The following is a 56,678-nucleotide window of genomic DNA, read 5'->3' as shown; positions in this document are numbered from 1 at the left end:
GCCGCCACCACCCCGGCCCCGGCCGACCAGCCCGAGCTGATCCCCGAGCCCAACCACTCGGACATCGGCCCGCACATGGCCTACGCCATCCAGTGGTGGCTGTTCACGGCGATGATCCCGGTCGGCGTCTGGATCCTCGCCCGCCGCGAGGCCAAGGACCGCGCCAAGCAGGCCGCCGAACCCGAGACCGCCGCCGAACCCGTCCCGGCCTAGGGCCGGGCCCGCGCCGACGCCTGCGCCTGGCCCTGCACCTACGGCCGGAGCACGTCCTCCAGCTCCCGCAGCAGCCGCGCCTTCGCCCGCGCCCCCACCACCGACCGCACCGGCTGCCCGCCGCGGAACACCATCAACGTCGGCATCGACAGCACCCCGTACGCCGCCTGCGTCCGCGGGTTGTGGTCCACGTCGACGCTCACCACCCGCAGCCGGTGCGCCTCCTCCCGGGCGATGTCCGCCAGCACCGGGGCCATCATCCGGCACGGCGGGCACCAGTCCGCCGTGAAGTCCACCAGCACCGGCCCCTCGGCCGCCAACACCTCCGCAGCGAACGTCTCGTCCGTCACCGCCGGCACACCCACGATCTCCACCATCGCCTACTCCTTCGCCAGTTCACACAGTGGTGGTTGCTCGGAAGCCGCGAGGTCGTCCCGCGCCCGTACCGCCCGCTCGAACTGCCCGGCCACCCGCGCCCGCGCGTCCTGCAGCCGCGCGATGCAGTCGTCCAACTCGGCGAGCTTGCGCTCGTACACCTCCAGCGAGGCCGGACACGAGTCCCCCTCCGGGTGCCCCGCCCGCAGACACTCCACGAACGGCCGGGTCTCCTCCAGCCCGAACCCGAAGTCCTGCAGCATCCGGATCTCCCGCAGCAGCCGCAGGTCCCCCTCGTCGTACGCCCGGTACCCGTTGCCCGCCCGCCGGGCCGGCAACAGGCCCAACTGTTCGTAGTACCGCAGCGCCCGCGTGGTCGTCCCCGCCCGCTCCGCCAACTCCCCGATCCGCATGCCGAACCCGCTCCTCCCGTACTTCCGGCGACGACCGTAAACCTTCCCCCGGACGTCAACGCCAGCCCTCACCACCGGACTCCCGCCCCACCCGGCAAGATGTCCCCCATGGATCTCGGACTCGAAGACAAGGCCTACATCGTCACCGGCGCCACCCGGGGCCTCGGCCTCGCCGCCGCCCGCGCACTCGCCGCCGACGGCGCCCGCGTCCTGGTCAGCGGCCGCACCCGGCAGGCCGTCGACAAGGCCGTGGCCGAACTCGACACCCTCGGCACCGCCCGGGGCCTGGTCGCGGACAACGCCTCCCCCGACACACCCGAGCGCCTCATCGCCGAGGCCCGGCAGCACTTCGGCCGTTTCGACGGCATCCTGATCAGCGTCGGCGGCCCCCAGGCCGGCCCGGTCGAGACCACCCCCGAGGAGGCCTGGCGCGACGCCTTCGAGTCCGTCTTCCTCGGCGCCCTCCGCCTCGCCCGCGCGGCCGCCGCCGAACTGTCCGACGGCGGTGTGATCGGCTTCGTGCTCTCCAGCTCGGTCCGCCAGCCGATCCCCGGCCTGGGCGTGTCCAACGGCCTGCGCCCGGGCCTCGCGATGGCCGCCAAGACGCTCGCCGACGAGCTCGGCCCCCGCGGCATCCGCGTGGTCGGCCTGCTGCCGGCCCGGATCGACACCGACCGGGTCCGCGAACTCGACGCCCTCACCGACGACCCGCAGGCCGCCCGCGCCGCGGCCGGCGCCGGCATCCCGCTCGGCCGCTACGGCACCCCCGAGGAGTTCGGCAAGGTCGCCGCCTTCCTGCTCTCCCCCGCCGCCTCCTACCTGACCGGCCTGATGGTCCCGGTCGACGGCGGCGCCCTGCGCACCCTCTGACCCCCTACACCACCCTCGACCGCCTCCGTCGACGCCGGGGCCGCCGGTGCCGCGGCTCGGCGGGGGCCGCCTGCAACACCCGGATCCGCAGGTCCGCGGGCAGCTCCGGCAGGCCCAGGCTGCGACACGCGTCGGCCCGGGGCCCGTCCTCGAAGTGCGCCACGAGGCCGGCCGGATCCCCACCCGGCGTCAACCGCACCGCACCGCGCAACCGCGGGTGCCGCGGCGCCCGCACCAGCCGGATCCCCGCCCGCTCGACCTCGGGCAGCACGGCCGTCCCGGTCTCCATCGCCTCCTCCAACGCCCGTGCGCCGACCCGCAGCCGAAGCCCGCTCACCCCCGGCGTCGGCACCGCGATGCTCGACAGCCCGGTGCGCCGCAGCTGCGCCACCAGCCACCACGCCATCCCCGCCATCAGCACGGCCAGCCCGCCGATCACCGTCGGCCACCACCACGTCGAGTCCACCCACCGGCCGCGCGTGCGCGCGCTCACCACCGGCTGGTCCGGCGACGTCCAGGGCCACCACTGCGGCGGGCTCACGCCCAGCCGCCGGTACAGGTCGAACCCGCCCGCCAGCACCAGCACCCCCACGCCCAGCAGCACCACCCCGACCGCCCCCAGCAGCACCCGGTTGACGACCACTCGCCTCACGGCGCCGCCCCCGTTCCCGGCCCGGCCGCTGTCCCTGATTCCGTCTCCGTCCCCGCCCCCGCCTCGGCCTTTGCCTCCGTCCCCGCCTCTGCCTCGGTCCCCACCTCGGCCTCCGGGCCCGCCCCCGCGTCACCGCCCGCCGTGCGCCGACCGGCCGTCCGCACGTCCAACCGCAACGGCCGGGCCAACCCCACCCGGTCCAGCTCGTCCCGCAACTGCCGCTGCGCCGAAGCCGGGTCGGCCGGGCCGACCAGCGAGACCCGAACCCTGCGCCGCCCGACCTTGATCCTCAGGCGGTCGATCCCGGCCAGCCCCGCCGCCCGGTCCGTCAGCAGGTGCCCGATCCCGGCCCGCTCGACGGCCGCCGCGGTGCCCCCGTACGGCCGCAGCACCAGCCACCGCCCCAGCCCGGGCGCGATCGCCAGCCACAGCAGCCACCCGCCCAGCAGCGCGGTCACCCCGGCCCCCACCAGCACCCAGGTGTCGTCCAGGTGCCGAGTCGCCAGCTCGTCCGCGAGCTGCGCCCGCCACGCCCGGGCCGGCTGTCCGGCCCGTACGGCGATCACGTCGTACAGCAGCGCCCCCGCGACCACCAGCACGACGGTTGCCACCATCGTCGCCGCCACCGTCCGCGGCGCCCGCAGCCTGTGTACCTTCCCCGCCCCTTCGGCCGCCCCCTCGACGGCCTCCGCGTCCACGTCGCCCGCAGGCACATCGTTCACGTCGCTCACGACGCTCCCACCAGCTTCTCGACCACGACCACCACGTCCGACACCCTGGTCCCGGTCAGCCCCAGCACCCGCTCGGCGATGGCCTCCCGCATCGCCCTCGCCAGCCCGGCGATGTCCGCCGGGAAGGGCAGCTCGACCTCGACCCGGACCGTCACCGTGCTCCCGGGCACCGCCACCGAGACATGCGGCGGCGCCCCCTTCACCCGCCCGGCGGGCCAGGCCGCGACCAGCACCTCCCGCGCCGCTCGGGCCGCGATCCGGGCGTAGACCCGGTCTGCGACCCGCAGCCGCCCCCGCCGCCCCGACGCCGGGACCGGGCGGGAGGCAGAGGCCGCCATCAACGGCGCCGGTCGCGGCCGCGGAACAGGTCCCCGAGTTCACCCAGCTCGATGTCGCCCTCCAGCAGGCGCCCGCCCACGAAGCCGACCAGTCCGAGCGCGGCCACCAGCAGGAACGCCGCGAACCCCCCGAAGTACCCGGCGAAGCCGAGGGCCATGCCCACCACCAGGCCGACGATGGCCAGGTTCATCCGCTACTCCCTCGTTCCTCGCTGCGTCGTGCGCCGTCGGCGCCGTCCGCTACTTGAGCTTGGCCCGCTGCCCCGGCGCCACCACCGGCTCCTCTTCCTCCTCGAACTCCGGTTCGTCCGGGAGGTGGACGTCGTTGACCGCGATGTTGACCTCGACGACCTCCAGGCCGGTCATCCGCTCGACCGCGGCGATGATGTTCTCCCGCACCTGGCGGGCGAGTTCGGGGATGACCACGCCGTACTCGACCACCAGCGCGATGTCGATGGCGGTCTGCTTCTCGCCGACCTCGGCCTTGATGCCCCGCCCGACGCTCGACTTGCCACCGGGCACCCGGTCCCGCATCGCGCCGAACGTCCGGGCGAGCCCGGAGCCCAGCGCATGGATCCCGGAGACCTCCCGGGCGGCCATCCCCGCGATCTTCTCCACCACGCCGACGGCCAGCGCCGTACGACCGCGCTCCTCGACCGGTTTGGCAGCGCCGGAGGCGCCCGGCGGCGGGCCGGGGGTCGGAGCGCCACCGGCGTTCTTGTGCAGGGTCGCGGGCGTCGGAGTGTCAGGCATGGGCACATCTCCCGTCGTACGGCTCCAGCTATATCGCAAACCTCCCCAACTCTGGCATTTCGCCACGTTCCGCGCCCGCCGAACGACACCCGGCCGGCGCCCACCCGGCCCCCGTGACGCGCCCCGGGAAACGCCGAAGGCCCGACCCGGGGCATCCCCCGAGGTCGGGCCTTCGATCGACGCGCGAGGCCGAAGGGCGCGAGGTCAGTCGCCGATCCCGGCGAGCTCCCGCAGCCGACGGGCCTGCGCCACCCGTTCGGCCGAACGCTGCTCCTCGAAGGAGCGCCCGGCGGCCCCCTGCAGCAGCGCCTTGGTCTCGATCACCGCGCCGCGCGGAGCGGCCAGCAGGGCCGCCGCGAGGTCACGGGCGGCAGCGTCCAGCTCGGCGCCCGGCACGGCCAGGTTGGCCAGCCCGATCGCGGCCGCCTCCTCGGCGCCGACCCAGCGGCCGGTCGCGCAGATCTCCAGCGCGCGGGCGTAGCCGACGAGTTCGGTGAGCGGCTTGGTGCCGGCCAGATCGGGGACGAGGCCGAGCGAGGTCTCCTTCATCGCGAACTGGACGTCGTCCGCGACCACCCGCAGGTCACAGCCGAGCGCGAGCTGGAAGCCCGCGCCGACGGCGTGCCCCTGGACGACGGCGATGGAGATCAGGTCCGGGCGGCGCCACCAGGTGAAGGCCTCCTGGTAGGAGGCGATGGTGTCGTCCAGCTCCTTGTCGCCCGCCGCGGCGAGCTGCAGGAAGGTGGGCTCGCCGGGGATGCCCTCGGCGGTGAACATGGCCCGGTCCAGCCCGGCCGAGAAGGAGACGCCTTCGGCGCGCAGCAGGACGACCCGGACGCTGCCGGGCAGGTCACGGCCCGCGTCGGTGAGGGCGCGCCAGAGCGCGGGCGACTGGGCGTTGCGCCGCTTGGGCTGACAGAGGGTGACGACGGCGAGTTCGCCTTCGATCTCCAGGCGGACGCCGTCCCGCTCCCAGCTCGGGGCCTGCGGGTCGGTGGCGGGGGCGGTCATGCGGGGACCTCCGGTGGCGGGGGATGTGGCTACCGGAGAGTAACAAAACTGGACGCGCAGGGGCAGGGGCCCGGCCCGGAAAGATCGACGGGCTCGGGCGGAGGGGAGAGCCGGGGGCGGACGACACCCCGGACATGACGATCGGCGGCCGGTCCACACGACCCGAGGGCGGACACCCGGCTGTCGGCCAGCCGTCGTCTCCTCGGTCGGCGCCCTGCCGCCGCGTCATCCAGCCAATAGCTGACGAACCGTCAGGAACCGGCCCCGGCAGTCGCCTTGTTCTTGCCCCGCGTGGCACCGCCGCGGCCCCGGAGGATCACTCCGGACTCGCTCAGCATCCGGTGCACGAAGCCGTACGAACGACCGGTCTCCTCCGCGAGAGCGCGAATGCTCGCCCCGGAGTCGTACTTCTTCTTGAGATCGGCCGCGAGCTTCTCACGCGCGGCACCGGTCACCCGGCTGCCCTTTTTCAGAGTCTCGGCCACCCGTGCCTCCTCGTAGCGTTGCTCGGTCAGATTCCCATGATCACCCATCCACCGCGTCCTGGCCACCCATTCGACAAGGTCGATGTCGGAAATGCGTGGTCCTCCGGTGGTGATCCGAGCGCACCAGGGCGCTCACGCAGAGTGCACGCCCCCGGGCGGGTGCCGCCGTTCGCCGCGAAAGGGCTGATCAGCAGCGTCGGCCCGACCACGATCGAGTGGCGGGCCGACGGGAAGTCCTTAAACGGAATCCGGGTCTACTTCATTCCCGGACACGCCGTAAGGACTAGTTTTTCTGGTCCGAAAAGCGGATGCCGCGTCTACTTCCGGTCAGGCCAGCGAGACCAGATCGGCGTAGGACGGGTTCCAGAGGTCCTCCACGCCGTCCGGCAGCAGGATGATCCGCTCCGGGTCGAGCGCCTCGACCGCGCCCTCGTCGTGGGTGACCAGTACGACCGCGCCGGAGAACTCGCGCAGGGCGCCCAGGATCTCCTCCCGGCTGGCCGGGTCGAGGTTGTTGGTGGGCTCGTCGAGCAGCAGCACGTTGGCGGAGGAGACCACCAGGGTGGCCAGCGCCAGGCGGGTCTTCTCACCGCCGGAGAGCACCCCGGCGGGCTTGTCGACGTCGTCGCCGGAGAACAGGAAGGAGCCGAGGATCTTGCGGATCTGCACCAGGTCGGTGTCCGGCGCGGCCGAGCGCATGTTCTCCAGGACGGTGCGCTCCGGGTCCAGGGTCTCGTGCTCCTGGGCGTAGTAGCCGATCTTCAGGCCGTGGCCCGGGATCACCTCGCCGGTGTCCGGCTGCTCGACCCCGGCCAGCATCCGCAGCAGGGTGGTCTTGCCGGCACCGTTGAAGCCCAGGACGACGACCCGGGAGCCGCGGTCGATCGCGAGGTCGACGTCGGTGAAGATCTCCAGCGAGCCGTAGGACTTGGACAGGCCGCTGGCGGTCAGCGGGGTCTTGCCGCAGGGAGCCGGCTCCGGGAAGCGCAGCTTGGCGACCTTGTCGTTCATCCGGACCTGCTCCAGACCGGAGAGCAGCTTGTCGGCGCGGCGGGCCATGTTCTGCGCGGCCACCGTCTTGGTGGCCTTGGCGCGCATCTTGTCGGCCTGCGCGTTCAGGGTCGCGGCCTTCTTCTCGGCGTTGGCCCGCTCGCGCTTGCGACGCTTCTCGTCGTCCTCGCGCTGCTGCTGGTACTGCTTCCAGCCCATGTTGTAGACGTCGATGCAGGAGCGGTTGGCGTCCAGGTAGAAGACCTTGTTGACGACCGTCTCGACCAGGTCGACGTCGTGCGAGATGACGATGAAGCCGCCCTTGTACGTCTTCAGGAAGTCCCGCAGCCAGACGATCGAGTCCGCGTCCAGGTGGTTGGTGGGCTCGTCGAGGAGCAGCACGTCGGAGTCCGAGAAGAGGATCCGGGCCAGCTCGACACGGCGGCGCTGACCACCGGAGAGGGTGTGCAGCGGCTGGGCGAGGATGCGGTCCGGCAGGCCGAGCGCGGCGGCGATGGTGGCGGCCTCGGCCTCGGCGGCGTACCCGCCCTTGGTGAGGAACTCGGTCTCCAGCCGGGCGTACTTCTTCATCGCGTTGTCGCGGGTGGAGCCCTTGCCGTTCGCCATCCGGTCCTCGTTCTCGCGCATCTTCTTCAGCACGGTGTCGAGGCCGCGGGCGGAGAGGATGCGGTCCTTGGCGAGGACGTCCAGGTCGCCGGTGCGCGGGTCCTGCGGGAGGTAGCCGACCTCGCCCGAACGGGTGACGGCCCCGGCGGCGGGAAGGCCCTCGCCGGCCAGCACCTTGGTGAGCGTGGTCTTGCCGGCGCCGTTGCGCCCGACCAGGCCGATCCGGTCGCCGGCGGCGACCTTGAAGCTCGCGGACTCGATCAGGATCCGGGCACCGGCGCGCAGCTCAAGGGCGTTGGCGGAAATCATGGCTGGGAACTACTCCTGGGACGTGGGCGGGCGGCCGGGCGGGGGGCCGGGGCCGGGCGAGCGGAAAGGGGCTTCATCGACGGTCGGCGCAGCACACGGGGCGCCGCTGCCCGCTATTGCCCGGAGAAGATAGCCATGGCGGCAAGTCTACCGGGCGCCGTGAAACACCCCGGGGGGATTACCGTCCCGGGGTACCCGCCGGCCCCGACGGCCCGTCGGTTACGGCTGCTGCGCGTCCGACTGGTCGCCCGCCGGCGCCGAGGGCGCCGTGCCGTCGGATCCGGCGGGGGCGTCGGTCGCGGCCGGGGTGTCGGCCGGAGCCGGGGTGCCGGTCGCAGTCGGGGGCGCGGTGTCGGTCGCGGCCGGGGGCGCGGTGTCGGTCGGGGTCGCGGGGGGCGCCGGGGCGTCCGCGGTCGGGGCCGCCGACGGGTCGACGCAGCCGCCCTGCGGCCGGACGGCGGCGAAGGGCGCGTCGAGGGCGCCGCAGGCCGTCTCGGGTGCGGCCACCTTGGTGTCGAAGATCTTCGGCGGCACGATCGGGCCGTCGGTGATCTCCACCCGGCTGCGGTCCAGTGCCTTGATCGTCGCGGCCGGGCCGGTGCTCATCGACCAGCCGTTGCTGTCCAGCCGGTAACCGGTGATGCCGCCGGCGACGGCCTGCCCGCTGCTGTTGGTGCAGGTGCGCGGGATGAGCACGGCGTAGTCGGTGTGCACGGCGCGCAGCGGGTCGTAGGCGCAGCCGTTGGCCGGCTTGTCGTTGTAGCGCAGGTCGCCGTCGGCGTCGCGCAGGCCCATCGTCAGGTTCGGCGTCACCAGGGCGAGCCAGGGCGAGCCGTCCCGCTGGACGGTGTGCAGCGCGCCGGCGGCCCGCTGCTTGGCGAGCTGCTTGCGCTGGGCGTCGGTCCGCTTGTCGGCGCCGGGCTCGCCGTCGCCGCGCAGCCAGTCGGCCAGGCCCGGCACCGCGCGGTGCCAGCGCACCTCGTGGTCGCCCGGGCGCACCGAGGTGACGATGCCGTCGTCCCAGACCACGATCGCGTTGTCCCCGGCCATCGCCAGGTAGAGCGCCTCGGCGCCCTCACGGCGGTAGGACCAGGCCTGCTCGCCGGTCTGCTTGTGGAAGGCCTCCAGGCCGGGCCCCACCCGCAGGTCCAGGTCGGCCGCGCTGAGCGACTCCGAGTTCACCGGCGTCGCCTCCGCGCCCGGACCGGCCACCCGGTCGCCGAACGGCACCGGCTTGTTCGCGTGGGCCGCCGCACCGGCCGCAAGGACCAGCATCACCGCCAGGGCAGGCAGGATCGAGCGGGGGGTCAGTACACGCAGCGGCTTCCGGGACACGGCCGGAGCGTACCTTTCGCCGGGCGGGCGAGTCAGCCCGGTTCCGGGTTCCGGCCGTACGACCGACCGCGTGCCCGGCCGCGCGCGCCCCGCCCGTACGTCCACCCGCCCACCTGCGTCGTCGGCGCCCCGGCCGCTCCGCGGCGCGGTCCGGCGCGGCCCGCGGGGGCCCGGCCGGACCGTTACAGATCTGATACACGGCGGCCGGTCGCGGACCGTTGCGGCAGACGGCGTTCGAATATCGCCCACTTTAGGGTGACATTCGACTTTTCCGTCCTCCCGCGGGCCTACTGTCGGCGAGCGGGGCGCCACGGTCCGTCCACGCCGTGACCGGGCGCCCCTCCCACGCGACGTCCGGAGGAGAGACCATGCGAATCGGCCGCCTGACGCTGGCCGCCGCCGCCCTGCTGCTGATGGCCACGGCCAGCGTCCCGGCCGGGTCGCCGCTCAGCCGGACCGAACGGCACTCCCTCTCCTCCGACGCCTTCGAGCCGCGCGGCGCCGCCCCCCGCCCGCCGGTCCAGCGGCCGAGGCACGAGCCGCCGTTCGGTGCCTTCGTCGGCTCCTGGGACAACTACATCCCGCAGATCGGCCGGTACGCGCAGTGGCTGGGCGGCGCGAACATGCAGGTCGGCCACACCTACCTGGCCGGCAACGGCTGGGCCGACATCGAGGGCGAGCCGGTGGTGCTCGGCTTGTGGTCGCAGTGGCGGCTGGCCGACCCGTCCCGGCTGCTCGTGCTCGGCGTGCCGATGCTGGTGCCCAACGAGGCGCACGTGTCGGACGGCGAGGTGGCCAGGCTGCTCGCCCAGGGTGTCCGCGGGGACTTCGACGGGCACTTCCTCAAGCTCGCCCGGCGGCTGGTCGCGCTGGGCGGCTCGGACACCGTGCTCACCCTCGGCTGGGAGATGAACGGCACCACCTACACCCACCGCTGCAAGCCCGACCCCTCCGCGTGGAAGGCGTACTGGCGGCGGATCGTCGGGGTGATGCGCTCGGTGCCCGGGCAGCGCTTCCGCTTCGACTTCGCGCCCAACCGGGGCCTGGACGCCATCCCGTGGACCAAGTGCTACCCCGGCGACGACGTGGTCGACGTCATCGGCATGGACAGCTACGACCAGCCCGCCGGGGCCACCTTCGACGACTACGTACGCGAGCCGTACGGCCTGCAGGACCAGGTGGAGTTCGCCGCCAAGCGCGGCAAGCCGGTCTCGTACCCGGAGTGGGGGCTGTTCCGCAACGGCGACAACCCCGAGTTCGTCCAGCGGATGGTCGACTGGATCCGCACCCATGACACCGCCTACCAGACCGTCACCGACTACTGCCCGCACGGCTTCTTCCAGTGCTCCGGCAATCCGCGCTCGGCGGCGCGGTTCAAGCAGCTGATGTCCGGGTCGAAGGGGGCGCCGGCCATGGTGCCGACGGCGCCCCCTTCGACCCCGGCGCCCACTGCTCCCGCGGTGCCGACCGCGCCCGCCACGCCGGGCGTCCCCGCCCCGTCGAGCACGGGCGTCCCGTCGAGCGCCGCAGCGACACCGAGCGTTGCGGCGACACCGAGCGTTGCGGCGACGCCGAAGCCGACACCGGGCCCGACCGCGAGCCCGTCAGCGCCTTCCACGCCCGCCCGGCGCTGAGCGGTCAGCCGCGGCGGGCCAGCAGCGCCTCCTTGAGCCTGGGGAAGCGGGTGCTCAGCTGGTGCGCCGCCGCTGCCCGGGCGCGCACCGCCGCCGCCCGGGCGACGGCCGCCGGCGCCACCCCTGACGGGCCCAGCAGCAGCCGCTGGTTGGGCAGCGGGTCCGGGCGCCAGCGCTGCTTGTAGGGCTCCTGGCCGCGCAGCAGGCCGAGCAGCGGGATGCCGGCGCCGACCGTCTCGTCGAGCGCCGCGCTGAACAGCAGCCCGGCGATGTCCAGCCGCTCGCGCAGCACCGGGTGCGCCCCGTACATGTACAGCCCGCCGAAGGAGGGGCAGAGCAGCAGCAGGTTCACCGCGACCAGCTGGCCGTCCAGGTGGAACCGGTGGACGGCTGCCCTGCCGGTGGCGACCAGGCCGGTGGTGGACTCGGTCAGGTGCCGGGCGAACCGCTCGGTGCGGTGCTCCGGGGTGACGCCGCGCTCCTGCCACTGCAGGAAGTGCAGCCGCAGCAGCCCCTCCACCGCCTCCGGCACCTCGGCCGGCGGCGTCGAGCTGACCTGCACCCCGGCCTCGGCGATCTTGCGCAGCTTCACCCGGCTGCGCTGGGCGGTCTTGCCGGGCACCCGCTTGAGCAGCCGCTCCATCGGGACGGCCGGCAGGTACTGGCAGAGCGAGTCGTCGAAGCGGCGGCGCTCGCCGCGCCAGTGCGCGTACACCCGCTGCACCGCCGCCTCGGGGTGCACCTCGCGAAGCTCCAGCCAGTGCCAGGGGCGGGTCAGCGGGAGGGCGGCGGCGAACTCGGCGGCGGCCCGGTCGGCGCAGTCGTCGTCGAGCAGGACGTCGGTGTAGTCGACCAGCCCGGCGCCGAGGCCGGTCAGGCCGCCGAACGGGCCGCCGCGGCGCCGGAAGGCACCCGCACCGACGAGTCGGCCGTCCCGGCGGACCAGCACCACGACCAGGGCGCCCGGGCGGCCGTAGTGGCGCCACCAGGAGCGCTGCCAGGCGGCCGCCTGGAAGAAGGTGGCGGTCCGGCAGCGGGCGGCCAGGTCGTCCCACTCCTCGGCGAGGGTGTCCAGGGCGTCGTCCTCGCAGCGCAGCTCGGTGGTCCAGGACGGCGCCGCCGACTGGGCCGGCAGACCGGGTCTGCGGATCTCGGTGCTCATCGGGCGCTCCCGGCCGGGGTCTTCTCCTTGGCGGCCGTCCTCTTCGCGGCCGTCTTCTTCGGGGCCGGTTCCCGGGCCGGTTGCCCGGCTGTGGGCTCCGGGGCCGCTTCCGGCCCGGCCTCGGCGGCCGCGGTCGTCCCGCCGGTCTTCGCATCCGCCTTCGCGGCGTCGGCCTTCGCGCCTGCGGTCTCGGCGTCGGCCTCGGTGCCCGGGACGGCCTCGACCGGCTGCTCCCCGGTGCGCGGGCGCGGCGGCGGCGGGGCCTCGGCCGGCCCGGCGCCCTCGGCGGTGTCCGGCGCCCCGGCCCCGTCCCGACGGCGGGTCATCATCACCAGGGCGCCCAGCAGCAGCCCGGCCGCGCCGCCGACCGCGACGTCCAGCTTTCCGGAGGGCGTGGTCGGCTTGTCCGGTGCGGCGGCCGGGGCCAGCGTCACCAGCCGGACGTTGGTGTCCTTGCTGCTGGTGTTGGCGAAGGAGACCAGCGAGCGGGCCACCGCGTCGGCGGTCCGGGCGGCCTCCTGGGCACGCGTCCCGGTGCCGGTGATCTCGATCATCGGCGCGTCCGGGGACGTCGTCCCGTGCACCAGCTCCTCCAGCTCGGCCCGGGTGTGGCCGGTCTCGGCGGCCGCCACCGCGAGCACCTGCGGCTGGCCCGCCAGCCGCCCGTACGCCTGGGCGAAGTTGGTCGCGGTCGCGGCCTCCCCCGGGTTCTGCGGGACCACGAGCACGTAGGCGTTGGTGGCGTACGAGGGGGGCGAGACGACGGCGTACCCGGCGCCGGCCGCGGCGCCCAGCGGAACCGCGAGCGCCACCGGCCACCAGCGGCGGACCAGGCGGCGGGCGCTTCGGCGCGGTGTGGTCATGGGTGTGGCTCCTTGGGAATGGGACGGCGGTTCCGGCGGTGGCGGGCGGTCAGGCGCGGGCCAGCCGGTCGTAGAGGGCGCCCAGGTCGGCGGCGACCCGGGCGATGTCGTAGTGGCCGACGGCCGGCGGGTTCGGCAGCGGGTCGGGGGTGTGGTCGTCGAGGTGCCGCAGGTCGCGCAGCGCGGCGACGTAGGCGGCGGGCTCGGACGGGATCCGGCGGGCCTGCGGGGCTGCGCTGGGCGGCAGTTCGTCGAGCGCCGGGCAGGCGCTGTGCCGCACCGGCAGCCCGGCCGCGAGGCCCTCCAGGACGCCGAGGCCGAAGGTCTCCGCGGTGGAGGGCGCGGCCAGCACGTCCAGGACGGCCAGCAGCTCCGGCACGTCGTCGCGCTCGCCGGTGAGCACCAGCCGCTCCCGGACGCCGAGTTCGGCGGCCCGGCGTTCCAGCGCAGTGCGCTCCGGGCCCTCACCGACCAGCACCAGCCGGGTGGCCGGGTCGAGTTCGGCGAGCGCCTCGACCAGCACCTCGAAGCGCTTGCCGGGGACCAGCCTGCCCACCCCGCCGACCACCCAGCTCCCCTCCGGCAGGCCGAGTTCGGCCCGCAGCCGACGGCGCGTGACGGCCCGGTCGACGGGCGGGAGGCGGTAGCGGCCGGTGTCGATGCCGTTGGGGATCAGCTCGATCCGGGTCGGCGGCACTCCCCAGGAGCGCAGCGTCTGGGCGACCTGCCGGGAGACCGCGACGGTGGTGCTGCCGAGCCGTTCGGCCGCCAGGTAGAGGCCCTTGACGCCCCGGGTGACCGGGCGGCCCTCGATCACCCCGGCGTGCAGCGAGTGCTCGGTGGAGACCACCGCGCGCACCCCGGCCAGCCGCGCGGCCAGCCGGCCGTACAGCTGCGCCCGGTAGAGGTGGGTGTGCACCAGGTCGTAGCGCCCGGCCCGGACCAGCCGGACCAGCCGGGGCAGCGCGCCGAGGTCCCGGTTGCCGCGCATGCCGAGGTGGTGGACGGTCACGCCGTCGGCGCGCAGGGCGGCGGCGACCGCGCCGGGGTTGGTCAGGGCGAGCACCTCGCACTGCTGGTGTGCGGGCAAGTGCCGCAGCAGCAGGTGGAGTTGGCGTTCCGCACCGCCGGAGGCGAGCCCGGTGACGATGTGCAGCACCCTCATGGCCGGCGCTCCGTCCTCTCCCCCTCGCCGCGCGCCCGGCGCAGCTCGGTGACGGCGTCGCGCAACCGGTGCCGGCCCTTCTTGGCGCGCAGCCGCCAGGCCCCGTCGCGGTCGCCGACGTAGCAGCGCGGCAGGGCGAACCGGCCGGTGAGCGGGGAGTGCGCGATGGCGCAGGCGTAGTCGTACCCGGCGTCGCGGACGGCCAGGGCGGCGGGCAGGTCGACGGCGCCGTACGGGTAGCAGAAGCCGGTGACCGGGCCGCCGACGACCTCCTCCAGCAGACGCCGGCTCTCCCGGGCCTGCCTCGCGAGGGCGTCGGCCGGCAGGCCGGTCAGCGCCTGGTGGCCGAGGCCGTGCGAGCCGATCTCCCAGCCGGCGGCGGCGAGTTCGGTGACCTCCGGGACGGTGAGCAGCTGCTTGCGCGGGCCCTCGGTGTCCCAGTCGTTGGCGCGGCCGAGCAGGTCGGCGACCACGTACGCGGTGGCGGTGAAGCCGTAGGCCTGGAGGATCGGTACGGCGTGGCGGGCGAAGTCCGCGTAGCCGTCGTCGAAGGTGAGGCCGACCAGTTTGTCGTCCCGGCCCTGGGCGCGGGCCCGCATCAGCTCGCGGACCGAGACGCCCCGCCGACCGCGCCGGTGCAGCCAGGCGATCTGTTCGGCGAACCGCTCGGGGCTGACGGTGAGCCGGTACGGGTCCTCCTTCTCGACCGCCACCGAGTGGTACATCAGGATCCACGGCGAGGCGGAGCCGGGGATCGGCGGTTCACCGAGCAGGTGACGACTCCTGGGCAGTCGCGCCCGGTGCGGCGGGGCGTTGCTGACGCCCGCCTGGGCCGAACGGACGGTTCCCCGTTCATTGTCCATGGGGACGCTTCCCTTCTTCGGCGAGGGTTGGCGGGTTCAGGGCCCGGGCGGCGGCGAGGACCGGGCCGCGCACCTCACGGGCACCGAGTCCGGTGCCGAGGGCCGCGAAGGTCAGCGCCACGGTGAGGCCCCCGAGGAGGGTCGAGAGCAGGGGGTCGGCGGCCAGTCCGGCGACGGCGGTGCCGAGCACGGTGGCGCCGGCGGCGGCGGCGACCAGGCGGCCGTGGCCGCCGAGCACCCGGCGCAGCCGCAGCGGGATGCCGCGCAGCACCAGGCCGTGCAGCAGCAGCACGGCGGTGGTGGTGATGCCGGCCGCGTTGCCGGCGGCGAGTCCCAGGGCACCGAAGCCGGGCGTGGCGAGCAGACCGGTGGCGACGGTGACGCCGAGGCCGAGCACCATCGCGGCAGCCGGGTACCAGTCCAGCAGCCGGCGGCGGCCGTCCTCGGTGCCGGGGTCGCCGGCCCGGCGGACCACCGGGCGCAGCGAGAAGTACGGCCGGATCATCACGCCGATCAGCGCCTGGGCGGGCAGGCCGAAGCTGTAGACCCGGATGACGTCGGCGGTGGCGGCGGTGTCGCGGGGACCGAAGGCGCCGCGCTCGAACAGCAGCGAGACGACGGAGGGGGCGCAGGCCATCAGGAAGGCGGTGCCGAGCAGGACGACGGCCGCGGCCTGGCCGAGGTCCTTCTCCACCCGGTCGCGGGCGGCGGTGAGGTCCCCGGCGGCGAGTGCCCTGGCGACCAGCGGGAAGGTGACGGTGCAGATCAGGATGCCCGCCGTCATGGCGAGTTGGGAGACCTTGGCGGCGTAGTTGAGGTGCGAGATGGTGCCGGGCGGCAGCGCCGAGCCGAGGTAGCGCTCGACGAAGACCTGCGACTGCCGGGTCAGGGTGAAGGCGCCCACCGGCAGCAGGGCGAGCGGCATCAGCACCAGCGCCCTGCCCGGGCGGCGGGCGCGGCCGGTGCCGGGCTGGCCCTGGCGCAGCCGGCGCAGGAACGGGCCGACCAGCAGGCCGGCCATCAGCAGGCTGCCGGCCGCGACACCGAGAGCGGCGGAGCGCACGCCGAGCGAGGCGTGGAAGCCGAGCAGCACGGCCAGGATGCCGAGGTTGTAGACGACGTAGATGCCGGCCGGGGCGGTGAAGCGGTGGTGGGCGCGCAGCGCGGCGGCCAGGTAGCCGGCCACGCCGAAGGGCAGCACGGTGATCGCGGTGATCCGGGTGCAGGTGACGGCGAGGCCGGGGTCGGGCAGGCCGGGAGCGAGCAGCTCGACCAGCTGCGGGGCGCCGAGAGCGGTGGCCAGGGCGAGACCACTGAGCGCGAGCAGCAGCCAGGGCAGGGTGGCGCGGACCAGCTGGCGGACCGGGTCCGGAGCGTCCGGGTCCTCCTCGCGCAGCACCAGGGCGAGGGCGAAGGCGGGCACCATGAGGAAGGACATGGCGTCCTCGATCAGCAGCGGCGCGGCGGTCTCGGGGACGGTCCAGGCGACCAGGAAGGCGTCGGTGCCCTGGTTGGCGCCGAAGTAGCGGGCCAGCAGGAGGTCGCGCAGCAGGCCGAGGCCGGAGCCGGCGGCGCTGAGCAGGGCGGTGATCCCGAAGGCCCTGGCGAGGAAGCCGCGCCGGGGCGCCGGGCCGGGCGCGGGGGCCGGGCGCTCGCCGGGCGCGCTGCGCGGGGCCGGGAGGGTGGAGGCCAGGGCGGCCGGCCGGTCGGTGGTCACCGCACCGCCTCCCCGTCGGCGCCGCGCCCCTGCGGCTCGGGGCGGTGTGCGGCGGCGCGGGCGGCGAGGCCGAGGACGACGGAGGTCAGCACGGTGGTGGTGCCGCCGATGTCGGCGTACAGGTAGTCCACCAGCACCCAGGTGAGCAGGGCGAGCGCCGCCAGGCCGACGCCGCGGGAGCGGCGCAGGCAGCCGAGCAGGAGGCCGAGGAAGAGCGCGACGTAGGCGGTGATGCCGATCAGGCCCTGCTCGCTGAGGGCCAGCAGGTACATGTTGTGCGGGGAGAGCAGCGGTTCGCGCTGGAAGCCGATGGTGGGGTCGGCGGCGTCGCTGCCGGAGGACAGCCGCAACGGGGCGTGGCTGTCGCGCAGTTGCTGGAAGGCCTTGGGCCCGGCGCCGTGGACGGGGTGGTCCTGCCAGATCCGCCCGGCGGTGGCCCACAGGTCGTAGCGGTCGGAGACGGACTGGTCGGGCGCGGCGGAGACGGAGCCGATCGAGCTGAGCCGCTTGGTGACTCCGGAGCCGCCGAGGCCGAGGCCGCCGACCAGGACGACCGCGGCGGCCAGGCCGAGGACGGCGCTGCGCACGGCGAGCCGGGCGTCGGCGCGCAGCAGCAGCACGGTGGCGGCGGCGCCGGTGGCGATCCAGCTGCCGCGGCTGAACGAGACGGCGAGCGGGAAGACGAGGAACGCGGCGGTGGCGAACATCGAGCGCCGCAGCCGGGCGTCGCCGCCGGGCCCGCGCTCGCCCAGCGCCAGCGCGAGGGCGGCGAGCAGCCCGAAGCCGACCACCGTGGACATCGCCATGACGTCCAGCGCGCCGAAGGTGCCGACGGCCCGGATCGGCTGGCCGGTGTAGGAGGCGCCGGTGTGGGTGAGGTACTGCTTCGCGCCGACCACGCCCTGGATCAGCGCCGCGAGGACGAAGGAGCCGAGGACCAGGCGCTGGTCGGTGCGGTCGCGCAGCGAGCAGAGCACCGCGGCGGGCACCAGCACGAACACCTGGACCAGCCGGACGAAGCCGGTGACGCTGGTGACCGGGTCGATCGATCCCACGGTGGCGACGGCGGCGGCGACCACGATCCCGGCGAACAGTACGCCGGTGGTCCGGTCGACGGCGGGCAGCCGTCCGCGCAGCAGGTCCACTGCGGTGAGGGCGACCAGGGCCAGCGAGGCGAGGTCGGCGGCGGTGATGTGGACGGCGGCGGCGACGTCCTTCTCGCCGGTCGGCACGCACACCAGCAGGACGGTCGCCGCGGCCAGCAGGCTGGGCCGGTCGACGAGCGCGGGCAACGCCTTCCGTAAGGCGGGACGCGGGACGGCGGGAAGGGTCAGGGCCACGGGGGTCAGCTCCCGTCCGGGTGGAGCATCAGGGCCGCGGTGCGGCAGAGGATCTTGACGTCCTGCCAGAGGCTCCAGCTCTCGATGTAGCGGTTGTCGAACCGGGCCCGGTCCTCGATGGAGGTGTCCCCGCGCAGGCCGTTGACCTGGGCCAGGCCGGTGAGGCCGACCGGGACGCGGTGCCGGTCGGCGTACTCGGGGTAGGCCTGGCCGAAGCGCATCACGAAGTACGGGCGTTCGGGGCGCGGGCCGACCAGGCTCATGTCGCCGCGCAGGACGTTCCACAGCTGCGGCAGCTCGTCCAGCGAGCTCTTGCGCAGCAGCCGGCCGACGGCGCCCATCCGGTGGTCCTGCGAGATGTTCCAGCGGGTCGCGGACTCGTGCTCGTTGCTCGGGCGCAGGGTGCGGAACTTGAGGACGGTGAAGACCCGGCCGTCCAGCCCGGTGCGCTGCTGGCGGAACAGCACGCCGGGGCCGGTGTCGAAGCGGACGGCGAGGGCGCAGAGCGCGAGGACGGGGGCGAGCAGCAGCAGGCCGAACGCGGCGGCGGTGATGTCCAGTGCGCGTTTGGCGGCCCAGCCGGGCCGGCGCATCGCCGGGCCGCCGACCCGCAGGCAGGGGAAGCCCCACAGGTGGTCGCCGCCGGCGGTCGGGGCGGTGGGCAGCGAGCCGAACTCGCGCAGCGCGGGCACCAGCCAGACCTGGCAGCCGAGCCGGACGGCGTCCCGCAGGGCGGCGGCGGTCTCGGCCTCGTCGGCGGCACCGGCGGTGGCGATCACGTGCTGGATCCGGTGCCGGCGCACCTCGCGCTCCAGCACCTCGCGGCCGCCGAGGACGGGCGGGTCGGTGTCGCCGGCCCGCAGCGGCGGGTCGGCGTCGAGGAAGCCGACCGGGCGCATCCCGTACTCGGCGTGCTCGCGGAGGGCGGCGGCGACCCGCCGGCCGAGCCCGCCGGCGCCGAGCACCAGGACGGGGGTGGGGCGGCTGCGGCGGATCCGCCGGACGAGGTGGTAGAGGACGGCGCGGCCGATGGTGGCGATCAGCAGTTGGGTGCCGAGCAGGACGGTGAGTCGGGCCGGGGTGGCCGGGCCGCAGTCGGGCCAGCGGCCGCCCAGGCAGCCGGACAGGGTGACGGCGAAGGCGGCGGCGACCACCGCCCGGGCGGCCAGCGCGGGCAGTTCGTCCAGGACGGACAGGGTGAGCCGGGCCCGGTAGAGGCCGCCGACCAGGTTGAGCAGGATCAGCAGGGGCAGGACGGCGGGCACGCCGAGCAGGGGGTCGAGCGGGGCGCCCGGGTCGACGGCGCGGTTGGCGATGCCGCCGGCGGAGCACAGCGCGATGATGTCGGCCTGGACCAGGGCGAGCGGCAGGGCGAGCCGGTTGCGGACCGTCCCGCGGCGTCGGCGCGGCGCCGGGATCGTCCGGCTGCGGGCCGCCCCCACCGGGCGGTCGAGCAGCCCGGTGCCCGGCCTGCGGGGGCCGGACAGGGACCCACCCGATCGCGGCACGCTGTCGTGGTCAATGGTCATCAGCGCACGATCTCCCCTGCTGTGTGCCCGGGGTGACGGTGCCCCGGCACCGGTTTGCGCGGGGCGGCCGTCCCGGCCTGGTGGGCGCGGTCCTGACAGCACCTGCTGCCGCTGGTGGCTTTCGGATCTCCCGCGGTGAGGCCGATCGCGAAGGGGCGGGTCGCACAGGACTCGGTCGCGAGGGGCTCAGCCGTGAATTCCCGGCATGGAATCTGAACGAAGCAGGCAAAATCCGACAATACCGAACCGGGCGCAATGGGCTGGAAGTTGACTTGCCGTTTCATTCCAGCCGCCCATTAATAGGTAATTCGGATTTGACGCCTCGCCGTTAACCGGTTGAGGGTGCGAATACGCCGGCACCGGAACGGCGGGCACTCACGGCTTGTGAAACGATCAGATCCGCTCTGGGACACGGGCCCGGCGGCGCCCCGCGACCGGCCCGGCGCCCAGCAGATGGCGGTAGAGGACGTCCACCTGTTCGACCACGGTGCGCACGTCGTGCCTCGCGACGACGTGCTCGCGCAGTCGCGCGCCGCGTCGCTCGCACTCGATCGAGTCGGACAGCGCTTCCGCCATTCGGGTGGCGAGGGCCGGCACGTCCTCGGACGGCACCACCGCGCGCTCCCGCTCCGCCGCCGGCAGGCACTCCCGCGCGCCCGGTACGTCGGTCAGCAGCACCGGACGGGCGGCCGCCATCGCCTCCAGCGGGGCCAGCGCCATCCCCTCCCAGCGCGAGGGCAGCACCACCAGGTCGGCCGCCGCCAGCCACGGCCGCGGGTCCGCCACGTCCCCCACCAGCCGGACCCGGGCGGGCTCGGCCGTCTCCCGGACCAGCTCCGCCACCCGCTGCTCCTCCGGCCCGCCGCCGACCAGCGCCAGCCGGGCCTGCGGCACCCGGCGCAGCACCTCCGGCCAGGCGGCCAGCAGCACGTCTTGGCCCTTCTGCCGGCACAGCCGCCCGACGCAGACCGCGAGCGGGGCGTCCAGGTCCAGGCCGAGCGCGATCCGGGCGGCCCGGCGGTCGGCGGGCGCGTAGTGCCTGACGTCCACGCCGTTGGGCACCACCGCCCAGTCGGCGTGCACCCCGGCGGCCACGCCGTCGGCCCGCTCCTGGACGCTGACGCAGAGCAGCCGGTGCGCCCAACGGGTGGCGAAGCGCTCCCAGCGCAGGGTCGCGGCGGCCAGCGCGCCGTCCACGGCGGCGAAGGACCAGGCGTGCGGCTGGAAGACGGTCGGGACGGCGCCGCGCACCGCCAGCCGGCCGGCCAGTCCGGCCTTGGCACTGTGCAGGTGGACCACGTCGGGCGCGGCCGCGCGGACGATCCGGCGCAGCCGCCAGGCCTCGGCGACGGTGCCCGGGCCCGGCGAGCGCCCGGCGGGCCAGTCCTGGACCAGCGCGCCGACCGCGGTGGCCTCCTCGGCCAGCCGCCCGCCGCGCGGACAGGCGACCAGCACCCGGTGGCCGGCCTCGCGCTGTCCCCGGACCAGATCGGTGACGACGCGGGCGACCCCGCCGTCCACCGGTTGCGAAATGTGAAGGATCGTCATATGCACGGCGGCGAGCCTAGGGTGGCTCCCCCGTGCCGGGCGGCCCTCGTCACCCGGAGGTGGCGGTTCGGCCACCCGTACGGCTTTCGCGTCGTACGGGTGGCCGAACTACTCGAATTACCGCGCGATTCAGATGCATTGATGGATTTACGCATTCGAATCGCGCTGCCGTCGAAATTCCGGCCCGCCCGCCCGGCGGGCATCGGCCGGCCTCGGCGGCCTCGAAGGCCTCGGCGGACCTCGGCGGACCTCGGCGGACCTCGGCGGGTGTCAGCGGACCTCGGCGGCCAGGTTGGCCAGCACCTGGTCGTGGATCCGGTTCAGGCCCTTCGGGGCGAAGGTGCGCTCGAAGAAGCCGCCGATGCCGGTCGCGCCCTGCCAGGTGGCGGTCACGGTGACCTTGCTGCGGCCCTCGCCGGCGGCGGCGACGGTCCAGGTGATCACCATGCTGGAGTTGGCGTCCTTCTCCACCAGCTGGTCGGGCTTCGGCGCCGACACGGTGAAGAGGCAGTCGCGCACCCGCTTCTCGGTGGCCTGCAGCTTCCAGTGCACCTGGGTGCCGGCACCGGTGCCGCCGACCCGGACCTCGTACTCGCTGTACTGCGCGGGCAGCAGCTTCGGGCGGGTCACCTGGTAGTCGGCCAGCACCTCGTACACCCGCTCGGGGGCCGCGTCGTAGACCCGCTCGGTGGTGGCCTGCACCTGTCCCATGACCTTGCTCTCCTCGTGTGGTGGGTGGCTCTCACCGGCAAGCCAATCACAGGGTCACGCCCGTGACGCGGCGGGATAGGGTGGCCGGTGTGCTCGATCTGGTGACTGCAGTGCGCTACGTCGACCCGCTGCGGGCCGGCGGCTCCGTTCCCGGCGTGGTGGAGACCGACGACCTGGGAACGTACGTGGTCAAGTTCACCGGGGCCGCGCAGGGCCGCAAGGCGCTGATCGCCGAGGTGATCGTCGGCGAGCTGGCCCGGCGGCTGGGCCTGCGGGTGCCTGAGCTGCGGCTGGTGGAGTTCGACCCGGCCGTCGCAGCGGACGAGCCGGACACCGAGATCCAGGACATGCTCAAGGCCAGCGCGGGACTCAACCTGGGGATGGACCTGCTGCCGGGGGCGCGGGACTTCCGCCCGGGGATGATCGCGGTGGACTCCGTCGAGGCCGGCCGGGTGGTCTGGCTGGACGCGCTCACCGGCAACGTCGACCGCACCGTGCACAACCCCAACCTGGTGGTCTGGCACGGGCGGCTCTGGCTGATCGACAACGGCGCCGCGCTGATCTTCCACCACCGCTGGGCCGGCGCCGAGGCGGCCGTCGGCAAGCGGTACGACCTCAGCGCGCACGCACTCGGCGGCTCGGCCCCGGACGTCCGGCTGGCCGACGAGGAGTTCGGCCCGCTGGTCACCGTGCCGCTGCTGGAGGAGGTGCTGGCGCTGGTCCCGGACGAGTGGCTGGCGGACGAGCCCGGCTTCGACTCGGCGGACGCCGTCCGGCACGCGTACGTCACCCACCTGGCCGCCCGGGTGGTGCTCTCCGAGGAGTGGCTGCCGGAGGGCTTCGCCACGCCCGAGCAGCTGCGCGAGGCCGAGCGGCGGCGGGCGGCCCGGACCCGGGCCGGGCGGCCGGCCTGGCTTCAGGAGGTGCCGGACCTGCACGGCAAGCCGTCCGTGGAGACCGTGTGGGAGCACCACGTCGACGAGGGCTGACCCGGGAGTCGACCGGGGGCTGACCCGGGAGTCAACCCGGGGCTGGCCCGGAGGCCGGCTGCGCTCAGCCCATCGCGGGGCGGATCCAGCCGAAGTACTCGATCGCCGTGCCGACCAGCAGGCCGAAGCCGACCACCGGGAACGCGACGTCCCTGGGCAGCCGCTGCAGCCGGGCGACCAGGAACCCGAGGCCCAGGCCGAGCAGCGGGCCGGCGGCGAGCAGCAGGACGAGGAGCAGCACCGCGACCGCCGGACCGCCGGCGGCCAGGCCCATCACGGCGACCACCAGGCCGCCGGTCGCGACCGTGGCCAGCATCGGTGCGGCGAGCAGCAGTTGGCCCACGCCCAGGGCCAGCGCGAGCCGGTTCCGCTTGCCGGGAAGGGCCTGCCGGCCGGGGACGGTCTGCGCCATGCCGCTCAACTCCTGTGGTGACTCCGTCGGGTACGGACCCATCCTCGGCGGCGGCGGGGGCGGCGGCCTGAGTACGGCTACTCAAACGCGACCGGGGAGCGGGACCCAAGTGGCCCCGCTCCCCGGCTCAGCGATCAGACGTCGTCGCGACAGGTGTCGCCGCGATCAGGTGTCGTCGCGGTCAGCGCCTCAGCGCCACCACTGGACCGCCTTCTCGGCGTTGATGATGCCCGCACCGTAGAAGCCGTTGTCGTCGGCGCCGCCCTCGCAGGTGGCCTTCCACTGGCCGGCGCCGCCCGGGTTGTACTCGCCGGTCGGGCAGGCGTGGGACTCGGCCTGGTTGGTGAGCATCTCGGTCAGCTCGTCCGGGCTGGCCCACGGGAAGGTGCTGGCGAGCAGGGCGAGCACACCGGTGGCGTGCGGCGAGGCCATCGACGTGCCCTGCATGTAGCCGTACTTGCCACCGGGGAGGGTGGACAGGATGCGGCCGTTCTTGTCCGGGGTGTTCGGGATCTGGTACCGGGCGTCGCCACCCGGCGCGGCGACGGTCACGACGCCCTTGCCGTAGCTGGAGTAGTACGACTTGTCACCGTTGACGCCCACCGAGGAGACGGCCACGACGCCGGGCAGCTCGGTCGGCAGCGACAGGCAGTCGTTGGTGACCGGGCGGGTGCCGGGGGTGGTGTCGTCCGGGCTGGAGACGTCGGTGGTCTTGTGCGCCAGGTCGATGTTCTCGTTACCGGCCGCGGCGACGTTGAGGACGCCCTTGCGCTGCGAGAACGCGACGGCCTTGCGGACGGCGGCGGTGATGGCCGACTGGTCCTTGTCGTTCGGGCAGTTGAACATCCACGGGTCGATGTAGTAGCTGTTGTTCGTCACCTTGAACTGGTGCTCACCGGCCCACACGAAGCCGCAGATCGCGTACTCCGGGTAGATGAACCCGCCGTCGTCCACGACCTTGACCGCGGCCAGCTTGACGTTCGGGGCGATGCCGACGATGCCCTTGCCGTTCTTGGCGGCGGCGATGGTGCCGGCCACGTGGGTGCCGTGGTCACCGTCGGGGCCCGGCTGCCAGGCCTTCCAGTCGGTGTTCGGCTTGCCGCCGTCGATGCAGGAGACCGACTGGGAGGCGTCCACGTTGGCGGCCAGGTCCTCGTGGGTGCCGTCGATGCCGGAGTCCAGCACGCCGACGGTGACGTTGCGGCTGCCGAGCGAGAGCTTGTGCGCCTTGTCGACACCGATCTGGCGCATGTCCCACTGGTTGGCCTCGAGCGGCTCCTGGCCGGGGGCGGCCGCGGCGGCGGTGGGCTCGGCGACGACCTCGGCCTTCTCCCGGTCGGCGGCCGTGATGCCCTTGGTGCGGCTGGCACCGACGGAGTCGACACCCTTGGCCAGGCGCAGCTTCTCGGCGAACTTGGTGTCGGTCGACCGGGCGATGACGACGCCGATCTGGTCGTACGAGTAGACCACCGTGCCGCCGAGGCTCTTGACGGCCTGTTCGACCTTCTGCACCTGGCCGTGGTTGGCCTTGGTGTTGACGACGTAGCTGAGCAGCGGACCGGTCGTCGGGTCGGCCGAGGGGGCCGCGACGGCGGTGCCGGCCGGAAGCGCGAGGGCGCCGGCAGTGGCGAGCACGAGGCCCACCGCCGCGTACCGGGTCCGGCTGATCCGAGAAACTCTCATTGGGGGTGGCCCTCCCGAGTCGTCATGCGGCAGCTGCGGTTGGCAGGTGCGCGGGGAATGACCCGGACGCTAATGAATATTCGATGAGATGCGCAAGAGGTAGTCATCTAATCGTCACATCTAGATCAGCAACGGATGTTAGGAGTCCGCAGGTCAACAAGGGAAACAGGGACCAAGATTGTTAAAAAGTGATGGTTCGCCGACGTGCTTCCATTGCCGTCGAAACGGTGACCGGGCACCCTGCCCGCAAGGCCGCGGCGCAGCTACAACGCGTACAGCCGACGGGCGTTGTCGGCGGCGATCGAGCACGTCAGCCGCTGCGCGTCGGCGGCGGAACACGCACCGTCCGCCTGCCAACGATCCAGCAACACGGCCAGTCCGTGCCGGAACTGACAGGTGCCCACCAAGAAAAGTTCGGGTAGCCCGTAAGCGTCGGTGGAGAACAGCATTTTGCCGAACGGTGCCAGTTCCAGCATCTCGCCCAGCACCGAGGCCACCTGCGGGCCGGTGTAGGAGGCGGTCAGCCCGAGGTCGGTGAAGACCGTCGGAAAGGCCTGGGCGAGCCAGGCGGCGTGGCGGTGGTACGGGTAACAGTGCAACAGGACCAGCGGGACGCCGCTGGGCTCGGCGGCTCGCACGAAATCCGTCAGCAGGGACGGGTCGGCCCGGTGCAGGGTGAGGTCCGGATCCCCGAAGCCGGTGTGGAGCTGGATCGGCAGGCCGAGCCCGGCGCAGACGTCCACGGCCGTCCAGAGCAGGTGGTGCAGCAGGACCGGGTCGGTCAGCCGGTCGGACCCGCCGCGCAGCCGGGCACCGGCCGCGGCCACCACGGCCCGGCGGGCGGGCCGTTCGGCCGGGGCGGCCAGGCCGTACCGGTAGGCGAGCACCGACTTCACCGCGACGGCCCCGCCGGCGGCGGCCGCCAGCGCCTCGGCGACGGCCGACGGCCAGTCCTCGGCGCCGGAGGCCACCGTCTCGGCGACGGACTCCAGCCGGACCACCTCGCGCACCGACGCCCCGGCGGCCGCGGCCAGTTCGGCCGGCGGCAGCAGCGGCAGGCCCGCGGCCTCGGTCAGCCCGGTGTCCACCAGACAGGTGTCCAGCCCGGCCGCGGCGAGCAGCCGGCCGGTCGCCTCGGCGGCGCCCAACTCGCGCCGCCGGGCCAGGTACTCGGCGGCCGGAGCGTGCACCGGCAGGCCGAGCGCGGGCGGGCACCAGCGCCGCACGGCGAGGCCGAGCGCGCTGTCGAAGGGCGAGCAGCCGGGCGCGGGCGGGCGGTCGGACTCGGTGAGCAGCCCGGCCAGGGCGTCGTCGGTGAGGTCGGCCGCCACCACGCTGTGGCAGTGGTGGTCGACCAGCGCGGGCGCCCCTGCGGACGGCGCGGGCCGCGGCCGGGCCACCGGTCAGTACCGCCAGCGGGTGGCCGCGGCCAACTCCTCGGGCGTGGCGGTGGCGTACTGCTCGGCCTCCGCCCGGCGCACCGCGAGCACCGCCTGGTACAGCGGCTCGCCGAGTGCCTCGCGCAGCACCGCCGAGCGCTCGTACGCGGCCAGCGCCTCGGCGGGGGCCTGCGGCAGCCTCGGTACCGTGCCGGGCTCGGCGGCCGCCGGGTCCCCGGTGAACTCCGGCGGCAGGGCCCGGCGTTGGTCCAGTCCGGCGAGGCCGGCCGCGAGCACCGCGCCGACCGCCAGGTACGGGTTGGCGCTGGCGTCGAAGCACTTGACCTCGGCGTTGGCGGCGGCGGCCCGCTCCCCGGTGGAGCCGGTCACCAGCCGCAGCGCGGCCTCGCGGTTCTCCAGGCCCCAGCACTGGTAGGCGCCGGCCCAGTGCGAGGGCACCAGCCGCAGGTACCCGGCGGGGCTGGAGCAGCCCAGCACCAGCAGTTCGGGCAGCGCGTCGAGCACCCCGGCGAGGAAGCCCTCGGCCTCGGCCGTCAGCCCGTGCGGGCCGGAGCCGCCGTGCCCGAGGTTGTGCCCGTCCCGCCAGAGGCTGAGGTGGAGGTGCCCGCCGTTGCCGACCGCGCCCGCCTCGACCACCGGTGCGAAGGAGACCCGCAGGCCGTGCTTGGCGGAGACGGCCCGGACGGTGTGCCGGACCAGGACGGAGGTGTCCGCGGCGCCGACCGGGCCCTCGGGGGCCACCGAGACCTCGAACTGGCCCGGGGAGTACTCGGGGTGGATCTGCAGGACGTTCAGCCCCTGCTCGCCGAGGGCGCGCAGGACGTCGCGCAGGTAGTCGGAGAGGTCGGTGAGCCGGTGCATCCCGTACGCGGGGCCGTGCGTCGGGTACTGCGGCTCCTCCTGGGGGGAGCCGGCGAGGGCGACCACCCACTCGACCTCGATGCCGGCCTTGAGGCTCAGCCCGCGCTCGGCCGCCGCGGCCTGCGCCCGGCGGGCGAACAGCCGCTGGCAGCCGGGGTGCGGGGCGCCGCTCTGGGTGTACCTGTCCCCCGGGGCCCAGGCCCAGCCGGGCTGGCCGGCCAGCGGGACGATCCGCTCCAGGTCGGGGTAGAGCCTGAGGTCCCCGGTGGGGCCGCCGATGATCGGGCTGGTGGTGATCGCGTCGTCGGCGAGGAACACGTCGAAGCAGGGCGCGGTGCCGACGCCCCACTGCGCGGCGTGCGTCAGACCGCCGAGCGGCACGGCCTTGACCCGGGTGACGCCCGCGTTGTCCACCCAGGTGACGGCCACCGCCTCCACGGCGGCGGTGCGCAGCCGGTCGGCGGCCAGCTGGGCGCGCTCGGCCCGCTCGGCGCGCGGGGGCAGCGCGACGGCGGCCGCGGAGCCGGCGGCGCCGAAGGGCCCGGCGCTGCCGGAGGGCTGGGCGGCGCCGGGCGCGGTGGGGCCGGCGGTGGCGGTTCCGATGGTCATGTCACCATGCTGCCCCGCCGGGTGGGCTTCCGTAACTCCCCTATCGGGTGGTCCAAACGGAAGCCCGTCCACCCGTTCACCCGTTCGGGGCGAACCGGGCCACCAGCTCCCCGGCGGTGATCCGCTCCAGGGCGTCCGGGGCGGCGTCCAGCCGGCCCGGGTAGAGCCGGTACAGCGTCCCGCTCGCCCCCTCCGGGACAGGCACGTCGGCGTGCACCAGGGCCGCGAACACCCGTGATCCGCCGAGGCGTTCGGCGATCAGCCGGGCGGTGTCGTCGGCCGGCTGCTCGGTGCGGTGGTCACTCTCGTGCCGCCCGCGCAGCCGCTCGGCGAAGGCCGCCACCGACTCGTCCGCGCCCCGGTGGTAGCGCCCCAGCCCGAGGCCGGTGCGGTCGCGCACCCACACCTCGTCGGCGGCGGCCGCGGCGGCGGCGCAGCCGAGGTCCCACAGGGTGGCCCGGGTGCCCGTCGCGAAGTGGGTGGTCACCGCCTGGGCCAGTGAGCCGATCTCGGCGTGGTGCCGGTAGACGTTGTGGAACCCGGCACCGGAGCCGACGTTGAGGTCGGTCCAGGTGAAGCTGCGGGTCTGCAGGTCGACGATCATCGGGACGCAGATCCTGGCGTCCCCGGCGAGGTCCAGCCGCTGGCGGACGCTCCTGGGGTGGAAGCCGCCCGTGCGCTGCCGGGCCGCCTCGGAGGGGGTCAGGGTCATGAAGCCGGCGAACGCGTCGGCGAGGTCCTCGAAGGGGATGTCGTTGTAGCTGAACACCACCACCACGGCGTACCGGGCGCGGGCCTTGCCCAGCGCCCGCAGGTCGAGGTCGACGAACTCGGTGGCGCCGTGCGGCGGCGGGGCGGTGGTGAAGTCCCCGGAGTGGACGGCGGCACGCGGGCCGAGCACCAGCCGGGTGTAGTCGCACAGGCCGGTGAACTGCCACTCCTCGTCGTAGAAGGCGACCGACAGGTCGAGGTCCACCCGCTGCGGCGGGCGCTGCGTCCAGTGCACGAACAGTCGCAGGTACTGCCCGCTCGGGAGCCGCTGCACACTGCCGCGCGGCACGGCGACCAGGGTCTTGGCACTGGCCCGCTCGGCGAACGGGACCACCAGGTCGGCCAGGCCGGCGTCCAGCACGGCCGCGTCGTAGCGCTCGGACTTCCCGGCCCGGCGCAGCAGTTCGGTCTCGATCAGGGCGCAGACCGGCGCGCTCAGCCCGGCCGGGACGGGCGTGCCCCAGTCGTGGCGGGAGTGCGCCGAGGCGACCCGGCCGCGCGGGAAGTACAGCCGTTGCTCGCCGATCCCGCGCGGCGCGCGCAGCCGTCCGTACGCGCCGAGCAGCGGGCCGGGGGCGACCGCGCCCAGTGCCGCCGGCAGCGCCTCGGCGAGTTCGGCGGGCAGTGGTTCGCGGGGGAACCAGGTGGCGTGCACCCGCAGCAGGTGGTGCAGTCGGCGCACCAGTTCGCCGGGGCGGCGGGCCAGCAGGCGCACGGCGGCGGGCAGGTCGCCCTGCCCGAGGGCGTGCTCGACCCGGGCGGCGAAGGTCTCCACGGTCAGCCGGGTGTGGCCGCCGGGCGTCTCGCGCACCCGGAGCGGGGCGGGCGCCTCGCGCAGCTGCGGGCCGAGGCCGTGCAGGTCGAGGTCGCTCTGCCGGAGCACGGCGAAGGCGGCCGCGGCGTACGGGAAGCGGGCGCGCTGCTCGTACGGGTGCAGCAGTTCGCCGGCCCGCAGCCAGGGCTGCCGGTGGCGGCGCAGGTCCTCGGCGAGGGTGCCGACCGGGAACGCGTCCAGGACGGCGAGGAGTTCGCGGCGCAGCGGTCGGGGCAGGTTGCGCAGCCGTAGGGTGCGGGCGGTCTCGGGCAGCAGGTCGGGTTCGGCGCCGGACCAGGCCCAGATCAGCCGCAGGACGTCGGTGGCGGTGGTGAGGTGGGCGGCGAGCAGGGGGCGGGTGTGCTCCGGGTCGCGGCGCAGCAGCGCGGCCAGCACGGTGGCGCGGCTCTCCCGGACCGGGATCTCGACGGGCAGCCAGGCGGCCGGGTCGGCCGGGGCGTGGTCGAGCAGCAGGGCCAGGTCCTCGCGGTCCTGCGGGTTCAGCGGGGTCCGCCGGCCGAGCAGGGCGGCGAGCGCGGTGCCGGCGAGTTCGGCCGGGTCGTCGGCCTCGGCCAGGCGCAGCGGGCGCAGGGCGCTGCCCGGCTGGAGGGTGCGGGCGGCGTGCCGGGCGGCCCGGGTGTCGGTCGGGAGGTGGCGCTCCCGCTCCAACGGGGTGCGGCAGACCGGGCAGTGGCGGTCGTCGAAGGGCTCGACCAGGTCGTCGTAGCAGTCGCCGCACAGCAGGTGCGCGCAGGGGGCGAGCGCGCCGATCCCGGCGTCCAGGCTGCTGCGCTCGCAGCAGAGGCAGATCTGGCTCGCCTGGCAGAGGAGGTAGCCGCGGATCGCCGCCGAGTAGTCGGCCTGTGCGTGGGAGGGAACGCCCTCGGGGAAGCGGCGGAACAGCGGCTGGTGGCGGCGGTCGGCGCCGAGCATCGTGTCGATCCGTGCCAGCACGCGCGTGCCGGCCTCGGCCAGTGCGGCCGGGCGCAGCCGTCCGAGCGCGGCGCGCAGGTCGCGGGTCAGGACGTGTCCGCGCTGGGCCAGGTCGGCCTCCAGGGCGATCAGGCCCTTGGCCGTCCAGGGGTCCGGCTCTCCGGGCGCGGCCCCGCCCTCGACCAGGACCGTCCCGTGGCGGCGCAGCAGGTAGGCGGCCAGCCCGTGTTCGGGCGCCGCGGCGCTCGGCTTCTTCACAGCTCTTCCCCCGTCGGATACGACAAAGCGGGGGCGGAGAGTGGGCGCACTCGGTCATGTGAAAGATGAGAGAAGGAAGCACGCCGCGGAGCCGCCCCCGCGTCGGTCACCCTAGCGGGCACGGGCCCCGCGCCCGAACGGTTTTCCGCCCACGCCCTCTTCCTACCGGCGAGTAGCTTCGCTACAGTGGCCGCACGCACCACCGCCGGGCTTCGGGAGCCGCACCGGCGGGAGCCTGCGGTCGCCGTGTCTGCGGCGCTCGCGCGGTGCGCTTTCACCGGCCGGTGCCGCGAACCGCGGCGGGCCGGGTTTCCCTCGCATCAGAGCCGCTTCCTTCACCTTCGAGCGCCTGAGTACCACGGCACACCCGCAGTTCGGCCGGAGCGGACCGGCCGCTGCCCGGGTGGGCCGCACCCCGTCATCTCCCCAAGCCCCCGCGCGTGAACCCTCCTCCGGCGGCGGCCGCCCCCGGCGTACGGGCGCGGCGGCGTGCCCGCCGGAGCACGCGCGGGCCCTTCATGACTAGGAGTCAGGACAGATGGAGCGTCCCTTCCCCACCGTCGCCGTCGTCGGCCTCGGCACGATGGGTGCCGGCGTCGCGGTGGCCGTCGCCAAGAGCGGCCGCCGGGTGATCGGCATCGAGGCCACCGAGGACTCCGCCGCCCGGGCCCTGGCCCGGATCGAGGAGGCGACCGCGCACGCGGTCGACCGGGAACGGCTCACCGCCGAGGAGCGCAGCGGGCTGCTGGCCCGGATCTCCGTCGGGCACGAGCTGGCGGCCGCCGCCGGCGCGGACCTGGTGATCGAGGAGGTGCCCGAGCAGCTGGAGCTGAAGCGGGAGGTCTTCGCCGAGCTGGACCGGATCTGCCCGGAGACCACCGTGCTGGCCACCGGCACCACCGCCCTGTCGGTGACCCGGATCGCCGCCGCGACCGCCCGTCCGGAGCGGGTGCTGGGCCTGCACTTCTTCAACCCGGTGCACACCATGAAGCTGGTCGAGGTGGTCCGCACCGTGCTGACCTCCCCGCAGACCGCTGAGGACGCCGCCGCCTTCGCCCGGGACCTCGGCAAGGAGCCGGTGGCCGCCGGCGACCGGGCCGGCTTCGTGGTGAACGGCCTGCTGTTCGCGTACCTGAACCAGGCCGCCTCGATGTACGAGTCCAAGTACGCCTCGCGGGAGGACATCGACGCCGCGATGCGGCTCGGCTGCGGCCTGCCGATGGGACCGCTGGCGCTGCTCGACCTGATCGGCGTCGACACCGCGCGCACCGTGCTGGAGGCGATGTACGAGCAGTCCCGGGACCGCCTGCACGCCCCCGCCCCGATCCTCGGCCAGCTGGTCTCGGCCGGTCTGCTCGGCCGCAAGTCCGGCCGCGGCTTCTACACCTACGAGGCGCCGGGCTCGTCCAAGGCCGTGGACGCGGCCACCGGGCCGGCCCTGCCGAAGGTGCCGGGCCGCGAGGTCCGCACCGTCGGCGTCTGCGGCTCGGGCACCATGGCGACCGGCATCGCCGAGGTGTTCGCCAAGGCCGGGCACCCGGTGCTGCTGGCCGCCCGCAGCCAGGAGAAGGCCGACCGGGCCAAGGCGCAGCTGGCCAAGTCCCTGGAGCGCTCGGTCGCCAAGGGCCGGCTGTCCGCCGAGCAGCGGGACGCCGCGCTGGCGCTGGTCACCCCGGTCGGCCAGTACGCCGACCTGGCCGACGTCGACCTGGTGGTCGAGGCGGTGGCCGAGGACCTGGGGATCAAGCGCGAGCTGTTCGCCACCCTGGACAAGATCGTCAAGCCGGGCGCGGTGCTCGCCACCACCACCTCCTCGCTGCCGGTGATCAGCTGCGCGACCGCCACCTCGCGGCCGCAGGACGTGATCGGCATGCACTTCTTCAACCCGGCCCCCGCCATGAAGCTGGTCGAGGTGGTCTCCACCGTGCTGACCGCGCCGGACGTCACCGCGACCGTGCTGGAGCTGACCGCCAAGGTCCGCAAGCACCCGGTGGAGTGCGGCGACCGGGCCGGTTTCATCGTCAACGCGCTGCTCTTCCCCTACCTGAACGACGCGGTGCGGATGCTGCAGGAGCACTACGCGACGGTGGACGACATCGACACCGCGATGAAGCTGGGCTGCGGCTACCCGATGGGCCCGTTCGAGCTGCTGGACGTGGTCGGCCTGGACGTCTCGCTGACCATCGAGCAGGTGCTGCACCAGGAGTTCCGCGAGCCCGGTCTGGCCGCCGCGCCGCTGCTGGAGCACCTGGTCGCGGCGGGCTGCCTGGGCCGCAAGACCGGCCGCGGCTTCCGCGACCACGCGCGCCGGTGACCACGCCGCAGCCCGGTGGCGGCGGCCCGTACGCGGCCGGCCCGCCCTCCGGGACCCCTCCGTACGGCGCCGCTGCCCACGGCAACGGCACGCCGCCGCGCGGGGCCGCGCCCGCCGCGCGCCCGGCCTGGAGCCCAGGGGCGGTGTCCTCGCGCTGGCCCCGGCCGGCCGTGAGCGCCCCGGTCGCACCGGTGCGCCGGGGAAGGCCCGCGGCCGCGCCCCCGGGGCCGTGTAGCGTTCCGGACATGGATCGGGTTCAGTCAGCCTCCCCGCAGCACCCCGCCGGTTCGCACGGCACCGAGCGGACCGCCCCCTCGACCGGGGGTACCGGGCCGGAGGGCGGGCCGGGCAGCCGCCGGGCGGCGGCGCAGCGCCAGCAGATGCGCCAGGACCTGGCCACGGCCGCGATGGAGCTGTTCGCCTCGCAGGGCTACGAGGAGACCACGGTCGACCAGATCGCGGCCGCCGCCGGCGTGGCCCGGCGCACCTTCTTCCGGTACTTCCGGTCGAAGGAGGAGGCGATCTTCCCGGACCACGACGACACCCTCGTCCGGGTGGCCGACCTGCTGGCCAGCGCCGAGCCGGAGGAGCACCCGCTGGACGTGGTCTGCCGCGGCATCAAGGAGGTGCTGCGGATGTACGCCTCCACCCCGGGGGTGTCGGTCGCGCGGTACCAGCTGATCCGTCAGGTCCCGGCGCTGCGCGAGCGGGAGATCGCCGTGGTGGCCCGCTACGAGCGGCTGTTCACGCGGTACCTGCTGGGCCGGTTCGACACCGGCGAGTCCATCCCGTCCGGCTGGCAGCGCGGCGGCGAGGACGACTCGATGCTGGCCGAGGTGTCGGCGGCGGCGGTCGTCGCGGCGCACAACCACGTGCTGCGGCGCTGGCTGCGGGCCGGCGGGCGGGGGGACGTGGAGGCGCAGCTGGACCACTCCTTCGAGGTGATCCGGCGGACCTTCTGGGCCTCCAGTGCCCCGGGTGCCAGACGCCGGGGATCTGTGGTGGCACCCGGTGCCAGTGGGATGCCCGGTGACACCGTGGCAGAGAGCGCACTGAGTGCCAGTCCCGGAGGTGAGGTGCTCATCACAGTCGCCCGGACGGACGCCCCGCTGGACGTCGTGGTGGACAGCATCCGGGCCGCACTGAGCGGTATCCGGGAGCCGTAAGCCCAGTATTTTCGCAGGTCAGAGCGATATCAAAGGCCCGCGCCGATTCGTCGGCGCGGGCCTTTCGGCTGCCCGCGCAACGCGCGTCACGCGCCGTTTCGGCCCTTTTCGGCCGGTCGGAATTCGTGACACCCGGTGTCTTTACGAGTGGCACAGGGTGCCACTACCTTGTTACTCACCAGTCGCGGCGCCGCGGCTCCCCACCTCGGCGCGCCGCCGTCCGGTGTTCCCACACCCCGGGAGCAGTGCCAGCACGGCCCGGTCCACCCCGGGCGCCCAGCCTGACCCGACCACCACCCATCTCAGCGAAGCCGGTGTCCGCTCCCGGCTCCCCCAGACGCCCTGTGACCCTCACACAGGTACGCCTTCGGAGGCAGCCATGCAGGAAATCCTCGACGCGATCCTCAGCACCGACAGCACGTCGGCGGACTTCGCGGCGATCAAGCTCCCCGAGTCCTACCGAGCGGTGACGCTCCACAAGGACGAGGAGCAGATGTTCGCGGGCCTCGACAGCCGCGACAAGGACCCCCGCAAGTCCCTTCACCTCGACGAGGTCGCCCTGCCCGAACTGGGCCCCGGCGAGGCCCTGGTGGCCGTCATGGCCAGCTCCGTGAACTACAACACCGTGTGGAGCTCGATCTTCGAGCCGGTCTCCACCTTCGGCTTCCTGGAGCGCTACGGCCGGCTGTCGCCGCTCACCAAGCGCCACGACCTGCCGTACCACGTCCTCGGTTCCGACCTCGCGGGCGTCGTGCTGCGCACCGGCGCGGGCGTCAACTCCTGGAAGCCGGGCGACGAGGTCGTCGCGCACTGCCTCTCGGTCGAGCTGGAGTCCCCGGACGGCCACAACGACACGATGATGGACCCGGAGCAGCGCATCTGGGGCTTCGAGACCAACTTCGGCGGCCTGGCCCAGATCGCACTGGTGAAGACCAACCAGCTGCTGCCCAAGCCGAAGCACCTCACCTGGGAGGAGGCCGCCTCCCCCGGTCTGGTCAACTCCACCGCGTACCGCCAGCTGGTCTCGCGCAACGGCGCCGGCATGAAGCAGGGCGACAACGTGCTGATCTGGGGCGCCAGCGGCGGCCTCGGCTCGTACGCCACCCAGTACGCGCTGGCCGGCGGCGCCACCCCGATCTGCGTGGTCTCCAGCGACGCCAAGGCCGAGATCTGCCGCGCCATGGGCGCCGAGGCGATCATCGACCGCTCCGCCGAGGGCTACAAGTTCTGGAAGGACGAGAACAACCAGGACCCGCGCGAGTGGAAGCGCCTGGGCTCCAGGATCCGCGAGTTCACCGGCGGCGAGGACGTCGACATCGTCTTCGAGCACCCGGGCCGCGAGACCTTCGGCGCCTCGGTGTACGTCACCCGCAAGGGCGGCACCATCGTCACCTGCGCCTCCACCTCCGGCTACATGCACCAGTACGACAACCGCTACCTGTGGATGTCGCTCAAGCGCATCGTCGGCTCGCACTTCGCCAACTACCGCGAGGCCTTCGAGGCCAACCGCCTGGTCGCCAAGGGCAAGATCCACCCGACCCTGTCCAAGGTCTACTCCCTGGAGGAGACCGGCCAGGCCGCCATCGACGTGCACCACAACAAGCACCAGGGCAAGGTCGGCGTGCTCTGCCTGGCCCCCGAGGAGGGCCTCGGCGTGCGTGACCAGGAGTTCCGCGCCAAGCACCTCGACGCCATCAACCGCTTCCGAAACGTGTGAGACGGACCCGATGACCGAGCCCCAGAAGCGCGACCGGCCCTGGCTGATGCGCACCTACGCCGGCCACTCCACCGCGAGCGACTCCAACGCGCTCTACCGGCGGAACCTGGCGAAGGGCCAGACCGGCCTGTCCGTCGCCTTCGACCTGCCGACCCAGACCGGCTACGACTCCGACCACATCCTCGCCCGCGGCGAGGTGGGCCGGGTCGGCGTCCCGGTCGGCCACGTCGGCGACATGCGCACCCTGTTCGACGGCATCCCGCTCGAACAGACCAACACCTCCATGACGATCAACGCCACCGCGATGTGGCTGCTGGCGCTCTACCAGGTGGTCGCCGAGGAGCAGGGCGCCGACATCGCCAAGCTCACCGGCACCACCCAGAACGACATCGTCAAGGAGTACCTGTCGCGCGGGACGCACGTCTTCCCGCCCGGCCCGTCGGTGCGGCTGATCACCGACATGATCGCCTACACGGTCGGCAACATCCCCAAGTGGAACCCGATCAACATCTGCAGCTACCACCTGCAGGAGGCCGGGGCCACGCCCGTCCAGGAGATCGCGTACGCGATGTGCACCGCCATCTCGGTGCTCGACGCCGTCCGCGACTCCGGCCAGGTGCCCGCCGAGCGGATGGGCGACGTAGTCGCCCGGATCTCCTTCTTCGTGAACGCCGGCGTGCGCTTCGTCGAGGAGATGTGCAAGATGCGCGCCTTCGCCCAGCTCTGGGAGAAGGTCACCCTGGAGCGCTACGGCGTGACGGACCCCAAGCAGCGGCGCTTCCGCTACGGCGTCCAGGTCAACTCCCTCGGCCTGACCGAGGCCCAGCCGGAGAACAACGTCCAGCGGATCGTCCTGGAGATGCTGGCCGTCACCCTCTCCAAGGACGCCCGCGCCCGGGCCGTCCAGCTGCCCGCCTGGAACGAGGCGCTCGGCCTGCCCCGCCCGTGGGACCAGCAGTGGTCGCTGCGGATCCAGCAGGTGCTGGCGTACGAGTCGGACCTGCTGGAGTACGGCGACATCTTCAACGGCTCCGAGGTGATCGAGACCAAGACCGCCGCGCTGCTGGCCGGCGCGGAGGCGGAGATCGCCAAGGTGCTGGAGATGGGCGGGGTGATCCCGGCCGTCGAGTCCGGCTACCTGAAGTCCAACCTGGTCGCCTCGCACGCGGCCCGCCGGGCCCGGATCGAGTCCGGCGAGGACAAGATCGTCGGGGTCAACTGCTTCGACACCACCGAGCCGAGCCCGCTCACCGCCGACCTCGACACCGCGATCATGGTGGTCGACCCGGCCTCGGAACGGTCCGTGCTCGCCGCCCTGGAGGCCTGGCGCGGACAGCGCGACGAGGCCGCCGCCCAGACCTCGCTGGCCGAGCTCAAGGCCGTCGCCGCCACCGAGGCCAACCTGATGCCGGCCACGCTCGCCTGCGCCCGGGCCGGCGTCACCACCGGCGAGTGGTCCTTCGCCCTGCGCGAGGTCTTCGGCGAGTACCGCGCCCCCACCGGCGTCGGCGGCGCGCCCGTCGCGGTCGCCGCCGAGCCCGGCGGGGAGCTGGAGCAGGTCCGTGCCGCGGTCGCCGCGACCGCCGAGGAGCTGGGTGCCGGAAAGCTGCGCCTGCTGGTCGGCAAGCCCGGCCTGGACGGGCACTCCAACGGCGCCGAGCAGATCGCCGTCCGGGCCCGCGACGCCGGGTTCGAGGTGGTCTACCAGGGCATCCGGCTGACCCCGGAGCAGATCGTCTCCGCCGCCGTCGCGGAGGACGTCCACTGCGTGGGTCTGTCGATCCTCTCCGGCGCGCACTGCGAGCTGGTGCCCGACGTCCTGAAGCGCCTGAACCGCGCCGGGGTGCAGGATGTCCCGGTGATCGTGGGTGGCATCATCCCGGCAGCGGACGGCGAGGCCCTCAAGGCCGCCGGCGTCGCCGCCGTGTTCACCCCGAAGGACTTCGGCATCACGACCATCATCGGCCGGATCGTGGACGAGATCCGGCTGGCCAACAAGCTCCAGCCGTGGACGCCCGCACCGACCGCGGCCACGAACTGACCAGCTGACCAGCTGACCACTGGGAAGGAACCGAACCACCCTCATGAGCAACGTGAACCGTCTTCGCCCGCGCCGCTCCTGCCTCGCCGTACCGGGCAGCAACCCGCGCTTCCTGGAGAAGGCCCAGGGCCTGCCCGCCGACCAGGTCTTCCTCGACCTGGAGGACGCCTGCGCCCCGCTGGCCAAGGAGGGCGCCCGCCACACCATCGTCGACGCGCTGAACAACGGCGACTGGGGCAACAAGACCAAGGTCGTCCGGGTCAACGACTGGACCACCCACTGGACCTACCGCGACGTGATCACCGTCGTCGAGGGCGCCGGCCCCAACCTCGACTGCATCATGCTGCCGAAGGTCCAGGACGCCGAGCAGGTCAGGGCGCTCGACCTGCTGCTCACCCAGATCGAGAAGACCATGGGCTTCGAGGTCGGCAAGATCGGCATCGAGGCGCAGATCGAGAACGCCAAGGGCCTGATCAACGTCGACGCCATCGCCGAGGCCTCGCCCCGGCTGGAGACCATCATCTTCGGCCCCGCCGACTTCATGGCCTCCATCAACATGAAGTCCCTGGTCGTCGGCGAGCAGCCGCCCGGCTACCCGGCCGACGCGTACCACTACATCCTGATGCGCATCCTGATGGCCGCCCGCGCCAACGACCTGCAGGCGATCGACGGCCCCTACCTGCAGATCCGCAACCAGGAGGGCTACCGCGAGGTCGCCGGCCGCTCCGCCGCCCTCGGCTTCGACGGCAAGTGGGTGCTGCACCCGGACCAGGTCGCCGCCGCGAACGAGATCTTCTCGCCCTCGCAGGAGGACTACGACCACGCCGAGCTGATCCTCGACGCCTACGACTACTGCACCTCCGAGGCCGGCGGCGCCAAGGGCTCCGCGATGCTCGGCGACGAGATGATCGACGAGGCCAGCCGCAAGATGGCCCTGGTCATCGCCGGCAAGGGCCGGGCCGCGGGCATGGAGCGCACCACCAAGTTCGAGATCCCGGAAAGCTGAGGGCCTGAGCCATGCAGTTCGGACGCACCTACGAGGAGTTCGAGGTCGGCGCGGTCTACAAGCACTGGCCCGGCAAGACGGTCACCGAGTACGACGACCACCTCTTCTGCCTCCTCACCATGAACCACCACCCCCTCCACATGGACACCAACTATGCGGAGAAGACGACGGACTTCGGCAAGAACGTCGTGGTGGGCAACTACATCTACTCGCTGCTGCTCGGCATGTCCGTCCCGGACGTCTCCGGCAAGGCGATCGCCAACCTGGAGATCGAGTCGCTGCGCCACGTCGCGCCGACCTTCCACGGCGACACCCTCTACGGCGAGACCACCGTGCTCGACAAGTGGCCGTCCAAGTCCAAGGACGACCGCGGCATCGTCTACGTCGAGACCAAGGGGTACAAGCAGGACGGCACGGTCGTCTGCATCTTCCGCCGCAAGGTGATGGTGCCGACCGAGACGTACATCAAGGAGCGCGGCGGCGAGCAGCCCGGCCGCCCCACCCCGCTCTCGTAGCCACTCCCCCCTCTCCTCACGGAGACCGTGGAACCCCGGAGGGGCAGGCCGCCGTCATCGGCCGACCCCCACCCGGTAACGGGGGCCCTGCTGCCACGCCGGCAGGGCCCCCGCAATCCCCCCCCCGCCTTCTTCAGACATTTCGGAGCCGCACGATGGGACGCCTCGCACAGACCGACGGCCTCACCGAGATCCAGCGGGACATCCTCGCCACCGTGCGGGATTTCGTCGACAAGGAGATCATTCCGGTCGCGACCGAGCTGGAGCACAAGGACGAGTACCCGACCGCCATCGTCGAGGGCATGAAGCAGCTCGGCCTCTTCGGGCTCACCATCCCCGAGGAGTACGGCGGCCTCGGCGAGTCGCTGCTCACCTACGCCCTGGTGGTCGAGGAGATCGCCCGCGGCTGGATGTCGGTCTCCGGCATCGTCAACACCCACTTCATCGTGGCGCACATGATCAACGCCCACGGCACCCAGGAGCAGAAGGACTACTTCCTGCCGAGGATGGCGGCCGGCGAGATCCGCGGCGCCTTCTCGATGTCCGAGCCCGGCCTCGGCTCCGACGTTTCGGCCATCTCCACCAAGGGCGTCAAGGACGGCGATTTCTACGTCCTCAACGGCCAGAAGATGTGGCTCACCAACGGCGGCACCTCCACCCTCGTCGCGGTCCTCTGCAAGACCGACGAGGGCGGCAACACGCCGTACAAGAACATGACCACCTTCCTGATCGAGAAGGAGGCCGGTTTCGGCCCGAACCCCAGGGTTCCCGGCCTGACCGTGCCCGGCAAGATCGAGAAGATGGGCTACAAGGGCGTCGACACCACCGAGCTGGTGCTGCAGGACGTCCGGATCCCGGCCGACCGCATCCTCGGCGGCGTCCCGGGGCGCGGCTTCTACCAGATGATGGACGGCGTCGAGGTCGGCCGCGTCAACGTCGCCGCCCGCGGCTGCGGCGTCGCCCGCCGCGCCTTCGAGCTGGGCATCTCCTACGCCCAGCAGCGCTCCACCTTCGGCAAGAAGATCGCCGAGCACCAGGCCATCCAGTTCAAGCTCGCCGAGATGGCCACCAAGGTCGAGGCCGCCCACCAGATGATGGTCATGGCCGCCCGCAAGAAGGACAGCGGCGAGCGCAACGACCTCGAAGCCGGCATGGCCAAGTACCTCGCCTCCGAGTACTGCAAGGAGGTCGTCGAGGACGCGTTCCGCATCCACGGCGGCTACGGCTTCTCCAAGGAGTACGAGATCGAGCGCCTCTACCGCGAGGCCCCGATGCTGCTCATCGGTGAAGGTACTGCGGAGATCCAGAAGATGATCGTCGGACGTCGGCTCCTGGAGGAGTACCGGATCGCCGAGTGATCCCCGGGCCGTCCGACGACCGACCGCGTCGCCGGACGGCCCCCTCGAACCGCCGGTCGACGGGCGTGCGGGCCCGTCCCGGCGGAGCGCCGTGCCCCGTCACGGGCCCGGCCTGGTCCGCCTGGGTCCGGCACGGCCCTCCGGAAGCGGCCGTAGGGCGTACAGCTGCAACAACGCGCCCTGCGGCCGCTTCCGCACACCTTCTTCCGGCCGCCACGCCCGTTTCCCCGCCGTGGTTCGATCGGGGCACCCGCTGAGACAAGTCTCACCAGCCGCGTCAGGTCCCTTGGGAACCGGACCGGGTCGAGCTACGGTCGTAGAGGTGGGACGCGCACACGCGCTCCCACCGGACACATGAACGAGCAGGCGGGTTGCCCACCCACCGTGTGCTCCCGATAGCATCCACCGGGACAGCAAGCCGTCCCTCTATTACCGATTCCGCGGTGGCCCCCGTCCAGCGGCCATGATCCCCCGCGACAAAGGTCTTCGATGCCCATCAGCCCGTCCCCTCACACCTCCGTCCCGGACCGCGATGCCCTCGCAGCCCCGACGTCCGGTCGGCGACCCCGCGTGACCATCGCGCGCGGAGCCACCCCCTGGTTCGTCCCCACCCTCGCCACGGCCGCCGTGACCACCGCCCTCACCCGGCGCAGCGGCAAGTGGGCCCTGGCGGCGGTACCCGCCTGTGCACTCAGCGCGGGCATGCTGTGGTTCTTCCGCGACCCCGAGCGTGAGGTCGGCACGGGCAGAGTGATCTCCCCCGCCGACGGCGTGGTGCAGAGCATCGACGCCTGGCCGGACGGCCGCACCCGGGTCGCGATCTTCATGAGCCCGCTCAACGTCCACGTCAACCGCGCCCCCCTGCCGGGCACGGTGACGTCGGTCGAGCACGTCGCGGGCGGCTTCGTCCCCGCGTTCAACAAGGACAGCGACCAGAACGAGCGGGTCGTCTGGCACTTCGACACCGAACTCGGCGACATCGAGATGGTCCAGATCGCGGGGGCCGTGGCCCGCCGCATCGTGCCGTACGTGGCCGCCGGAACCAAGGTCGAGCAGGGCGACCGGATCGGCCTGATCCGGTTCGGGTCCCGGGTCGACACCTACCTGCCGGCCGGCGTCGAGGTCGGCGTCGAGGTCGGCCAGAAGACCACAGCCGGGGTGACGCGCCTTGACCGTGACTGAACCTGAGACAATCGTCGGCCTGGACGACGAGGAGACGGCCCTGCGCCGCCGCCGCTGGGCGCGCGACCGCGAGCTGCGCGCCCCGCGCTCTCCCCAGCACCTGTCCACCGCCGACTTCCTGACCCTGGGGAACGCCGTCTGCGGCTTCCTGGCGATCTACTCGATCACCACCGGGGTCCTCGTCCCGCACATCACCAACCCGGACGCCGCTCCGGACCGGCACAGCGCCGCCACCGCGGTCACGCTGCTGCTGATCGGCTCGATGTGCGACCTCTTCGACGGCCTGGTGGCGCGCAAGCTGCGCTCCTCCGCCCTCGGAGCGGAACTGGACAACCTGGCGGACCTGATCAGCTTCGGCATCGCGCCGGCCTACTTCGTCGCGGTCTGGGGCATGGTCTCCCAGGGCTCCAACAGCAAGCTCTCGGCGCTCATCGCGATCACCGTGCTGCTCGCGGTCGTACTGCGGCTGGCCCGCTTCTCGGCCGTCAAGATGCGGCCCGGGGTGTTCCAGGGCATGCCCTGCCCGATGGGCGCGATGACGGTCATCGCCATCGTGCTGCTCGACCCGCCGTTCCTGCCCGGTCTGCTCGCCATCTTCGGCGCCGCGTACCTGATGGTCAGCCGGATCGAGTACCCGAAGCCGCAGGGGCTGCTCGCCACCGCCACGCTCTGCTGGATCGTGGTCTCCATCGGCTGCCTGGCCGCCTGGGCCACCGGCCTGCCCGGCGGCGACGCGCTGATGCACGTCGGCGCGTTCGCCCAGATCACGCTCGCCGCGATGGCGCCGCTGCTGGTCATCCGCCGCAAGGTGGGCCAGAAGGTCGGCGACGTCCGCGCCCGGCGGGCGGAGTCGCGGCTCGGCTGAGGCCGCTCGACCGTCGCATGTGGAAGGGCCCGGAACCGATCGGTTCCGGGCCCTTCCGCATGCTCCGCGGCCCGCGGGCGCTACGGGGTCACGCGCCGCCGGTGTGGACGCTGAAGGCCGAGCGGCGGGCCGCCCGCGCCACGCCCGGGTCCGGGTGCACGCCCGAGACCGCCGTCAGCACCGAGGCGGCCCGCGGGTGCCCGGACTGCCGGGCCCGCGCGAACAGCCGCACCGGGTCGCCCGCCGAGGCGCCCTCGACGTGGCCCACCAGCAGCTCCGTCTCGCCGTGGTCGAGCACCGCCGCCGCCGTGTCCACCCAGAGCCAGGCCGCGTCGTCCGCGCCCAGCACGTCCGCCGGGGCGACCCCGTCGTCCGCGCGCTCCGCCAGCCACAGCAGCGCGTACGGGCGCAGCACCGGCTCGTCCACCGCCGCCCGCACGGCCTGCTCGGCCGGCCCGCCGGCCACCCGCAGCGCCTCGAAGGCCAGCCCGCGCACCAGCGCGTCGTCGCCCTGCGCCGCGTCCAGCAGCTCGGCCACCGCACGGTCCGCCGGACGGGCCGCGACCCAGGCGCGGTACTCGGCGCGGGCCGGGCCCGGCGAGTAGTCCGCGCAGGCGTTCAGCAGCTCGAAGGCGCTCTGCTCGATGTGCCCGGCCGCCGTCTGCGCGACCGTGCAGATCTCCTCCAGCTTCGCCCGCACCGCCCAGTGACCGAGCGGCGACAGCTCGGCCGCATCGTTCCTGCGCGTCAGCGCGCCGACGGCCGCCAGGCCGTCCAGCATCCAGTCCAGGACCGCGGCCACGTCCGAGGGCGCGGCCGGGGTGTCGATCTGCGGCTCCCGGCAGGTGCCGCGGACCGCGGACACCGCGGAGGCCGCGTGCGGCACCGGCGACAGGCCGGGACCGCCGGCCCCGCCGCCGACCCGGCGCTCGTCCAGACCGCGGCGCAGCAGCTCCAGCAGCTCGCTCTCGGCCACCGGGCCGTCCACCAGGTGCAGGAAGGACAGCAGCTGCGGAGCCTGGTCCACGGCCTGCCCGGCCAGCACGGCGAACACCCCGCGCAGCGCGGCGGGCGGCACCGGGGCGAGCAGGGTCCAGGCGTCGAAGAGCGCCGACCAGCCGCGCACCACGGCCTCGTCGTCGTGCTCCCAGGCGTGCAGGCGCCAGCCGGGGCCGGCCCCCGCGTCCCGGGCCTCCACCAGGCCCACCAGGAGCGCCTGCCCCCAGGCCTTGGCGGCGGCGCCGACCGTCATGGCCAGCGCCCGGCCGGCCGCGCGGGCGTCGTCCGGGAGCAGCTCGCCGCGCTTGTCGACCTCCTCCAGCTCCCCGGCCCAGCGGGCGATCCGGACGGCGTCCACCAGCATCCGGCGGGCCAGCGGCGCCAGCTCGGCGGGTGCCGGGAAGCCCTCCGGCACGGGAACCCGGCCCCGCCCGGGCGCCGGAGCGGGCCCTCGTCGCCGGGGTACGCCGTTGCGGGGTACAGCCGCCCCGCTCGGCCTTCCACCGGCTGGCCGGTGGGCCGTACCGGGGAGACGGGTCACCGTCGCACCGGTACCGATCGGAGGCGGGAGCGGGGCATCACGGTCGCGCGGGTTCCGAGACGTCACGTCGAGCAGTCTTCCCCTTGTACCGGCCTTCTGTCACATCCGGTTGTCCGTACGACCGGGCGACCGGCGGCGGCACCTCCGCAAGATCGGGCAACAGAGGCAAACCGCCTGGCCGGAAACGTGTGGCCTGCCCATGCCAGGTGAGCCGAGGCGGTTGCTGCACCCGTTCGGATGGTCACCGTGTGTCACAATCGGGGTGGTGGGCAGGGGCCACGATGTGCCCCTGGCTGCACGGCGATCGCGACGATCGACGCCGCGGCCCTCGACGCCCGGCGGAGCTGTCCAGCCCGGATCCGGACGGATGGCCGGCGGATCGGGCCGATCATGGCACGCGAGAAGTCGACCGGCCCGACTTCTTGCGCCACGCGGCCCCGTGCCCGGTGCCAGTCCCCGGCCCCCGGCCCCCGGCCCCGGCGCCCGGCCCCGGCCCTGGCCCTCGGCCCCCGCCCTTCGGTCAGAGCAGCGGGGTGAGCCAGCGGCGGAGTAGTTCGGTGTAGTGGTCGGGAGTGGTGTTCCACAGGGTGGCGTGGTCGGCGCCGGGGAAGATCTGGAGGTTGACCACGTCGGGGCGGGCGGCGGCGAGGCGTTCGGCGCTGCCGAACGGGGAGACCCGGTCGTCCGGACTGTGCAGGAGCAGGGTGGGGACGCGCAGGTCGGTGCCCTCGGCGATGCGGGAGAAGTCGGCGAGGTCGACCCCGGTGCGGCCCCGGGCGGCGAGGACGCCGAGTTCGGCGGCGGCGCCGCGGAAGCCGAGCCGTTCGGCGTCGCGGCGGGCGGTGGCCGGCAGGTCGAGGACCGGCGAGTCGAGGATCAGGCCGCTGATGGCGTGGGCCCAGGCCGAGCGGGCCGCCGTCTGCAGGACCATCGTGGCGCCGACCGACCAGCCGTAGAGGATCACCCGGCTCGCGCCGTTGTCGAGCGCCAGCCGTACCGCCGCCTCGACGTCCCGCCACTCGGTCTCGCCGAAGTGGCTGTACCCGTCCGGGGAGGCCGGGGCGCCCTCGTCGCCGCGGTAGGTGACGGCGAGGACGGGCAGGCCGAAGCGGTCGAGGACGGGCAGCACCGGAAGGGTCTGCTGGCGGTCGGTCTCGGGGCCGTGGACGAGGATCACCCAGGTGCCGCGCTTGCCGTCGAGGTGCCAGGCGGGGAGCGCACCGAGTTCCCCGTCGACGGAGGTGTCGGTGTGGGCGAGGCCGAGTGCCCGGGTGGGGTCGCCCAGGTGGACGCGGGGGGTGAAGCGGACCTCGGTGCCGGGGGTGAGCGTGCCCTGGTCGGCACGGACCAGCCGGCGGGTGACGCCCTGCTCGTCGCTGTGCAGGACGTCCTCGACGACGGCGTGGCCGTTGTCGCCCCACTCGACCGCCCAGCGGCCGGGACGCAGGCTCTCGGGGCCGCGGGTGAAGGTGACCCGCCCCGCGCCGAGGCTCCGGACCACGACCGGCCCGGCCTCCCGGACGGCGGTCACCGGGCGGACCATTCGCTCGGAAGCCCGACGGCCGATCACCAGGACGACGGCCCCGGTTCCGACGGCGGCGGCCGCCACGACGGCAGCGGTTCCCCAGCGCATATCGTTCCCCGCTCTGTTGGTCTCGGACCGGACGGTGTTCGTACACCAGTCCACCGGCGCCCCGCCCACCCGGCCACCGGACTGACCCGTCCGGGTCACGGCCCCCGGATCCGCTGTCGGAGGATCGACTGCCTCTCCTGCTACGAGTTCGGCCCGGTGGCGCTCGCGGTGGCGAGGAGGTGCCAGAAGCGGGGGGTGAGGGAGTCGGTGGCCGGGGGTGGGGCGGTGCGGGCGGTGGCGCCCCAATGGGTGGGGACGTGGTGTTCCTGGTGGAGGGCGGCGAGGGCCTCGGCGAGGGTGTCGGCGGGGGCGGGGACGATGCGGGCGAGGGCGCGGAGGTGGGGCTGCCAGCGGCCGGTGACGCACTGGCGGAGGAGGTGGTCGAGGGCCTCCCGGCGGCCGGTGGCCTCGACGAGTTCGGGCAGGTCGAGGCCGAGGACCTCGGCGAGGGCGCGGGTCTGCTCCTCGTCGCCGTCCCAGCGGTCGGTCAGTTCGGCCTGCCGGTAGGAGTCGAGGGTGGTGCCGGTGCGCTCGGCGACGGCCGCCTGGCCGAGTTCGCGGGCGACGCGGTGGTCGCGCAGCCGGACCGGGCGGGGGTCCATCAGCTGGGCGGCGGGGCACCAGAGGGCGCGGGCGAGGGCGATGAACTCCGGTTCGCTGGGCCGGAGCTCGCCGTCCTCCCAGGCGAGGACGTGGGCGGGCAGCAGCCGCACGCCGTGTGCGGCCAGGCCCTCGGCGACCTGCTCGGGGGTGAGGCCGAGGGCGGCCCGGTGGGCGCGGGCGGCCGCGGGTGAGAACGGCACCGGCGGCGGGGCGGCGGGGGGCTTTCTGCGACGCATGCCACCGAACGCTAGGCGCGGACCACGGCGCGGCCCCAGCAACCGAACCCACGAAGCGGCCGACCGGGGGGCGGTGCCGCGCTGGGCGATCCCACAGCTCGTCGGCCGGTGTCCCGTGTGACCAACCCCTCCGTGACCTCGGTTGACTCCCGGTTCGGCCGCGTGATGGGATCCTGGGGCCAATCGGAGGCATGGAGAGGAAGCCGGTGCGAGTCCGGCGCGGTCCCGCCACTGTCACCGGGGAGCACGCCCGGATTCTCGCCACGGCGGGCCGTCAGAAGCCGCTGGAAGGCCCCGGGGGTGCGTCCGACCCGGAAGCCAGGAGACTCTCGCCCCCGCTACGTCGATCCAGGGCGCGGACCCTGAGTGAGGACACGCACGCGATGCAGGCTGCCCCGCCCGGCCGGACCCCGAGCTGCCTTCCGCCGAGTTGTCTCCCGGTGAGTTGCCGCCCGGTGGGTTGCCTTCCGGCGTGCGGCCGGTGACCGTCCGTCCTGCCGCCGACCGCCCCTGGGGCCGAGCCGCCGCGTTCGCGGTGGGCGCCGTGGCGGGCTACGCCGCCGACGCCCGCTTCGCGGACCCGCGCCGGGGCCACCCGGTGGCCGTCTTCGGCAGCGCCGCCACCCGGCTGGAGCGGCGGCTGTGGCGCGACGACCGTACGGCCGGGGCCGGGTACACGGCGCTGTGCGTGGGCGCGGTCGCGGCGGGCGCGCTCGCCCTGGACCGTACCGTCGGCCGGCGCCCGCTGGGCCGGGCCGCGCTGGCGGCGGCCGCGACCTGGACCGTGCTCGGCGGCACCTCGCTGACCCGGGAGGCCCGCACCATCGGCCGCTCGCTGCGGCACGGCGACCTGCGGGCCGCGCGGGAGCGGCTGCCGCACCTGTGCGGGCGGGACCCGAGCGGGCTGGACGAGCAGCAGATCGCCCGCGCGGTGGTCGAGTCGGTGGCCGAGAACACCGCCGACGCCGTGGTGAACGCGCTCGCCTGGGGCGCCCTGGCGGGCACGCCCGGGCTGCTGGCCTTCCGCGCGGTGAACACCCTGGACGCCATGGTGGGCCACCGCTCGCCGCGCTACGCCCGGTTCGGCTGGGCCTCGGCCCGGCTGGACGACCTGGCGGGCTGGCCCGGCGCCCGGCTGACGGCCCTGCTGACGGTGGCCGCCGCCCCGCAGCCGCGGACGGCCTGGCGGGTCTGGCGGCGCGACGGCTCCTCGCACCCGAGCCCGAACGCCGGTCAGGCGGAGTCGGCGTTCGCCGGCGCGGTGGGCGTACGGCTGGGCGGGACGCTGCAGTACGGCGAGCGCGTCGAGCACCGGCCGGTGCTGGGCGCGGAGCTGCGGCCGGTGACGGTGGACGACATCGAACGGGCCTGCACGCTCTCCCAGCGGGTGGGCGCGCTGGCTCTGGGTACGACGGTCGCGGGGCACGTCCTGCTGCGCGCGCTCCGCGGGAAGAGGGGAAGGGCATGACGAACGCGCTGCTGGTCGCCGGGACGACCTCGGACGCGGGCAAGAGCGTGGTCACGGCCGGCATCTGCCGCTGGCTGGCCCGCCAGGGCGTGCGGGTCGCGCCGTTCAAGGCACAGAACATGTCGTTGAACTCCTTCGTCACCGCCGACGGCGCCGAGATCGGACGCGCCCAGGCGATGCAGGCGCAGGCCGCCCGGGTGGAGCCGGAGGCGGCGATGAACCCGGTGCTGCTGAAGCCCGGCGCGGACGGCCGCAGCCAGGTGGTGCTGCTGGGCAAGCCGGTCGCCGAGGTGGGCGCGCTGGACTACCGCGAGCGCAAGCCCGTCCTGCTGGAGCGCGCCCTGGAGTGCCTGGCCGATCTGCGCCGCCGCTACGAGGTGGTCGTCTGCGAGGGCGCAGGATCGCCCGCCGAGATCAACCTGCGTGACCGCGACATCGCCAACATGGGCCTGGCCACGGCCGCCGGGCTGCCGGTGGTGGTGGTCGGGGACATCGACCGGGGCGGCGTGTTCGCGGCGATGTACGGGACGCTGGCGCTGCTGTCGGCGGAGGACCAGCGGCACGTGGCGGGCTGGTTCGTCAACAAGTTCCGCGGCGACGCGCGGCTCCTCGCGCCCGGGCTGGAGATGCTGCACGAGCTGACCGGCCGTCCGGTGCTGGGCACCCTGCCGATGCTGCCCGGGCTGTGGCTGGACGCCGAGGACTCGCTGGACCTGTCGACCGTGGTGGACCGGGTCGACGGGCGCGGGCCGCTCGGGGCGGACGTGCTGCGGGTGGCCGTGGTGCGCTTCCCCCGGCTGTCCAACTTCACCGACGTGGACGCGCTGGCGCAGGAGCCCGGCGTCCTGGTGCGCTGGGCCACCAGGCCGGAGGAGCTGGCCGACGCCGACCTGGTGGTGCTGCCCGGCACCCGGGCCACCGTGGCGGACCTCGCCTGGCTGCGCGAGCGCGGCCTGGAGCCGGCGCTGAAGGCGCGGGCGGCGGCCGGGCTGCCGATCCTCGGGGTGTGCGGCGGCTACCAGATGCTGGCGCGCGGGATCGTCGACGAGGTGGAGTCCAAGGCGGGCGCCGTCGACGGGCTCGGCCTGCTGCCGACGCAGGTGCGCTTCGGCGTCGAGAAGGTGCTGGCGCGGCCGGTCGGCGAGGCGTACGGGCAGCGGGTCGTGGGCTACGAGATCCACCACGGGGTGGTGACCGTGGAGGGCGGCGAAGCGTTCGTCTCCGATGGCCAGGGGCGGAGCCTGGACGGGTGCCGGGTGGGACCGGTCTGGGGCACCACCTGGCACGGCGCGCTGGAGAACGACGGCTTCCGCCGCGAACTCCTGCGCGAGGTCGCCGACCTGGCCGGGCGGGCGTTCGTGCCGGCGCCGGACATCTCGTTCGCCGAGGCGCGCGAGGCCCGGCTGGACCGGCTGGGCGACCTGATCGAGGAACACGCGGACACCGACGCGCTGTGGAAGCTGATCGAGGGCGGGGTGCCGGCGGCCGGATCGCTGCCGTTCCTGGCGCCCGGGGCACCTGGGAGTGACGCATGACTGACGTCCGCTATCCGTTCACCGCGATCGTCGGCATGGCCGACCTGCGGCTCGGGCTGCTGCTGAACGCGGTCTCCCCGGCCGTGGGCGGCGTGCTGGTGCGCGGCGAGAAGGGCACCGCGAAGTCGACCATGGTGCGCGCGCTGGCCGGCCTGCTGCCGTCCATCGCCGCCGTGGACGGCTGCCGCTTCTCCTGCGACCCGGCCGCGCCCGACCCGCAGTGCCCGGACGGGCCGCACTCCGCCACCGGGAGCCACGAACGGCCTTCCCAGCTGGTCGAGTTGCCGGTCGGCGTGGCCGAGGACCGGATCGTCGGCTCGCTCGACCTGGAGCGCGCGCTGGCCGAGGGCGTCAAGGCCTACGAGCCGGGGCTGCTCGCCAAGGCTCACCGCGGCGTGCTCTACATCGACGAGGTGAACCTGCTCCAGGACCACGTGGTGGACCTGCTGCTGGACGCCGCCGCGATGGGCCGCTCGTACGTCGAGCGCGAGGGCGTGTCGGTGCGGCACGCGGCCCGCTTCCTGCTGGTCGGCACGATGAACCCGGAGGAGGGCGAGCTGCGGCCGCAGCTGCTCGACCGGTTCGGTCTGACCGTCGAGATCGCCGCCACCCGGGACCCGGCCGAGCGGGCCGAGGTGGTCCGGCGCCGGCTCGCGTACGACGCGGACCCGGCCGGCTTCGCCACGCGGTTCGCCGAGGAGGAGCGAGAGCTCGCCGAACGCATCACCGCCGCCCGGGAGTTGCTCCCCAAGGTCGAGCTCACCGATGTGGCGCTTCGTCAGATCACCGCCGTGTGCGCCGCGTTCGAGGTCGACGGCCTGCGCGCCGACATCGTGATGGCCCGCACGGCCGTCGCGCTGGCCGCCTGGGACGGTCGCACCGAGGTACTGGAGGAGGACGTCCGCATGGCCGCCCGGCTGGCGCTGCCGCACCGGCGTCGCCGCAACCCCTTCGACGCTCCGGGACTGGACGAGGAGCAGCTGGAGCGGACGTTGGAGGAGCACTCCCAGGGCGACGACGACCCGGAGCCCGAGGGTGACGGCCCGGGCCCGGGGGGCGGCCCCGAGGGCGGTCCCGACGGTGGCGGCCCGGACGGCGGCGGGGCGCCCGAGCCGTCCGCCGACGGTGCGCCGGAGGCGCCCGCGACGGACGGAGCGGACGGCTCCGACGGACCGGAGCAGCCGCAGCAGCCCGTCCCGGCCCAACACCCCTCCCCCGCCCGGGAGTCGGCGCCGGCGGCGGCCGGGGACCCGTACCGGACCAAGCTGTTCACCGTCCGCGGCACCGGCCACGGCGCCCAGGGCCGCCGCTCCCCCGCCGAGACCACCGGCGGCCACACCATCCGCGCCCGCCGTCCGCAGGGCGCGCTCGGCCGGCTTCACCTGACCGCGACCCTGCAGGCCGCCGCGCCGCACCAGGTGGCGCGCGGGCGCAGCGGCCGGGCACTGGTGGTGCAGAAGGACGACTTCCGCGAACAGGTGCGCCAGGGGCGGGAGTCCAACCTGGTGCTGTTCGTGGTCGACGCCTCGGGATCGATGGCCGCCCGGCAGCGGATGACCGCCGTCAAGGGCGCCGTGCTGTCCCTGCTGATGGACGCCTACCAGCGGCGCGACAAGATCGGCATGATCACCTTCCGCGGCGCCGGCGCCGAGCTGGCGCTGCCGCCCACCTCCTCCGTGGAGGTCGGCGCGGCCCGGCTGGAGTCGCTGCCCACCGGCGGGCGGACCCCGCTGGCCGAGGGCCTGCTGCGGGCCCACGAGGTGCTGCGGGTCGAGCGGCTGCGCGACCCGAGCCGCCGCCCGCTGCTGGTCGTGGTGACCGACGGCCGGGCCACCGGCGGGCGCGACGCGCTCGCCCGCTCGCACCGCGCGGCCGCGCTGTTCGCGGCGCAGGGCACGGCGAGCGTGGTGCTGGACTGCGAGTCCGGCCCGGTCCGGCTGGGCCTGGCCCGCACCCTGGCCGGGCAGCTCGGCGGCGCCGCCGTCAGCCTGGACGAGCTGCGCGCCGAGGGCGTGGCCTCGCTCGTCCGCGAGAACCGTCCCACGACCGTCCGCGACAACCGCGCGACCACCCTGCGAAAGGCGGCCTGACCCATGCCCAAGGGCGTCCCCGAGAGCGTTCCCGACGACGGCATGACGACCCGTCAGCGCCGCACGCTGCCGATCACCGCCGTGCACACCGGCCCCGGCAAGGGCAAGTCCACGGCCGCGTTCGGCATGGCGCTGCGGGCCTGGAACCAGGGCTGGTCGGTCGGGGTGTTCCAGTTCGTGAAGTCCGCCAAGTGGAAGGTCGGCGAGGAGAACGCGCTGCGCGTGCTCGGCGCCTCCGGCGAGGGCGGCACCGTCGACTGGCACAAGATGGGCTCCGGCTGGTCCTGGATCCAGCGCTCCGCCGAGCAGGAGATGTCCAGCGAGGAGGCGGCCAAGGAGGGCTGGGAGCAGGTCAAGCGCGACCTCGCGGCCGAGACCTACCGCTTCTACGTGCTCGACGAGTTCACCTACCCGATGCACTGGGGGTGGATCGACGCCGACGAGGTGGTCGCCGTACTCAAGGACCGCCCGGGCAGCCAGCACGTCGTCATCACCGGCCGGTACGCCCCCGAGGCACTGACCGACTTCGCCGACCTGGTCACCGAGATGACCAAAAGCAAGCACCCCATGGACGCCGGCCGCAAGGGCCAGCGCGGCATCGAGTGGTAGATCGAGTGGTGGACCGTTGAGCACCATCCCCCGCGTCGTCGTCGCCGCGCCCTCCTCCGGCGCCGGCAAGACCACCGTCGCCACCGGCCTGATCGCGGCGCTCGCCGCGCGCGGGCTGGCGGTGTCGCCGCACAAGGTCGGCCCGGACTACATCGACCCGGGCTACCACGCGCTCGCCGCCGGGCGCCCGGGCCGCAACCTGGACGCCTTCCTGTGCGGTCCGGAGCGGATCGCACCGCTGTTCCTGCACGGCGCGGCGGGGGCGGACGTCGCCGTCGTCGAAGGCGTCATGGGCCTGTTCGACGGGGCCTCCGGCCGCGGGGAGCTGGCGTCCACCGCGCACGTCTCCAAGCTGCTGCGGGCCCCGGTGGTGCTGGTGGTGGACGGCTCCTCGCAGTCCCGCTCGGTGGCCGCGCTGGTGCACGGCTTCGCCTCCTGGGACCCGCAGGTACGGCTCGCCGGGGTGATCCTCAACCGGGTCGCCTCCGACCGGCACGAGCACCTGCTGCGCGAGGCCCTGGAGGAGGGCTCCGGCGTGCCGGTGCTGGGCGCGCTGCGCCGCTCGGCGGCGGTCGCCACGCCGTCCCGCCACCTGGGGCTGATCCCGGCGGTGGAGCGCTCGGCGGAGGCGCTGAAGGCGGTCGCCGACATGGGCGACCTGGTCGCCTCCTCCGTCGACCTGGACGCAGTGCTGGAACTCGCCCGTACCGCGCCCGAGTTGGACGCCGAGCCGTGGGACCCGTCGACCGAGGTCACCCCGGTGGCCGGGCGGCCGCGGATCGCGGTGGCGGGCGGCGCGGCGTTCTCCTTCTCGTACGCCGAGAACGCCGAACTGCTCGACGCGGCAGGGGCGGAGGTGGTCCCGTTCGACCCGCTGCACGCCACGGCGCTGCCGGCCGGGACGTCCGGGCTGGTCATCGGCGGCGGCTTCCCGGAGCTGTACGTACGGGAGTTGAGCGGGAACACCGCACTGCGCTCGGCCATTGCCGCGTTCGCCGCCTCGGGCGGGCCGATCGCCGCCGAGTGCGCCGGACTGCTGTACCTGGGGCGGGAGTTGGACGGTCTGCCGATGTGCGGCGTGCTGGCCACCGGCGCCCGGATGACCGAACGCCTCACCCTCGGCTACCGGGAGGCCGTCGCCCTGCACGACTCGCCGCTCGCACCGGCCGGCTCCCGGGTGCGCGGGCACGAGTTCCACCGGACGGTGTGCGAACCGGGTGCGGGCGAACACCCCGCCTGGGGCTGGCACTTGCCGACCGGGCCGCGCACGGAGGGCTTCGCCGGGGGCAATGTGCACGCCTCCTACCTGCACCTGCACTGGGCGGGGGCGCCCGCGCTGGCGTCGTCCTTCGCCGCCGCGGCGGCCGCCCACGGCGGCACCCGGTAGGCGCCCCGTCCGCAGGCACCCCGCAGGCACCCCGCCGGCACCCCAGTAGGATCCGCTCATGCATGTGATCGTGCTCAACGGCGGCTCCAGCTCCGGCAAGTCGAGCATCGCCCGCCGGCTGCAGGAGCTGCTGCCCGAGCCGTGGCTGCACCTCGGCGCGGACACCATGGTCGACGCACTGCCGCCCGCCCTGCGCGACGGCGGCGAGGGCATCGGCGGCCTGGACGGCGGGGACGGGACGGTCGAGGTCGGGACGGCCTTCGCCCGGCTGGACGCCGCGTGGACGATCGGGGTGGCAGCGATGGCCCGGGCCGGCGCCCGGATCCTGGTGGACGAGGTGTTCCTCGGCACCACCGCCTCGCAGGCCCGTTGGCGGGCCGCGCTGGAAGGCCTGGACGTGCTCTGGGTCGGCGTGCGCTGCGACCCGGCGGTGGCCGCGGCCCGGGAGGCCGCGCGCGGCGACCGGGTCGCCGGGATGGCCGCCGCGCAGGCGGAGGCGGTGCACGCGGGGGTCGCGTACGACCTGGTGGTGGACAACTCGCGGGCCTCCGCCGAGGAGTGCGCCCGAACCATCGCCGCGCGGGTCGGCGCGGCGTAGGGCGTCACGGGGCAGGCCGTCACGGGGCAGGTTGTCGCCGGGCGGGCGGCGCGTCCGTCCGGTGGCACCGGGTCACTCCCGGTCGAGCAGCGAGGCGAGGTAGCGCGCCGTCTCGTCGCGAGGAGCGGTTTGCCGCTGCTTCGCGGCGCGTACGGCCGGAAAGCCGTCAGGCGCCGCTCCCGAAGGTGCCGTTGCCGAAGGTGCCGCCGTCGAAAGCGCTGCCACCGAACGCCCCGCGCAGGACGTCGGCGCGGTGGCAGGCGGCGCAGCGGAGGCGGGTGTAGATCGCCACCGGGCCCATGAAGACGTCCTCGCGGCCGTCGGCCGGGGACGCGGAGGCGGCGGGCCCTCCGCAGTCCAGGCAGGGGCGGTGGGGGCGGGCGGCGACGGAACAGGCCCGGCAGATCAGGTGGGTGGGGTGCTCGGCGTGCACGACGACGGGCTGGGGGCCGCCGTCGAGCAGGTGGTCGCACCAGGTGCAGGACTCGTCCGCCTGCGACGCCAGCATCCGGGCCCGGGTCTCCCGCTGCCAGCGGGCGGCCTGCTGCAGCGGGACGGTCACCGGCGGGCCCCACCCGGCGGCGGTGAGCCACTGTGCGCCCTCCGCGCCGGCCGCCCGCAGCTGGTCGCGGACGGCGATGTCCCTGGGCGTCCTGTCCTTCATCGGGCCACTCCTCCGGTGCGGTTCCGCAGGGTCCGCGGGTGCGGGCTCCGCCCCGGTCAACGAAGCCGGGCGGCCCCTGGACACGCCCGGCCGCCGGGGCTCAGCCGAGGAGCGGCTCGGTGTCGCCGTGCGCGACGAGGAGCTTGCGCAGCAGGCTGTCGAGCTGGGCCTGCTCGTCGTCGTCGAGTGCGGCGAGGATGCGCTCCTCGTTGCGGACGTGGCCGGCCAGGGCGCCGTCGATCAGGTCCTTGCCCGCCGGGGTGAGGCGGATCAGGACGGCGCGGCGGTCGTCCGGGCAGGGGTTGCGCTCGACCAGGCCCTTGGCGCTCAGCCGGTCGACCCGGTTGGTGATGGCGCCGGAGGTGACCATGGCGGCCTTGAGGAGGGCGCGGGCGTTGAGCTCGTAGGGCGCGCCGGAGCGGCGCAGGGTGGCCAGGACGTCGAACTCGGAGGAGTCCAGGCCGCACGAGGTGAAGTACTCGCGCAGGGCGTTGTCGACGCGGACGTTGAACCGCCTCAGCCGGCCGATCAGGCCCATGGCCCCCGAGTTCAGATCGGGACGGGTCCTCGCCCACTGCTCGACGATGTCGTCGACGGTGTCGCGCTGCTGCATGGTCTGCCGCCTTCCTTGCTCTGCTCCCGGGAGACCTCCGGGGACTCCCACCCGAATATCTTAACCTTCACATACTTGACGTTCACCTACCGCGGCGCGTAGAACTTATCTCAACGTTCAGATAATCAACGTTGAGGGGATGGCCGTCATGGACCGCAAGCGCGCAGGAATCGCCGCCACCGCCGCACTCGCCCCGGCCGCCTGGGGCACGACCTACCTGGTCACCACCCAGCTGCTGCCCGAAGGCCGCCCGCTGCTGCTCGCCGCGCTGCGCGCCCTGCCCGCCGGGCTGCTGCTGCTGGCGATCGGCCGCAAACTGCCCAGGGGGCGCTGGTGGGGGCGGGCGGCAGTACTGGGGATGCTCAACATCGGGCTGTTCTTCCCACTCATGTTCGTCGGCGCATACCGCCTGCCCGGAGGGGTCGCGGCGACCATCGGGGCGATCCAGCCGCTGCTCGTCGCCGGGTTCTCGATCGGCGTGCTCGGCGTACGGCCCGGACGGCGCACTCTCTTCGCCGGACTGGTCGGGGTCGCCGGGGTCGCACTCCTGGTGCTCAAGAGCGGCGCCCGGCTGGACGGCATCGGGATCGCCGCGATGGTCCTCGGGATCGCGCTGATGGCCATGGGCACGGTCCTCACCCGCCGCTGGGGCCGCCCCGAGGGCGCCTCCCTGACCGACCTCACCGCGTGGCAACTGCTCGCCGGCTCGGTCTTCCTGGTCCCGCTCGCGGCGTTCGTCGAGGGCGCGCCGCCCGCGCTGAGCGCCGCCAACCTGGCCGGCTTCGCCTACCTCGGCCTGTTCAGCACCGCGCTCGGCTACGTCCTGTGGTTCCGCGGCATCGCCCACCTCGGCGCCGGCCCCGCCTCCTTCCTCGGCCTGATCAACCCCGTCGTCGCCACCATCGGCGGCCTCGTCGTCCTCGGACAGACCCTCGCCGGCTGGCAGATCCTCGGCCTCCTCCTCGCCCTCGGCGCCCTGGTCGTGGGCCAGGCCCCCGCCCGCAGGACCACCGCCCCGGCCCCGGCTCCCGCCCCGGTCCCCGCCGCCGCGCCGGCGCCGGCGCCGGCCCGGGTCCCCGCCCCCACCCACAGACCGGGCCAGAAAGGAAGAGCACACGTCTGAAAACCAGTCACACCACCGAAGATATCGTATGACGTCTTGTGGTGGAAAATT

General features: G+C 74.2%; 50 protein-coding genes and 1 riboswitch (1 of these 51 running past the window's edge). Of the genes, 20 read left to right on the top strand and 30 right to left on the bottom strand.

What is annotated here, in order from left to right; translation table 11 throughout:
- A protein-coding gene (locus tag ABTY56_RS29275) for an SURF1 family cytochrome oxidase biogenesis protein (protein WP_350632281.1) crosses the window boundary here: on the top strand, positions 1-213 show its final stretch. It extends 585 nt beyond the left edge of the window; 213 of the gene's 798 nt are visible here — the last part of the coding sequence; its start codon lies off the left edge, out of view; its stop codon occupies positions 211-213.
- 38 nt (positions 214-251) lie between these two features.
- On the opposite strand, the gene trxA is transcribed toward ABTY56_RS29275, so the two are convergent.
- Entirely contained in the window at positions 252-590 is a 339-nt protein-coding gene (trxA, locus tag ABTY56_RS29270) for a thioredoxin (RefSeq protein ID WP_350632279.1), read from the bottom strand.
- A gap of 3 nt (positions 591-593) precedes the next feature.
- The gene (locus ABTY56_RS29265; RefSeq protein WP_350632277.1) at positions 594-1,001 is read right to left on the bottom strand and encodes a MerR family transcriptional regulator; all 408 of its coding nucleotides are present in this window, start codon (positions 999-1,001) and stop codon (positions 594-596) included.
- Positions 1,002-1,109: 108 nt separating this feature from the next.
- Here ABTY56_RS29265 and ABTY56_RS29260 point away from each other — a divergent pair, with 108 nt between their 5' ends.
- A complete protein-coding gene (locus tag ABTY56_RS29260; RefSeq protein ID WP_350632275.1) occupies positions 1,110-1,871 on the top strand; it encodes an SDR family oxidoreductase in 762 nt (253 codons plus the stop codon).
- 4 nt (positions 1,872-1,875) lie between these two features.
- Here ABTY56_RS29260 and ABTY56_RS29255 read toward each other — a convergent pair whose 3' ends face one another.
- The 9 genes from ABTY56_RS29255 to ABTY56_RS29215 all read right to left on the bottom strand — a co-directional run bounded on the left by ABTY56_RS29255 (position 1,876) and on the right by ABTY56_RS29215 (position 9,102).
- Entirely contained in the window at positions 1,876-2,523 is a 648-nt protein-coding gene (locus tag ABTY56_RS29255) for an alkaline shock response membrane anchor protein AmaP (protein WP_350632273.1), read from the bottom strand.
- On the bottom strand, positions 2,520-3,254 hold the full coding sequence (locus ABTY56_RS29250) for a DUF6286 domain-containing protein (RefSeq protein WP_350632271.1): 735 nt from the start codon (positions 3,252-3,254) through the stop codon (positions 2,520-2,522). The genes ABTY56_RS29255 and ABTY56_RS29250 overlap by 4 nt, the downstream gene beginning before the upstream one ends.
- The gene (locus tag ABTY56_RS29245; RefSeq protein WP_350632269.1) at positions 3,251-3,592 is read right to left on the bottom strand and encodes a hypothetical protein; all 342 of its coding nucleotides are present in this window, start codon (positions 3,590-3,592) and stop codon (positions 3,251-3,253) included. Before ABTY56_RS29245 ends, ABTY56_RS29250 begins: the two co-directional genes overlap by 4 nt.
- Entirely contained in the window at positions 3,592-3,783 is a 192-nt protein-coding gene (locus ABTY56_RS29240) for a hypothetical protein (RefSeq protein ID WP_350632267.1), read from the bottom strand. Before ABTY56_RS29240 ends, ABTY56_RS29245 begins: the two co-directional genes overlap by 1 nt.
- A gap of 49 nt (positions 3,784-3,832) precedes the next feature.
- A complete protein-coding gene (locus tag ABTY56_RS29235; protein ID WP_350632266.1) occupies positions 3,833-4,345 on the bottom strand; it encodes an Asp23/Gls24 family envelope stress response protein in 513 nt (170 codons plus the stop codon).
- A 204-nt stretch (positions 4,346-4,549) separates the two neighbouring features.
- The gene (locus ABTY56_RS29230; protein WP_350632264.1) at positions 4,550-5,356 is read right to left on the bottom strand and encodes an enoyl-CoA hydratase/isomerase family protein; all 807 of its coding nucleotides are present in this window, start codon (positions 5,354-5,356) and stop codon (positions 4,550-4,552) included.
- A gap of 251 nt (positions 5,357-5,607) precedes the next feature.
- On the bottom strand, positions 5,608-5,841 hold the full coding sequence (locus ABTY56_RS29225; protein WP_030059940.1) for a helix-turn-helix domain-containing protein: 234 nt from the start codon (positions 5,839-5,841) through the stop codon (positions 5,608-5,610).
- Between the two features lie 327 nt (positions 5,842-6,168).
- A complete protein-coding gene (locus ABTY56_RS29220; protein ID WP_350632262.1) occupies positions 6,169-7,767 on the bottom strand; it encodes an ABC-F family ATP-binding cassette domain-containing protein in 1,599 nt (532 codons plus the stop codon).
- A gap of 219 nt (positions 7,768-7,986) precedes the next feature.
- On the bottom strand, positions 7,987-9,102 hold the full coding sequence (locus tag ABTY56_RS29215) for a PQQ-binding-like beta-propeller repeat protein (protein ID WP_350632260.1): 1,116 nt from the start codon (positions 9,100-9,102) through the stop codon (positions 7,987-7,989).
- Between the two features lie 368 nt (positions 9,103-9,470).
- Between ABTY56_RS29215 and ABTY56_RS29210 the strand changes: the two genes are divergently transcribed.
- Positions 9,471-10,736, top strand: a complete 1,266-nt coding sequence (locus ABTY56_RS29210) for a glycoside hydrolase family 26 protein (protein ID WP_350632258.1) — start codon at positions 9,471-9,473, stop codon at positions 10,734-10,736.
- A gap of 4 nt (positions 10,737-10,740) precedes the next feature.
- On the opposite strand, the gene ABTY56_RS29205 is transcribed toward ABTY56_RS29210, so the two are convergent.
- From ABTY56_RS29205 to ABTY56_RS29165, 9 genes are all read right to left on the bottom strand, one after another.
- On the bottom strand, positions 10,741-11,898 hold the full coding sequence (locus ABTY56_RS29205; protein ID WP_350632257.1) for a GNAT family N-acetyltransferase: 1,158 nt from the start codon (positions 11,896-11,898) through the stop codon (positions 10,741-10,743).
- Positions 11,895-12,761: a Wzz/FepE/Etk N-terminal domain-containing protein gene (locus ABTY56_RS29200; RefSeq protein ID WP_350632255.1), complete on the bottom strand. Its 867-nt coding sequence runs from the start codon at positions 12,759-12,761 to the stop codon at positions 11,895-11,897. The genes ABTY56_RS29205 and ABTY56_RS29200 overlap by 4 nt, the downstream gene beginning before the upstream one ends.
- A gap of 49 nt (positions 12,762-12,810) precedes the next feature.
- Entirely contained in the window at positions 12,811-13,926 is a 1,116-nt protein-coding gene (locus ABTY56_RS29195) for a glycosyltransferase (protein WP_350632254.1), read from the bottom strand.
- Positions 13,923-14,789 carry a polysaccharide deacetylase family protein gene (locus ABTY56_RS29190; protein WP_350632252.1) on the bottom strand — a complete coding sequence of 289 codons (867 nt, stop codon included), beginning with the start codon at positions 14,787-14,789 and terminating at the stop codon, positions 13,923-13,925. The genes ABTY56_RS29195 and ABTY56_RS29190 overlap by 4 nt, the downstream gene beginning before the upstream one ends.
- The gene (gene murJ, locus ABTY56_RS29185; RefSeq protein WP_350632250.1) at positions 14,779-16,506 is read right to left on the bottom strand and encodes a murein biosynthesis integral membrane protein MurJ; all 1,728 of its coding nucleotides are present in this window, start codon (positions 16,504-16,506) and stop codon (positions 14,779-14,781) included. Before murJ ends, ABTY56_RS29190 begins: the two co-directional genes overlap by 11 nt.
- On the bottom strand, positions 16,503-17,846 hold the full coding sequence (locus tag ABTY56_RS29180; protein WP_350632248.1) for an O-antigen ligase family protein: 1,344 nt from the start codon (positions 17,844-17,846) through the stop codon (positions 16,503-16,505). The genes murJ and ABTY56_RS29180 overlap by 4 nt, the downstream gene beginning before the upstream one ends.
- Positions 17,847-17,851: 5 nt before the next feature.
- Positions 17,852-19,375: a sugar transferase gene (locus ABTY56_RS29175; RefSeq protein ID WP_350632247.1), complete on the bottom strand. Its 1,524-nt coding sequence runs from the start codon at positions 19,373-19,375 to the stop codon at positions 17,852-17,854.
- Positions 19,376-19,768: 393 nt separating this feature from the next.
- Positions 19,769-20,923 (bottom strand): glycosyltransferase, encoded by a 1,155-nt coding sequence (locus ABTY56_RS29170; protein WP_350632298.1) that lies wholly within the window; start codon positions 20,921-20,923, stop codon positions 19,769-19,771.
- 270 nt (positions 20,924-21,193) lie between these two features.
- Positions 21,194-21,634 (bottom strand): SRPBCC family protein, encoded by a 441-nt coding sequence (locus ABTY56_RS29165; protein ID WP_350632245.1) that lies wholly within the window; start codon positions 21,632-21,634, stop codon positions 21,194-21,196.
- A gap of 89 nt (positions 21,635-21,723) precedes the next feature.
- On the opposite strand from ABTY56_RS29165, the gene ABTY56_RS29160 reads away from it, so the two are divergent.
- Positions 21,724-22,623 carry a HipA family kinase gene (locus ABTY56_RS29160; RefSeq protein WP_350632243.1) on the top strand — a complete coding sequence of 300 codons (900 nt, stop codon included), beginning with the start codon at positions 21,724-21,726 and terminating at the stop codon, positions 22,621-22,623.
- Between the two features lie 64 nt (positions 22,624-22,687).
- Here the strand turns inward: ABTY56_RS29160 and ABTY56_RS29155 are convergent, their stop codons facing one another.
- The 5 genes from ABTY56_RS29155 to ABTY56_RS29135 all read right to left on the bottom strand — a co-directional run bounded on the left by ABTY56_RS29155 (position 22,688) and on the right by ABTY56_RS29135 (position 30,364).
- The gene (locus tag ABTY56_RS29155) at positions 22,688-23,035 is read right to left on the bottom strand and encodes a hypothetical protein (protein WP_350632242.1); all 348 of its coding nucleotides are present in this window, start codon (positions 23,033-23,035) and stop codon (positions 22,688-22,690) included.
- A 189-nt stretch (positions 23,036-23,224) separates the two neighbouring features.
- A complete protein-coding gene (locus ABTY56_RS29150; RefSeq protein ID WP_350632240.1) occupies positions 23,225-24,718 on the bottom strand; it encodes a S8 family peptidase in 1,494 nt (497 codons plus the stop codon).
- 263 nt (positions 24,719-24,981) lie between these two features.
- Positions 24,982-26,118 (bottom strand): amidohydrolase family protein, encoded by a 1,137-nt coding sequence (locus ABTY56_RS29145; protein ID WP_350632238.1) that lies wholly within the window; start codon positions 26,116-26,118, stop codon positions 24,982-24,984.
- 3 nt (positions 26,119-26,121) lie between these two features.
- Complete coding sequence (locus ABTY56_RS29140) at positions 26,122-27,588, bottom strand: type I glutamate--ammonia ligase (protein WP_350632237.1); 1,467 nt, start codon at positions 27,586-27,588, stop codon at positions 26,122-26,124.
- Between the two features lie 76 nt (positions 27,589-27,664).
- A complete protein-coding gene (locus tag ABTY56_RS29135) occupies positions 27,665-30,364 on the bottom strand; it encodes an MXAN_6230/SCO0854 family RING domain-containing protein (RefSeq protein ID WP_350632235.1) in 2,700 nt (899 codons plus the stop codon).
- Between the two features lie 538 nt (positions 30,365-30,902).
- On the opposite strand from ABTY56_RS29135, the gene ABTY56_RS29130 reads away from it, so the two are divergent.
- The 9 genes from ABTY56_RS29130 (at position 30,903) to ABTY56_RS29090 (ending at position 42,528) form a co-directional block, all read left to right on the top strand.
- Positions 30,903-32,678 carry a 3-hydroxyacyl-CoA dehydrogenase family protein gene (locus ABTY56_RS29130; protein ID WP_350632233.1) on the top strand — a complete coding sequence of 592 codons (1,776 nt, stop codon included), beginning with the start codon at positions 30,903-30,905 and terminating at the stop codon, positions 32,676-32,678.
- Between the two features lie 245 nt (positions 32,679-32,923).
- Complete coding sequence (locus ABTY56_RS29125; protein ID WP_350632232.1) at positions 32,924-33,844, top strand: TetR family transcriptional regulator; 921 nt, start codon at positions 32,924-32,926, stop codon at positions 33,842-33,844.
- Positions 33,845-34,223: 379 nt separating this feature from the next.
- A complete protein-coding gene (gene ccrA, locus ABTY56_RS29120; protein WP_350632231.1) occupies positions 34,224-35,561 on the top strand; it encodes a crotonyl-CoA carboxylase/reductase in 1,338 nt (445 codons plus the stop codon).
- A 10-nt stretch (positions 35,562-35,571) separates the two neighbouring features.
- The gene (locus tag ABTY56_RS29115) at positions 35,572-37,602 is read left to right on the top strand and encodes an ethylmalonyl-CoA mutase (protein ID WP_350632229.1); all 2,031 of its coding nucleotides are present in this window, start codon (positions 35,572-35,574) and stop codon (positions 37,600-37,602) included.
- A 43-nt stretch (positions 37,603-37,645) separates the two neighbouring features.
- Complete coding sequence (locus ABTY56_RS29110; protein WP_350632228.1) at positions 37,646-38,608, top strand: HpcH/HpaI aldolase/citrate lyase family protein; 963 nt, start codon at positions 37,646-37,648, stop codon at positions 38,606-38,608.
- Positions 38,609-38,619: 11 nt separating this feature from the next.
- A complete protein-coding gene (locus tag ABTY56_RS29105) occupies positions 38,620-39,123 on the top strand; it encodes a MaoC family dehydratase (RefSeq protein ID WP_350632226.1) in 504 nt (167 codons plus the stop codon).
- Between the two features lie 155 nt (positions 39,124-39,278).
- Positions 39,279-40,481 carry an acyl-CoA dehydrogenase family protein gene (locus tag ABTY56_RS29100; protein WP_350632224.1) on the top strand — a complete coding sequence of 401 codons (1,203 nt, stop codon included), beginning with the start codon at positions 39,279-39,281 and terminating at the stop codon, positions 40,479-40,481.
- Between the two features lie 489 nt (positions 40,482-40,970).
- Positions 40,971-41,663, top strand: coding sequence for a phosphatidylserine decarboxylase (locus ABTY56_RS29095; protein ID WP_350525310.1), 693 nt, complete (start codon positions 40,971-40,973; stop codon positions 41,661-41,663).
- A complete protein-coding gene (locus tag ABTY56_RS29090) occupies positions 41,650-42,528 on the top strand; it encodes a CDP-alcohol phosphatidyltransferase family protein (RefSeq protein WP_502893209.1) in 879 nt (292 codons plus the stop codon). The genes ABTY56_RS29095 and ABTY56_RS29090 overlap by 14 nt, the downstream gene beginning before the upstream one ends.
- Before the next feature lie 88 nt (positions 42,529-42,616).
- Here ABTY56_RS29090 and ABTY56_RS29085 read toward each other — a convergent pair whose 3' ends face one another.
- From ABTY56_RS29085 to ABTY56_RS29075, 3 genes are all read right to left on the bottom strand, one after another.
- The gene (locus tag ABTY56_RS29085; RefSeq protein ID WP_350632222.1) at positions 42,617-43,942 is read right to left on the bottom strand and encodes a hypothetical protein; all 1,326 of its coding nucleotides are present in this window, start codon (positions 43,940-43,942) and stop codon (positions 42,617-42,619) included.
- A gap of 646 nt (positions 43,943-44,588) precedes the next feature.
- The gene (locus ABTY56_RS29080) at positions 44,589-45,701 is read right to left on the bottom strand and encodes an alpha/beta hydrolase (protein ID WP_350632220.1); all 1,113 of its coding nucleotides are present in this window, start codon (positions 45,699-45,701) and stop codon (positions 44,589-44,591) included.
- A 140-nt stretch (positions 45,702-45,841) separates the two neighbouring features.
- Positions 45,842-46,540: a helix-turn-helix domain-containing protein gene (locus ABTY56_RS29075; RefSeq protein WP_350632219.1), complete on the bottom strand. Its 699-nt coding sequence runs from the start codon at positions 46,538-46,540 to the stop codon at positions 45,842-45,844.
- A gap of 197 nt (positions 46,541-46,737) precedes the next feature.
- A riboswitch (cobalamin riboswitch) is annotated at positions 46,738-46,868 on the top strand.
- A gap of 153 nt (positions 46,869-47,021) precedes the next feature.
- Between ABTY56_RS29075 and ABTY56_RS29070 the strand changes: the two genes are divergently transcribed.
- The 6 genes from ABTY56_RS29070 to cpt all read left to right on the top strand — a co-directional run bounded on the left by ABTY56_RS29070 (position 47,022) and on the right by cpt (position 54,227).
- A complete protein-coding gene (locus tag ABTY56_RS29070; protein WP_350632217.1) occupies positions 47,022-48,008 on the top strand; it encodes a cobalamin biosynthesis protein in 987 nt (328 codons plus the stop codon).
- The gene (locus ABTY56_RS29065; RefSeq protein ID WP_350632215.1) at positions 48,005-49,543 is read left to right on the top strand and encodes a cobyric acid synthase; all 1,539 of its coding nucleotides are present in this window, start codon (positions 48,005-48,007) and stop codon (positions 49,541-49,543) included. The genes ABTY56_RS29070 and ABTY56_RS29065 overlap by 4 nt, the downstream gene beginning before the upstream one ends.
- On the top strand, positions 49,540-51,633 hold the full coding sequence (locus tag ABTY56_RS29060; protein WP_350632214.1) for a putative cobaltochelatase: 2,094 nt from the start codon (positions 49,540-49,542) through the stop codon (positions 51,631-51,633). Before ABTY56_RS29065 ends, ABTY56_RS29060 begins: the two co-directional genes overlap by 4 nt.
- Positions 51,634-51,636: 3 nt before the next feature.
- Positions 51,637-52,242, top strand: coding sequence for a cob(I)yrinic acid a,c-diamide adenosyltransferase (gene cobO, locus ABTY56_RS29055; RefSeq protein WP_350632212.1), 606 nt, complete (start codon positions 51,637-51,639; stop codon positions 52,240-52,242).
- A gap of 16 nt (positions 52,243-52,258) precedes the next feature.
- Entirely contained in the window at positions 52,259-53,629 is a 1,371-nt protein-coding gene (locus ABTY56_RS29050; protein WP_350632210.1) for a cobyrinic acid a,c-diamide synthase CobB, read from the top strand.
- 64 nt (positions 53,630-53,693) lie between these two features.
- Complete coding sequence (gene cpt / locus ABTY56_RS29045; protein WP_350632297.1) at positions 53,694-54,227, top strand: chloramphenicol phosphotransferase CPT; 534 nt, start codon at positions 53,694-53,696, stop codon at positions 54,225-54,227.
- A 166-nt stretch (positions 54,228-54,393) separates the two neighbouring features.
- Here cpt and ABTY56_RS29040 read toward each other — a convergent pair whose 3' ends face one another.
- On the bottom strand, positions 54,394-54,891 hold the full coding sequence (locus ABTY56_RS29040; RefSeq protein WP_350632209.1) for a hypothetical protein: 498 nt from the start codon (positions 54,889-54,891) through the stop codon (positions 54,394-54,396).
- Between the two features lie 100 nt (positions 54,892-54,991).
- The gene (locus ABTY56_RS29035; RefSeq protein WP_350632207.1) at positions 54,992-55,504 is read right to left on the bottom strand and encodes a MarR family winged helix-turn-helix transcriptional regulator; all 513 of its coding nucleotides are present in this window, start codon (positions 55,502-55,504) and stop codon (positions 54,992-54,994) included.
- A 148-nt stretch (positions 55,505-55,652) separates the two neighbouring features.
- Between ABTY56_RS29035 and ABTY56_RS29030 the strand changes: the two genes are divergently transcribed.
- Positions 55,653-56,627: an EamA family transporter gene (locus ABTY56_RS29030; RefSeq protein ID WP_350632205.1), complete on the top strand. Its 975-nt coding sequence runs from the start codon at positions 55,653-55,655 to the stop codon at positions 56,625-56,627.
- The last annotated feature ends 51 nt before the right edge of the window (positions 56,628-56,678 follow it).

Source organism: Kitasatospora sp. NPDC097691, from assembly GCF_040302665.1.
Taxonomy (GTDB): Bacteria; Actinomycetota; Actinomycetes; order Streptomycetales; family Streptomycetaceae; genus Kitasatospora.
Note: the sequence above shows the minus strand (reverse complement) of the source record. Positions and strands in the feature narration are given on the sequence as shown.

Bases quoted from the DNA above. Each gene is read 5' to 3' on its own strand.
- ABTY56_RS29030 (WP_350632205.1), top strand. From the start codon at position 55,653: ATGGACCGCAAGCGCGCAGGAATCGCCGCCACCGCCGCACTCGCCCCG.
- ABTY56_RS29080 (WP_350632220.1), bottom strand. From the start codon at position 45,701: ATGCGCTGGGGAACCGCTGCCGTCGTGGCGGCCGCCGCCGTCGGAACC.
- ABTY56_RS29240 (WP_350632267.1), bottom strand. From the start codon at position 3,783: ATGAACCTGGCCATCGTCGGCCTGGTGGTGGGCATGGCCCTCGGCTTC.
- ABTY56_RS29130 (WP_350632233.1), top strand. From the start codon at position 30,903: ATGGAGCGTCCCTTCCCCACCGTCGCCGTCGTCGGCCTCGGCACGATG.
- ABTY56_RS29245 (WP_350632269.1), bottom strand. From the start codon at position 3,592: ATGGCGGCCTCTGCCTCCCGCCCGGTCCCGGCGTCGGGGCGGCGGGGG.
- ABTY56_RS29125 (WP_350632232.1), top strand. From the start codon at position 32,924: ATGGATCGGGTTCAGTCAGCCTCCCCGCAGCACCCCGCCGGTTCGCAC.
- ABTY56_RS29095 (WP_350525310.1), top strand. From the start codon at position 40,971: ATGCCCATCAGCCCGTCCCCTCACACCTCCGTCCCGGACCGCGATGCC.
- ABTY56_RS29065 (WP_350632215.1), top strand. From the start codon at position 48,005: ATGACGAACGCGCTGCTGGTCGCCGGGACGACCTCGGACGCGGGCAAG.
- ABTY56_RS29165 (WP_350632245.1), bottom strand. From the start codon at position 21,634: ATGGGACAGGTGCAGGCCACCACCGAGCGGGTCTACGACGCGGCCCCC.
- ABTY56_RS29190 (WP_350632252.1), bottom strand. From the start codon at position 14,789: ATGGACAATGAACGGGGAACCGTCCGTTCGGCCCAGGCGGGCGTCAGC.
- ABTY56_RS29155 (WP_350632242.1), bottom strand. From the start codon at position 23,035: ATGGCGCAGACCGTCCCCGGCCGGCAGGCCCTTCCCGGCAAGCGGAAC.
- ABTY56_RS29195 (WP_350632254.1), bottom strand. From the start codon at position 13,926: ATGAGGGTGCTGCACATCGTCACCGGGCTCGCCTCCGGCGGTGCGGAA.
- ABTY56_RS29205 (WP_350632257.1), bottom strand. From the start codon at position 11,898: ATGAGCACCGAGATCCGCAGACCCGGTCTGCCGGCCCAGTCGGCGGCG.
- ABTY56_RS29110 (WP_350632228.1), top strand. From the start codon at position 37,646: ATGAGCAACGTGAACCGTCTTCGCCCGCGCCGCTCCTGCCTCGCCGTA.
- ABTY56_RS29230 (WP_350632264.1), bottom strand. From the start codon at position 5,356: ATGACCGCCCCCGCCACCGACCCGCAGGCCCCGAGCTGGGAGCGGGAC.
- ABTY56_RS29140 (WP_350632237.1), bottom strand. From the start codon at position 27,588: ATGACCATCGGAACCGCCACCGCCGGCCCCACCGCGCCCGGCGCCGCC.
- ABTY56_RS29235 (WP_350632266.1), bottom strand. From the start codon at position 4,345: ATGCCTGACACTCCGACGCCCGCGACCCTGCACAAGAACGCCGGTGGC.
- ABTY56_RS29210 (WP_350632258.1), top strand. From the start codon at position 9,471: ATGCGAATCGGCCGCCTGACGCTGGCCGCCGCCGCCCTGCTGCTGATG.
- ABTY56_RS29200 (WP_350632255.1), bottom strand. From the start codon at position 12,761: ATGACCACACCGCGCCGAAGCGCCCGCCGCCTGGTCCGCCGCTGGTGG.
- ccrA (WP_350632231.1), top strand. From the start codon at position 34,224: ATGCAGGAAATCCTCGACGCGATCCTCAGCACCGACAGCACGTCGGCG.
- ABTY56_RS29115 (WP_350632229.1), top strand. From the start codon at position 35,572: ATGACCGAGCCCCAGAAGCGCGACCGGCCCTGGCTGATGCGCACCTAC.
- ABTY56_RS29220 (WP_350632262.1), bottom strand. From the start codon at position 7,767: ATGATTTCCGCCAACGCCCTTGAGCTGCGCGCCGGTGCCCGGATCCTG.
- ABTY56_RS29040 (WP_350632209.1), bottom strand. From the start codon at position 54,891: ATGAAGGACAGGACGCCCAGGGACATCGCCGTCCGCGACCAGCTGCGG.
- ABTY56_RS29100 (WP_350632224.1), top strand. From the start codon at position 39,279: ATGGGACGCCTCGCACAGACCGACGGCCTCACCGAGATCCAGCGGGAC.
- ABTY56_RS29170 (WP_350632298.1), bottom strand. From the start codon at position 20,923: ATGACGATCCTTCACATTTCGCAACCGGTGGACGGCGGGGTCGCCCGC.
- ABTY56_RS29150 (WP_350632240.1), bottom strand. From the start codon at position 24,718: ATGAGAGTTTCTCGGATCAGCCGGACCCGGTACGCGGCGGTGGGCCTC.
- ABTY56_RS29075 (WP_350632219.1), bottom strand. From the start codon at position 46,540: ATGCGTCGCAGAAAGCCCCCCGCCGCCCCGCCGCCGGTGCCGTTCTCA.
- ABTY56_RS29035 (WP_350632207.1), bottom strand. From the start codon at position 55,504: ATGCAGCAGCGCGACACCGTCGACGACATCGTCGAGCAGTGGGCGAGG.
- ABTY56_RS29260 (WP_350632275.1), top strand. From the start codon at position 1,110: ATGGATCTCGGACTCGAAGACAAGGCCTACATCGTCACCGGCGCCACC.
- ABTY56_RS29175 (WP_350632247.1), bottom strand. From the start codon at position 19,375: ATGACCATTGACCACGACAGCGTGCCGCGATCGGGTGGGTCCCTGTCC.
- ABTY56_RS29105 (WP_350632226.1), top strand. From the start codon at position 38,620: ATGCAGTTCGGACGCACCTACGAGGAGTTCGAGGTCGGCGCGGTCTAC.
- ABTY56_RS29265 (WP_350632277.1), bottom strand. From the start codon at position 1,001: ATGCGGATCGGGGAGTTGGCGGAGCGGGCGGGGACGACCACGCGGGCG.
- cobO (WP_350632212.1), top strand. From the start codon at position 51,637: ATGCCCAAGGGCGTCCCCGAGAGCGTTCCCGACGACGGCATGACGACC.
- ABTY56_RS29060 (WP_350632214.1), top strand. From the start codon at position 49,540: ATGACTGACGTCCGCTATCCGTTCACCGCGATCGTCGGCATGGCCGAC.
- trxA (WP_350632279.1), bottom strand. From the start codon at position 590: ATGGTGGAGATCGTGGGTGTGCCGGCGGTGACGGACGAGACGTTCGCT.